The organism is Enterococcus sp. H57 (genome assembly GCF_003112495.1).
Lineage (GTDB): Bacteria > Bacillota > Bacilli > Lactobacillales > Enterococcaceae > Enterococcus_B > Enterococcus_B faecium.
Genome location: NZ_BEHC01000032.1, coordinates 1 through 57,671 on the forward strand (window position 1 = coordinate 1; position 57,671 = coordinate 57,671).

55 protein-coding genes, 1 tRNA gene and 1 pseudogene are annotated in these 57,671 nt (G+C 38.3%); 45 read left to right on the plus strand and 12 right to left on the minus strand.

Annotation, left to right across the window (positions count from 1 at the left end; translation table 11 throughout):
• Window positions 1–333: 333 nt before the first annotated feature.
• Entirely contained in the window at window positions 334–483 is a 150-nt protein-coding gene (locus DIZ30_RS13520) for a hypothetical protein (protein ID WP_002293931.1), read from the minus strand.
• A 461-nt stretch (window positions 484–944) separates the two neighbouring features.
• On the opposite strand from DIZ30_RS13520, the gene DIZ30_RS07255 reads away from it, so the two are divergent.
• Window positions 945–1,157: a hypothetical protein gene (locus DIZ30_RS07255; protein ID WP_002297633.1), complete on the plus strand. Its 213-nt coding sequence runs from the start codon at window positions 945–947 to the stop codon at window positions 1,155–1,157.
• Window positions 1,158–1,434: 277 nt separating this feature from the next.
• Here DIZ30_RS07255 and DIZ30_RS07260 read toward each other — a convergent pair whose 3' ends face one another.
• Together DIZ30_RS07260 and DIZ30_RS07265 are read right to left on the minus strand one after the other, a co-directional pair.
• The gene (locus DIZ30_RS07260) at window positions 1,435–3,234 is read right to left on the minus strand and encodes a glycerophosphoryl diester phosphodiesterase membrane domain-containing protein (protein WP_002287775.1); all 1,800 of its coding nucleotides are present in this window, start codon (window positions 3,232–3,234) and stop codon (window positions 1,435–1,437) included.
• Window positions 3,235–3,357: 123 nt separating this feature from the next.
• Complete coding sequence (locus tag DIZ30_RS07265; protein WP_002287776.1) at window positions 3,358–3,954, minus strand: TVP38/TMEM64 family protein; 597 nt, start codon at window positions 3,952–3,954, stop codon at window positions 3,358–3,360.
• A 349-nt stretch (window positions 3,955–4,303) separates the two neighbouring features.
• Between DIZ30_RS07265 and DIZ30_RS07270 the strand changes: the two genes are divergently transcribed.
• Together DIZ30_RS07270 and DIZ30_RS07275 are read left to right on the plus strand one after the other, a co-directional pair.
• Window positions 4,304–4,648, plus strand: coding sequence for a carboxymuconolactone decarboxylase family protein (locus DIZ30_RS07270; protein WP_109023165.1), 345 nt, complete (start codon window positions 4,304–4,306; stop codon window positions 4,646–4,648).
• Window positions 4,649–5,068, plus strand: coding sequence for a cupin domain-containing protein (locus DIZ30_RS07275; protein ID WP_002297629.1), 420 nt, complete (start codon window positions 4,649–4,651; stop codon window positions 5,066–5,068).
• Window positions 5,069–5,159: 91 nt separating this feature from the next.
• On the opposite strand, the gene DIZ30_RS07280 is transcribed toward DIZ30_RS07275, so the two are convergent.
• Complete coding sequence (locus DIZ30_RS07280) at window positions 5,160–5,510, minus strand: hypothetical protein (protein WP_002296335.1); 351 nt, start codon at window positions 5,508–5,510, stop codon at window positions 5,160–5,162.
• Window positions 5,476–6,807: a DUF1576 domain-containing protein gene (locus tag DIZ30_RS07285; RefSeq protein WP_043952123.1), complete on the minus strand. Its 1,332-nt coding sequence runs from the start codon at window positions 6,805–6,807 to the stop codon at window positions 5,476–5,478. Before DIZ30_RS07285 ends, DIZ30_RS07280 begins: the two co-directional genes overlap by 35 nt.
• Before the next feature lie 255 nt (window positions 6,808–7,062).
• Here DIZ30_RS07285 and DIZ30_RS07290 point away from each other — a divergent pair, with 255 nt between their 5' ends.
• The 4 genes from DIZ30_RS07290 to asnB all read left to right on the plus strand — a co-directional run bounded on the left by DIZ30_RS07290 (window position 7,063) and on the right by asnB (window position 11,390).
• The gene (locus DIZ30_RS07290; RefSeq protein WP_002296332.1) at window positions 7,063–7,629 is read left to right on the plus strand and encodes a TetR/AcrR family transcriptional regulator; all 567 of its coding nucleotides are present in this window, start codon (window positions 7,063–7,065) and stop codon (window positions 7,627–7,629) included.
• A gap of 144 nt (window positions 7,630–7,773) precedes the next feature.
• A tRNA-Ser gene (locus DIZ30_RS07295) sits at window positions 7,774–7,861 on the plus strand.
• Between the two features lie 334 nt (window positions 7,862–8,195).
• A complete protein-coding gene (bsh, locus tag DIZ30_RS07305) occupies window positions 8,196–9,170 on the plus strand; it encodes a choloylglycine hydrolase (protein ID WP_002301324.1) in 975 nt (324 codons plus the stop codon).
• A 324-nt stretch (window positions 9,171–9,494) separates the two neighbouring features.
• Window positions 9,495–11,390, plus strand: a complete 1,896-nt coding sequence (asnB, locus tag DIZ30_RS07310) for an asparagine synthase (glutamine-hydrolyzing) (RefSeq protein WP_002293915.1) — start codon at window positions 9,495–9,497, stop codon at window positions 11,388–11,390.
• Between the two features lie 194 nt (window positions 11,391–11,584).
• Here the strand turns inward: asnB and DIZ30_RS07315 are convergent, their stop codons facing one another.
• Window positions 11,585–12,031, minus strand: coding sequence for a DUF2188 domain-containing protein (locus DIZ30_RS07315; protein WP_002288531.1), 447 nt, complete (start codon window positions 12,029–12,031; stop codon window positions 11,585–11,587).
• A 212-nt stretch (window positions 12,032–12,243) separates the two neighbouring features.
• On the opposite strand from DIZ30_RS07315, the gene rpmG reads away from it, so the two are divergent.
• On the plus strand, window positions 12,244–12,408 hold the full coding sequence (gene rpmG, locus DIZ30_RS07320) for a 50S ribosomal protein L33 (RefSeq protein ID WP_002320810.1): 165 nt from the start codon (window positions 12,244–12,246) through the stop codon (window positions 12,406–12,408).
• An 87-nt stretch (window positions 12,409–12,495) separates the two neighbouring features.
• Window positions 12,496–13,014 (plus strand): dihydrofolate reductase, encoded by a 519-nt coding sequence (locus DIZ30_RS07325; protein WP_002296121.1) that lies wholly within the window; start codon window positions 12,496–12,498, stop codon window positions 13,012–13,014.
• Between the two features lie 76 nt (window positions 13,015–13,090).
• Here the strand turns inward: DIZ30_RS07325 and DIZ30_RS07330 are convergent, their stop codons facing one another.
• The gene (locus DIZ30_RS07330) at window positions 13,091–14,047 is read right to left on the minus strand and encodes an ABC transporter substrate-binding protein (protein WP_002293906.1); all 957 of its coding nucleotides are present in this window, start codon (window positions 14,045–14,047) and stop codon (window positions 13,091–13,093) included.
• Window positions 14,048–14,212: 165 nt separating this feature from the next.
• Here DIZ30_RS07330 and DIZ30_RS07335 point away from each other — a divergent pair, with 165 nt between their 5' ends.
• From DIZ30_RS07335 to DIZ30_RS07380, 10 genes are all read left to right on the plus strand, one after another.
• Window positions 14,213–15,019, plus strand: coding sequence for an ABC transporter ATP-binding protein (locus DIZ30_RS07335; protein WP_002325771.1), 807 nt, complete (start codon window positions 14,213–14,215; stop codon window positions 15,017–15,019).
• Entirely contained in the window at window positions 15,016–16,005 is a 990-nt protein-coding gene (locus tag DIZ30_RS07340) for an iron ABC transporter permease (protein ID WP_002293904.1), read from the plus strand. Before DIZ30_RS07335 ends, DIZ30_RS07340 begins: the two co-directional genes overlap by 4 nt.
• Window positions 16,002–17,006, plus strand: a complete 1,005-nt coding sequence (locus DIZ30_RS07345) for an iron ABC transporter permease (protein WP_002319727.1) — start codon at window positions 16,002–16,004, stop codon at window positions 17,004–17,006. Before DIZ30_RS07340 ends, DIZ30_RS07345 begins: the two co-directional genes overlap by 4 nt.
• Window positions 17,007–17,137: 131 nt before the next feature.
• Window positions 17,138–17,680: a 5-formyltetrahydrofolate cyclo-ligase gene (locus DIZ30_RS07350; RefSeq protein ID WP_002289886.1), complete on the plus strand. Its 543-nt coding sequence runs from the start codon at window positions 17,138–17,140 to the stop codon at window positions 17,678–17,680.
• A 19-nt stretch (window positions 17,681–17,699) separates the two neighbouring features.
• Complete coding sequence (locus tag DIZ30_RS07355; protein ID WP_098188976.1) at window positions 17,700–18,398, plus strand: rhomboid family intramembrane serine protease; 699 nt, start codon at window positions 17,700–17,702, stop codon at window positions 18,396–18,398.
• Between the two features lie 20 nt (window positions 18,399–18,418).
• Window positions 18,419–18,631 (plus strand): YqgQ family protein, encoded by a 213-nt coding sequence (locus tag DIZ30_RS07360; protein ID WP_002293902.1) that lies wholly within the window; start codon window positions 18,419–18,421, stop codon window positions 18,629–18,631.
• Window positions 18,631–19,593 (plus strand): ROK family glucokinase, encoded by a 963-nt coding sequence (locus DIZ30_RS07365; RefSeq protein WP_002288462.1) that lies wholly within the window; start codon window positions 18,631–18,633, stop codon window positions 19,591–19,593. The genes DIZ30_RS07360 and DIZ30_RS07365 overlap by 1 nt, the downstream gene beginning before the upstream one ends.
• A gap of 17 nt (window positions 19,594–19,610) precedes the next feature.
• The gene (locus tag DIZ30_RS07370) at window positions 19,611–20,006 is read left to right on the plus strand and encodes a rhodanese-like domain-containing protein (protein WP_002288461.1); all 396 of its coding nucleotides are present in this window, start codon (window positions 19,611–19,613) and stop codon (window positions 20,004–20,006) included.
• Between the two features lie 162 nt (window positions 20,007–20,168).
• Window positions 20,169–20,534 carry a DUF488 domain-containing protein gene (locus DIZ30_RS07375; protein ID WP_002288459.1) on the plus strand — a complete coding sequence of 122 codons (366 nt, stop codon included), beginning with the start codon at window positions 20,169–20,171 and terminating at the stop codon, window positions 20,532–20,534.
• The gene (locus DIZ30_RS07380; protein ID WP_002288458.1) at window positions 20,531–22,342 is read left to right on the plus strand and encodes an FAD/NAD(P)-binding domain-containing protein; all 1,812 of its coding nucleotides are present in this window, start codon (window positions 20,531–20,533) and stop codon (window positions 22,340–22,342) included. Before DIZ30_RS07375 ends, DIZ30_RS07380 begins: the two co-directional genes overlap by 4 nt.
• 61 nt (window positions 22,343–22,403) lie before the next feature.
• Here DIZ30_RS07380 and DIZ30_RS07385 read toward each other — a convergent pair whose 3' ends face one another.
• Window positions 22,404–22,571, minus strand: a complete 168-nt coding sequence (locus DIZ30_RS07385) for a DUF3042 family protein (protein ID WP_002288457.1) — start codon at window positions 22,569–22,571, stop codon at window positions 22,404–22,406.
• A 247-nt stretch (window positions 22,572–22,818) separates the two neighbouring features.
• Between DIZ30_RS07385 and galE the strand changes: the two genes are divergently transcribed.
• From galE to tsaD, 7 genes are all read left to right on the plus strand, one after another.
• A complete protein-coding gene (galE, locus tag DIZ30_RS07390; RefSeq protein WP_002288452.1) occupies window positions 22,819–23,808 on the plus strand; it encodes a UDP-glucose 4-epimerase GalE in 990 nt (329 codons plus the stop codon).
• 11 nt (window positions 23,809–23,819) lie between these two features.
• Entirely contained in the window at window positions 23,820–25,304 is a 1,485-nt protein-coding gene (gene galT / locus DIZ30_RS07395; RefSeq protein WP_002288451.1) for a UDP-glucose--hexose-1-phosphate uridylyltransferase, read from the plus strand.
• 23 nt (window positions 25,305–25,327) lie between these two features.
• Complete coding sequence (locus DIZ30_RS07400) at window positions 25,328–26,308, plus strand: LacI family DNA-binding transcriptional regulator (protein WP_002288449.1); 981 nt, start codon at window positions 25,328–25,330, stop codon at window positions 26,306–26,308.
• 190 nt (window positions 26,309–26,498) lie between these two features.
• Entirely contained in the window at window positions 26,499–27,221 is a 723-nt protein-coding gene (tsaB, locus tag DIZ30_RS07405) for a tRNA (adenosine(37)-N6)-threonylcarbamoyltransferase complex dimerization subunit type 1 TsaB (RefSeq protein ID WP_002343909.1), read from the plus strand.
• Window positions 27,205–27,747, plus strand: coding sequence for a ribosomal protein S18-alanine N-acetyltransferase (rimI, locus tag DIZ30_RS07410; protein WP_002288446.1), 543 nt, complete (start codon window positions 27,205–27,207; stop codon window positions 27,745–27,747). The genes tsaB and rimI (DIZ30_RS07410) overlap by 17 nt, the downstream gene beginning before the upstream one ends.
• 6 nt (window positions 27,748–27,753) lie before the next feature.
• Window positions 27,754–28,218 carry a ribosomal protein S18-alanine N-acetyltransferase gene (gene rimI / locus DIZ30_RS07415; RefSeq protein WP_002288445.1) on the plus strand — a complete coding sequence of 155 codons (465 nt, stop codon included), beginning with the start codon at window positions 27,754–27,756 and terminating at the stop codon, window positions 28,216–28,218.
• The gene (gene tsaD, locus DIZ30_RS07420; protein WP_002293887.1) at window positions 28,215–29,231 is read left to right on the plus strand and encodes a tRNA (adenosine(37)-N6)-threonylcarbamoyltransferase complex transferase subunit TsaD; all 1,017 of its coding nucleotides are present in this window, start codon (window positions 28,215–28,217) and stop codon (window positions 29,229–29,231) included. Before rimI (DIZ30_RS07415) ends, tsaD begins: the two co-directional genes overlap by 4 nt.
• Window positions 29,232–29,839: 608 nt before the next feature.
• On the opposite strand, the gene DIZ30_RS07425 is transcribed toward tsaD, so the two are convergent.
• Window positions 29,840–30,541 (minus strand): Crp/Fnr family transcriptional regulator, encoded by a 702-nt coding sequence (locus DIZ30_RS07425; protein ID WP_002288442.1) that lies wholly within the window; start codon window positions 30,539–30,541, stop codon window positions 29,840–29,842.
• 460 nt (window positions 30,542–31,001) lie between these two features.
• On the opposite strand from DIZ30_RS07425, the gene arcA reads away from it, so the two are divergent.
• The 4 genes from arcA (at window position 31,002) to argS (ending at window position 36,514) form a co-directional block, all read left to right on the plus strand.
• Window positions 31,002–32,231 carry an arginine deiminase gene (gene arcA / locus DIZ30_RS07430; protein WP_002288439.1) on the plus strand — a complete coding sequence of 410 codons (1,230 nt, stop codon included), beginning with the start codon at window positions 31,002–31,004 and terminating at the stop codon, window positions 32,229–32,231.
• 90 nt (window positions 32,232–32,321) lie between these two features.
• Window positions 32,322–33,341 carry an ornithine carbamoyltransferase gene (gene argF, locus DIZ30_RS07435; RefSeq protein WP_002288437.1) on the plus strand — a complete coding sequence of 340 codons (1,020 nt, stop codon included), beginning with the start codon at window positions 32,322–32,324 and terminating at the stop codon, window positions 33,339–33,341.
• 114 nt (window positions 33,342–33,455) lie between these two features.
• Entirely contained in the window at window positions 33,456–34,403 is a 948-nt protein-coding gene (gene arcC, locus DIZ30_RS07440) for a carbamate kinase (RefSeq protein ID WP_002288434.1), read from the plus strand.
• Window positions 34,404–34,822: 419 nt separating this feature from the next.
• Complete coding sequence (gene argS, locus DIZ30_RS07445) at window positions 34,823–36,514, plus strand: arginine--tRNA ligase (RefSeq protein WP_109023166.1); 1,692 nt, start codon at window positions 34,823–34,825, stop codon at window positions 36,512–36,514.
• A 344-nt stretch (window positions 36,515–36,858) separates the two neighbouring features.
• Here argS and phnX read toward each other — a convergent pair.
• From phnX to DIZ30_RS07465, 3 genes and pseudogenes are all read right to left on the minus strand, one after another.
• A pseudogene (gene phnX, locus DIZ30_RS07455) lies at window positions 36,859–37,643 on the minus strand (phosphonoacetaldehyde hydrolase).
• Entirely contained in the window at window positions 37,636–38,727 is a 1,092-nt protein-coding gene (gene phnW, locus DIZ30_RS07460; RefSeq protein WP_002326915.1) for a 2-aminoethylphosphonate--pyruvate transaminase, read from the minus strand. Before phnW ends, phnX begins: the two are co-directional and overlap by 8 nt.
• Before the next feature lie 216 nt (window positions 38,728–38,943).
• Complete coding sequence (locus DIZ30_RS07465) at window positions 38,944–39,423, minus strand: arginine repressor (protein ID WP_002293881.1); 480 nt, start codon at window positions 39,421–39,423, stop codon at window positions 38,944–38,946.
• Window positions 39,424–39,781: 358 nt separating this feature from the next.
• On the opposite strand from DIZ30_RS07465, the gene rpsB reads away from it, so the two are divergent.
• The 15 genes from rpsB to rbfA all read left to right on the plus strand — a co-directional run bounded on the left by rpsB (window position 39,782) and on the right by rbfA (window position 57,667).
• Window positions 39,782–40,564 (plus strand): 30S ribosomal protein S2, encoded by a 783-nt coding sequence (rpsB, locus tag DIZ30_RS07470; protein WP_002293880.1) that lies wholly within the window; start codon window positions 39,782–39,784, stop codon window positions 40,562–40,564.
• Window positions 40,565–40,662: 98 nt separating this feature from the next.
• Window positions 40,663–41,544 (plus strand): translation elongation factor Ts, encoded by an 882-nt coding sequence (gene tsf / locus DIZ30_RS07475; RefSeq protein WP_002293878.1) that lies wholly within the window; start codon window positions 40,663–40,665, stop codon window positions 41,542–41,544.
• A gap of 135 nt (window positions 41,545–41,679) precedes the next feature.
• Complete coding sequence (gene pyrH / locus DIZ30_RS07480) at window positions 41,680–42,402, plus strand: UMP kinase (RefSeq protein ID WP_002293877.1); 723 nt, start codon at window positions 41,680–41,682, stop codon at window positions 42,400–42,402.
• A gap of 2 nt (window positions 42,403–42,404) precedes the next feature.
• Window positions 42,405–42,962 (plus strand): ribosome recycling factor, encoded by a 558-nt coding sequence (gene frr, locus DIZ30_RS07485; protein WP_002293875.1) that lies wholly within the window; start codon window positions 42,405–42,407, stop codon window positions 42,960–42,962.
• A 194-nt stretch (window positions 42,963–43,156) separates the two neighbouring features.
• Window positions 43,157–43,969, plus strand: coding sequence for an isoprenyl transferase (locus tag DIZ30_RS07490; protein ID WP_002294134.1), 813 nt, complete (start codon window positions 43,157–43,159; stop codon window positions 43,967–43,969).
• Entirely contained in the window at window positions 43,966–44,766 is an 801-nt protein-coding gene (locus DIZ30_RS07495; RefSeq protein ID WP_002296531.1) for a phosphatidate cytidylyltransferase, read from the plus strand. Before DIZ30_RS07490 ends, DIZ30_RS07495 begins: the two co-directional genes overlap by 4 nt.
• 160 nt (window positions 44,767–44,926) lie before the next feature.
• Window positions 44,927–46,195 carry an RIP metalloprotease RseP gene (rseP, locus tag DIZ30_RS07500; RefSeq protein WP_002326916.1) on the plus strand — a complete coding sequence of 423 codons (1,269 nt, stop codon included), beginning with the start codon at window positions 44,927–44,929 and terminating at the stop codon, window positions 46,193–46,195.
• Window positions 46,196–46,262: 67 nt separating this feature from the next.
• Window positions 46,263–47,972 (plus strand): proline--tRNA ligase, encoded by a 1,710-nt coding sequence (locus DIZ30_RS07505; RefSeq protein ID WP_002319368.1) that lies wholly within the window; start codon window positions 46,263–46,265, stop codon window positions 47,970–47,972.
• 211 nt (window positions 47,973–48,183) lie between these two features.
• Window positions 48,184–52,536: a PolC-type DNA polymerase III gene (locus tag DIZ30_RS07510; RefSeq protein WP_109023167.1), complete on the plus strand. Its 4,353-nt coding sequence runs from the start codon at window positions 48,184–48,186 to the stop codon at window positions 52,534–52,536.
• Between the two features lie 143 nt (window positions 52,537–52,679).
• Window positions 52,680–53,153, plus strand: coding sequence for a ribosome maturation factor RimP (gene rimP / locus DIZ30_RS07515; protein WP_002326917.1), 474 nt, complete (start codon window positions 52,680–52,682; stop codon window positions 53,151–53,153).
• Between the two features lie 22 nt (window positions 53,154–53,175).
• Window positions 53,176–54,351 carry a transcription termination factor NusA gene (gene nusA, locus DIZ30_RS07520; protein ID WP_002319370.1) on the plus strand — a complete coding sequence of 392 codons (1,176 nt, stop codon included), beginning with the start codon at window positions 53,176–53,178 and terminating at the stop codon, window positions 54,349–54,351.
• Between the two features lie 21 nt (window positions 54,352–54,372).
• On the plus strand, window positions 54,373–54,666 hold the full coding sequence (rnpM, locus tag DIZ30_RS07525) for an RNase P modulator RnpM (protein WP_002288501.1): 294 nt from the start codon (window positions 54,373–54,375) through the stop codon (window positions 54,664–54,666).
• A complete protein-coding gene (locus DIZ30_RS07530; protein WP_002288509.1) occupies window positions 54,663–54,974 on the plus strand; it encodes a YlxQ-related RNA-binding protein in 312 nt (103 codons plus the stop codon). The genes rnpM and DIZ30_RS07530 overlap by 4 nt, the downstream gene beginning before the upstream one ends.
• Window positions 54,975–54,986: 12 nt before the next feature.
• Window positions 54,987–57,293, plus strand: coding sequence for a translation initiation factor IF-2 (infB, locus tag DIZ30_RS07535; RefSeq protein WP_002294141.1), 2,307 nt, complete (start codon window positions 54,987–54,989; stop codon window positions 57,291–57,293).
• 26 nt (window positions 57,294–57,319) lie between these two features.
• Window positions 57,320–57,667, plus strand: coding sequence for a 30S ribosome-binding factor RbfA (rbfA, locus tag DIZ30_RS07540; protein ID WP_002294142.1), 348 nt, complete (start codon window positions 57,320–57,322; stop codon window positions 57,665–57,667).
• Window positions 57,668–57,671: the final 4 nt, after the last annotated feature.

Consider the following 57,671-nt stretch of genomic DNA (forward strand, 5'->3'; position numbering starts at 1 on the left):
CCTAGAAAATCACTAAATTACCAAACACCATTAGAAGTTTTTTTGAGTTACGTAAATGGAAAGTTTTGTCTCGCTTAATTTGACAAATAATAATATTAAATATTATACAGATAATAACGGAATATTATCATCGAAACAGCTAACAAAATTGTCATAAAAAACGAGATGGTTGATATTAGAACTTGTGTTTTTGTTTAGGTCTAGAGATAAAGAGAGACAATTTCCAAATATATGTAATGAATACAAAAAGACGTTTGTCGCGTATTACCGTTACAAACGTCTTTTATTGATTTTCCGAGATCTCATCAGTCGCCATTTGGAATGGTTCACTCCTTATCTAGATTCGTTTAATGCTCGGACTGCTTGTTCGATTGTAATACCAAACGCAACGTTATTTTCGTTTTGTGCATCAATCGCCATAAAACGGTTAGAAGTTGTATCAAAAGCTACGCGGTATTGCATATTTGTTTTTGTAAACGTCATAAAATTCATCTCCTTTGTAATGTAATTTAGTTCTTGAAAGTTTCCTTTAAACTTTCGAACTTATACCAAGTTTAGCATCGTACGTTTTTTGATGCAATTAAAAAGCATTTATCATTTTCCTTATTTATTTTTTCTTAAATGGTTTAGCTATTTTCTTTTAATCCGATAAGTAGCCCAATCATCAAGGTTACAAATACTATTGCTTGAATATAAATCATATGCTCACCTCTTTATAAATAACTTAGCAATATAAAGAAAAAAACGCACGAACAACATAGGAATATAAACAAACGTTTTTGTCACAACGTCTAAGATCGTGTTAAAAAATAGTTATCTAAAAAGCAGAAAAATACTCAAAATAAAAAATAAAAAAATGAATAAAAACGTTTTCAAATACAAGGTAATTTGTTATTATAAAATAAAGAAAAAACAAAATAAAAATAAAGAAAAGAGGGAATGAAATGGTAAAAGCAGAAGTAGGAAGATCTTATATATGCAAACCGATCGGAGTATCTCATGAACTAATCGGCTGTATTGAACGTACATATATCAACACGGCTGTCGTGTATGTTGAAAGTTATGACCAACGAGACTATCAACTTATCAATGAAAGCAAGTATCGCATGCTCGTAAAATTCTGTGATATTAGCGCACCTGCTGAATTGGTTTCTTAAACAGTATTTTTGAGAATTCGCAAGAACTCCCTTATAATATAAATAAAGACAGAAGGGAGCGAGAAGATATGCCAAAAAGAAAAAGTTCAGGGAAAATGGGAATTATTCTTGCAGTGATCTCTGCAATTCCTGCTATTTTAGCTATTGTTCGTGCGATGAAGGAATCAAGAGAAAGTTAAGCACACATTATGAGCGTCAAACAAAAAACGCATATACCTGCGGTGGCAGGTTATGCGTTTTTTGTTGTATAAAGACTTTTTTCATTAACGATTTTTGATTAGCCGACTCCCAAAACAAAATTTAGCAGTTTATCTGAATAAGTGATTTCTTCATCTGTTTGTTTCACACTTTCATTTAGTAGTCCCATCTCATCGGTTATGATACCATCCACACCATAAAACATCATGCGACTCATGGCATCTGAATCGTTGATTGTCCATACATATACTTCTTTTCCGTCTTGGTGGGCAGAATTAATGAAGTTACGGTTGATCGTACTATATTCCATTGTCAGAAAATCAGCAGGCGTCACAGGGGGCCCAACAATATTGAAAGGTAAGATGTAGCCCACATAAAAGTTTGGTTCTGCTTCTTTTAAATCTGAAACGGTTTGGTACGTCAAACTTTGCAAAATATGATGGTTCTCTAAGATAACTTTGCGGTATTTATGGACAAATCGTTCGACAAGGTCATCCGAATCTTTTTTAGAGGTCTTGATCTCAATAAGTAATTTTTGGTTTAGCTTATGTGCTTTTTCCAAATAAGAATCAAAAGAACAAACAGGGGCTTGCACTCCGTTTTCAGTAACTGTAAGATTTGTCAATTCTTTCAATGTAAGATCCTGTGGTGTTCCATTTACCCCTGTTAAGTGACGAAGATTTGCATCATGCATCACTACGAAATGACCATCTTTTGTTTCCTGAACATCCATCTCTACATAATCAGGATGATAGTCTCTGCTTGTTTTTTCAAGTGCTTCTAAAGTATTTTGCGCCCCATTTTGGGTACTCACACCTCTGTGAGAGACAGTCACTGGTTTTGTCTGAACAGCTGAAGTCAGATAATCCATATTGTAAAGACAGACGCCAATACCGAAAAAAACTGCAAAAAGAGTCAAACCAGTGTTTTTCAGCGCAGAGAAACGCAAGTTGGGGGCTTGTGGGATAAACCACTTAGGGATCTCAGGCAAGAAGCCTTCGTCATCCATGAAATCAACAATGATATAAAAAATCCCTACGGTAGACATCACGATATTGAATAATAAAATCCCTTGTAAAAGCGTCATAGCAAACACAGCGCTGATCAATGCATAGTCTGGGAAAAATTGTTCAACCATACTTTGTGCCAAAATAACAACGATATATCCTAAAGAAGAAAGGAGTAAAATCGTACCGCCAATCACAATAAATTGGCCCGTGATGGCCAAAAGACGCGATTTGGTCAATGACCAGCTTTCCCGAATGGCTGCTCGAAAAGGACGATCTCGTAGAATCATTTCCGGTAAAGCAAAAATCAGTCGAATCCCAATATAGCCAAGGAAAATATAAACGAGTAAAAAGGAACTGACGATGATCCAACGATTAGCAAAAATAAAATCCATAATGAAAGCGGGGATTTTTATTTTTGACAGTAGATCAGAATTAAAACTTAATCCGCTGATCGGTAGAATCAATAAAAAATAAGCAAGGAAAAACAAAAAAGTAATGGGTCTCACTTTCTTCAGCTGAAGTATCGTCAAGTGTAAGAGTTGCTTCAAAGAGATTGGTTCTTTCTTTTTAATAAAAAAAACACTCATCAAAAGAAAAGTAAATTCGAAATAAACTAACAGTAAAATCGTCATCAAAACTACGATTAACGAGAGTAGAACCCCAGGATGTTGAGAAAAAATTGAAGGAATATTGTCATAAGACAAATAGTCAATTGCCCCTCGGTGTAAAATAAAACGGGTCGTACTGCTCAATAAGGGTAAACAAATAAATAAAATAAAGCCATGCATCAGCAAGACATCACGGAAATAAGCTTGTGTTCCTTTTAAAAAGTCCCAAGCATTACCTAAGCTACGTTTCAAATAATTCATCCTATCACCTGCTCTTCACATTGTAGCGCAAATCTAATGAAAAAGGAAAGGGTGCAGTGTGTTTTGCAGACCCTTTCCCAGATTTAACATTGTCAATCAATGACTAATTTTACAAAATAAATATTATCCAAGAAGACCACTTAGATATTGACCTCCATAAATCAAGGCCATACTATATAAGAAAATCGACAGTGGTTTAGCAATCAAAATGATTAGTGTATATCGTTTCACTGACATGTTTGTCAATCCAGCCATCAAACATAACGCATCGTCAGGAGCAACTGGAAGAAAAATAGCTAGAGCAAACAGCTTCTCAAAACGGTTTTGATTATCCAGCCAGCCAATATATTTGTTATATGTCTTATCGCTAATCATGGAAAGTATGAATGGCTTTCCATAACGACGCCCTAGCAGAAAAATGATAATCGAACCAATGCAGATTCCAATATAGTTATAAATAAATCCAGCATAAGGGCCAAATATCAGGACACCAGCTGCAGTACTGATCCCTCCAGGAATGATTGGAATAACTACTTGCAGGATTTGGATGAAGACAAAAATAATCGGTCCTAAAATGATGGAATCACCTACTAATCCTCTTAACGCATTCAAATCTTTGAAAACACCTAAATTAATAAAATAAATCGTCAGCGCGATTGATAGGCCTAATCCGATAATGGATATGAAATTTATCAGTTTTCGAGAGGCAGCAATATTCATTATTCATCAACTCCTTAGAGGTTCTTTGTTAACTATACTTTACTAGAAAAGCAACTAACTGCGCCATTTTTTGATATGACAGAAAACAAACAATTTTGTAAGTTCATCATAAGTATAAAAGATTGATCTCAAAAAAACATCCAACTAAAGACTTATTTAATAACTTGTTTTTTTTAAAATAAAAAAAGCGTTAGCAACTATGCTTAAAAAGCATATCGACTGAATAAACTAAGCATTGGACAGGCTGAAAGACTACATTTAAAATGAAATGCGAAGAAACAATAGAAAATAAAGTTGCCTTAGAACCATAGTTGAATCACCTAACAGTCGTGAAGGGAGAATAAGAGAAATGGCAGAAAAACAAACCGCAGGACGAGATCAATTAGGAGATTTTGCACCAAAATTTGTAGAATTGAATGATGATGTTTTATTTGGACAAGTATGGTCCAGAGAAGAATTATCTGCTCATCAGCGTAGTATCATCACCATATCTGCATTAATTTCAGGAGGAAATTTTGAACAATTGCCAGCTCATCTGAAGATTGGCAAGCAAAATGGCATTACTAGTGAAGAAATAGCAGAAATCATTACCCATTTAGCTTTTTATGTAGGATGGCCAAAAGCTTGGTCAGCTTTTAGTTTAGCAAAAGAAATCTATTTAGAAGAAAATAGCGAAGATAAGAAAGAGGCGTAAATGACGACAAAACACGAAGAAATACACAATGGCGTGATTTTTCCAGCAGGTGAAAAAAACGAAGCTTACGCTCAAGTATTTACCGGGCAAAGCTATCTGAATATGTTAGTGAATGATCCCGAAGTTTCTGTTGGTGTAGGTAATGTAACTTTTGAACCAGGTTGTCGCAATCACTGGCATGTCCATAAAGACGGCTATCAAATCTTACTTGTGACCGGAGGAGAAGGCTGGTATCAGGAAGAAGGAAAGCCAGCAAGACGATTAATGGCTGGAGATGTCGTCGTAACGCACAAAGGGATTAAACATTGGCATGGTGCGACAAAAGACAGTTGGTTTGAACATTTGGCGATCACTGCTGGTAATTCAGAGTTTTTAGAACCTGTAACAGATGAAGTGTATGAAGGATTGGAAAATCAATAATGTCAAGCTTGAACAGCTCCTGAAAGTAGATTTTAATCGAACTTTCAGGAGCTGCTTTTTTGATTCAGTCTTTTATAAATAGAAAATAGGGTTAATAATAGGAATGAGAAGCACGTCGAAAGATCTTAATATTGATAATCGGCTGGGCATACATGATTTCCACGTCATCAATCAAACTACCTAACAGATGATAATCTTCCCGATCATGTCGGGGATTACCTAATAGTTCTTGATAGTAGATTTCCATACTAGGGTCCCGAGGATTGTTCAGCAAATCAGCAAGTACATCTAAATCTTCTGGCTGAGTTTCTGCCGTACCCTGTATCTCTATGAAAAGCCCTTCCTCAGCAAATTCTACTCCAATACGTATTTCAGTTATTTCATGGGAATATAAATAAGTAAGAAGCTCATCGATGATTCTTTTTGATAATTCTTTTTCCAAGTGTCTTTTTTTCCTTTCTGACAGCGGTAAAGTTATCTAGTATCGGTACAAGGATACCTGCAACGAAACCAGTTGAAAAACCACTGTTATATAGATTTAGTCCTCCGTGCAAAGTGCTGACGTTATGGACAAGAGCAATATGTAGTACACCAGCTATTACACCGTAAAAACTGCCGTAAAAACCGCTTATGGGCGCGAGACCTGTCCCAAACACAGCTGCAACAAGCATGCCAGTACTGGTGATCTCATGAAAAGTTCCAAACAAAGAAGCAATAAATATTCCGACTAGTATCGGAAAACTGTTTTTTAAATGACAACCAAAAGCACTGAAACCCACCGCAGATAAAATAGCACCGATGACAGGTCCATTTAACTGACCGCCAACCAGCAAAACATAAGAAGACAGCATCAGACCAACTAAGCCTATGTTGATCAAAGTAGCACCAATACCAGAATTAGCAATGAAATCAGTTGTCAATTTTCCAGATGAATCGAAAATTTCTCGAATCCCCGAAAGCCGAAAGGAATTATAATAGAAACCAATTCCGACTGTCAGCGAAAAAAAGCCAAAAATAATCCAAATGAGAGGAAAGTGATATTCATTGAAAACCAATGTATTTTCGACGATTGAATAGCTGAATAACCTCAAAACAGCAGTAAAAGTCATCGCAATCAACCCAGAGGTGAATCCAATATTATAAAGTGTGAATCCACGATGGAAAACTAAAGTTTGAGCAGCTAAGGGCGGAAGAAGTAGACCAATTGCTATGCCAGCTAAATTCCCCAATAAAATACCTATCAGTAAAGGAAAACGCATACCAAAAGTGATATAACTAACGACCGGTGATAATGCGCTACCAAACAGTCCGATCATGATGTACTGAGAAAAAGGTTTATTGACAAATACAGCGTATAGATACACACCTAAAATGATTGAGATAGAATTATAAAGATTTTTGCCAAAAAAAGAGAAACCGGTAACTGTTAGAATCGAAGCAAATAAGGGACCGTTTAAAATCACCTTGTGCCGATAAGCTAAAAGCACAGAAAGTAAGGTCAAAATCCCTACATTTATGAATGCGCTTCCGAAACCGCCTAAAGCAAAATAATCTGTCAAAAGATTGCTTGGCGAGGTAAGAATAGTTAGCAATCCACTCCAATTATCAGTAGGAGTATTAGAAAGCAAGCCAATAAAAAGAAAAAAAACACCTGTAAAACCAAGATAAAAATACTTTCTTTTCTGTGAAACGATTCGTTTTTGAGGATGAATATAAATAACGTCAGTTTCGTTTTCCATTACACACCTTCTTTTTCATTTTCTTTAACTATAACTTGAAATGAAAGATTTGGACAACTATCATTTAGGTCAAAACTAAAAATGTAAGGGAACCCATTGAATTTAACCAAATTTTTTTAATTTTGCAAAAAAAAGTTAAAGAAGACTGAAAAAAAATTTAAAATATAACGTTTTGAGTAAAATGTTTGCAAAAAATGCTAAAAATAGGGTACAATAAAACAACATATACTGCAGTAAAGAAGTGGGGGAGTTTTAATGAGAAGAAAAGTCTATACCAAGGATCAAATTCTAAAAGCTGCTTATGATGTTGTTGCAAAGGAAGGGTTTAAAGGATTTACTGCGAGAAATATTGCTAAAAAGATGGGGATTTCGACACAGCCGATTTATCTGGAATTCAAAAACATGGAAGATTTAAAAAATACGTTGCTGGATTCTATCTTTGAACAACTAAAAGAAGATGTTTTCCCTATTGAACGTACTGGTGATAAAATCATTGATCTCGGTTTGAACTATATCTACTTTGCAAAAAAGCATCATAGTCTTTACATGGCATTGTACATTGATGAACATGGGGACGGAAAGAAAATGCATGATTTTTCATACAATTATTTCCGTGAAATAGTTAAAGAAGATGAAAGATACAATCAATTATCGGATGAATATGTCGATGCTCTGCATACTGGTACATGGGTAGCAGTGACTGGCTTAGCGTCATTGATGTCATCAAACATCATGCATCCAACAGAAGAACAAATCATTGCACTGATCAAACGGACAATTGACTCGATTTTAGCATTAGATAATCCTGAAATAATCAGATAGTGTTCTATCAGTATGAATTTGATCGGTAAGTCCGTTGGCTGCAAACTGTCAATGGACTTTTTTGCTAAAAAAAGCGATTTCTGTTATTTATCTATTAGAAATAGGCTTGACATTTCGTGAAAAAAGTTTAAAAATAGTACTTACGGAAGGTTGGCAGAGTGGTAATGCACCGGACTCGAAATCCGGCGAACCGGCTAATACCGGCGCGCAGGTTCAAATCCTGTACCTTCCTTATATCAACGATTAGAGGTTGTGAAGAAGCTGTCCTGCATCAAGTAATAAGAACGGCCAAACAAAAATAGCTTTTCCTATTTTTTCGTTTGATTGGGCTTATTACCGCAGATGCAAGCTTTTGAACACCGTTTGTTCGGAATAAGGGGCTGTGACAAGACTTTTGTCACAGCCCCTTATTGTTGTACTTTTAACCTACAATATTTTTTGATTCCCCCTGAGTACTATTTTTTATAAATGCTAGTAAATCAATCTTCTTTGGCCTTTTTTTGATAAAAAAAAATACTAGATGTAAGATAAAAGTGTAAAAACGATTTGTTTTAGGAGGGGAAACGATGTGTACCGCAATCACTTATGCAACGAAAGACCATTATTTTGGAAGGAATTTTGATTATGAGATGTCTTATAATGAAGTGGTCACTATTACTCCAAGAAATTATCGTTTCGATTTTAGAAAGGTAAAAAATTTAGATAAACATTATGCAATGATAGGAATAGCAGCTGGGGTATCCAACTATCCACTCTATTATGAGGCTACAAATGAAAAAGGGTTGAGTATGGCAGGACTGAATTTTCCTGGCAATGCTGATTATAAAGAATTACAAGAAGGAAAAGATAACGTTGCACCATTTGAGTTTATTCCATGGATACTAGGGCAATGCTCAACCATAGACGAAGCTAAAGAATTATTGGCTACTATCAATCTAGTCAATATCGATTTTAGTGAAAAACTACCCTTGTCACCTTTACACTGGTTATTAGCTGATAAAGAAAAATCGATAGTAATTGAAAGTATGAAAGATGGACTTCATTTATATGATAATCCTGTCGGTGTGTTGACAAATAATCCGCCATTTGATTATCAATTATTTAATCTGAACAATTATCGCTCGCTATCAAATGGAACACCAGAAAATCATTTTTCAAACCAGATCAGCTTGAATGTTTATAGTCGTGGGATGGGAGGATTGGGCTTACCTGGAGATCTCTCTTCTGTTTCTCGATTTGTAAAAGCCACATTTACTAAAATGAATGCTGCATCAGGTGATTCAGAATCTGAAAGTATCAGTCAATTTTTTCATATACTAGGCTCAGTCGAGCAACAAAAAGGAGTATGCGATACTGGAGAAGGAAAATACGAATATACGATTTATTCTTCTTGCTGTAACGTTGATAAAGGGATTTATTATTATCGTACGTATGAAGACAGTCAAATTACTGCTGTAAATATGAATAAAGAAGACTTGGATCGTCATGAATTGGTCAGTTATCCAGTCATAAAAGAGCAACAGATAAACTATGTCAATTAATTAATGAATAGATCCGTTTGGTATCATATTTTCTGATACAGTCATAATTAGACACGATCTTTAGGTCGTGTCTTTTTTTGCTGGTTTTTTTGGAAATAGCATCCACTAATATTTTTTTAACACAAAGAGAATAAGGTAGCCTCAAAAAAGAAAACATGGTAAATTAGATATTGGGACTTTATTTTCTGTAAAAACAGAAACTTTCATCTTTTGTTTTCACGTGACGAAATTGTAAGAGAGAAAATATTCGTCCGCTATTTATTCTATGATAAGATGCATATGAATGAAATAAACAGTAATTTTATATTAGGATGTGAAAGTTAAATGTGCGGTATTGTAGGTTTTGTTAACGACAAGGACAACAAAAAAACAATTATTAATACAATGATGGATCGAATCGTTCACCGTGGACCTAATAGTTCAGGAGAATATATCGATAAACATGTTGCTTTAGGATTCAGAAGATTAAGTATTATTGACTTAGAGGGCGGTACTCAGCCTATTTACAATGAAGATCGGACAAAGATCATTATTTTTAATGGCGAAATCTATAATTACCAGCCTTTGAGAGAAGAATTGATTGCAGCTGGCCACGTTTTTCAAACACATGCAGATACAGAAGTCCTTTTGCATGGTTACGAAGAATGGGGAACAGAATTATTGCAAAAGATCCGCGGAATGTTTGCTTTTGCTATTTGGGATAATGAAAAGAATGAGTTATTCGGTGCAAGAGACCACTTTGGGATCAAACCATATTATTATGCAGAAATGAACGGAACATTTATGTTTGGTTCAGAAATCAAAAGTTTTCTGCCTCATCCTGATTTTAACAAAGAATTGAACAAAGAAGCGTTGAAACCTTATATGACTTTCCAATATTCTCCATTAAACGGCGAAACATTCTTCAAAGATGTCTATCGTTTGCCTGAAGGCCATTATTATACGTATAAAGATGGAAAACTAGACATTCAGCAATATTGGGATGCAGATTTTGAAACAAAAGAAACGCATTCCCGACAAGAATGGATCGAAAAAATCGACGAAACCGTTCAAGCTTCTATTGAAGCACATACGGTCAGTGATGTAGAAGTTGGTTCTTTCTTATCCAGCGGGGTTGATTCCAGTTATGTAACCTCTGTATTGAAACCAGATCATTCTTTCTCAATCGGGTTTGATGATAAAACCTATAATGAAGCGATTGAAGCCAGAAAACTAACCGAACTATTGGACTTAGATAATACAGCAGCAGTGATCGACGGAGACATGTCGTTCAAAGCATTCCCTTTGATCCAGTATCACTTAGATGAACCTGATTCAAATCCTTCTTGCGTACCTTTGTACTTTTTAGCAAATCTTGCTTCACAAAGTGTGCGGGTAGTCCAATCTGGAGAAGGGGCGGATGAACTGTTTGCGGGATACCAAACGTATGGATTCCATACGAATTCAAAATTCATCCGTGTGATTGCTCAAGGATTGAAAAAATTACCAAAAGGAACACGCTATAATTTAGGACGTAAAATCGGAAAAATGAAAAATTTCCATGGACGGATCCATTTATATGAATCACTTGCTCCTGCAAAAGAATATTTTATCGGTCATGCTCGAGTGTTCGAAGAATCAGAAGCATCAGAAGTGTTAACACCAAAATATCAAACAGCACCATCTGTGGATGAAATCATGACTGTTCATTACGAGAAAACAGAAGGAATCAAAGATGAAGTCAATAAGATGCAATATGTCGATCTTCATCAATGGATGCCAAAAGATATCTTGTTAAAGGCAGATAAACTTTCTATGGCAAGTTCTTTGGAAGTCCGAGTACCTTTATTGGATATCGAAGTCATGAAATTGGCTCAACAAATACCAAGTAAGTTTTTATTGAATCAAAACAACACAAAAGATATTTTCAGACAAGCTGCGAACAAACATCTTCCGGAAGAATGGTCGAATCGTGTGAAATTAGGATTCCCTGTGCCAATCAAAGCTTGGTTGAAAGAAGAACACGGCTACGAACAAGTCAAAGCATTATTCGAAGCAGATTTTGCAAAAGAATTTTTTGATCAAGAAAAAATCATGAAGTTGCTAGATGACCATCACGAAGGACGTAAAGAAGAGCAAAGAAAAATCTGGACAATCTTCAGTTTCTTGACATGGTATAAAGTCTACTTTGTAGATGAAACGATTCCGCAAGCAGAAGCAATCGACTATGTGACTGTTTGATGAAAATCAAATATCAATAAAAAAGAGGTTTTCTCCTACCGTTTAACACTGAGTGATAAGAAACAATTTCAAAAAACAGCTCTTCCCGTTTTATAGATATTATGACTTATGGTTCGGAGTTGGCAGAGGAACACCATTGTTTCGAACATAAGGGGGTTGTGACACGATTTTCGTCACAACCCCTTTACATATGTTCAATAATCGATTTCTTTTTCTTTTGTCCCATCTTTTTTATAAATGAACAAAGTTGATTCTTTGTTTTGTGCTACTTGCTTTCCTTTTTCGATTGCTTCTTTTTTTGTATCAAAATGGTTGCTTGCCTTTTTTGCCCCTTTAGATTTCACGATCCATTGTTCTTCCTCATATTCTACGATCACATCTGAATCAAGCAGTTTTCCAGCACGAGGATTCGTATCGTGTTCATCCGTCTTGCTTGGATTTTTTTCTTTTTCGAAAGTTCGTTTTTCTGATTCACTAGCATCTTCATACCATTTTTTTGCTTGATCAATGGCAATTGGGATCGCACGGTTATCAGGGTACCCTTCATCTAATAATGCATTTGCGATGTCGATTGCTTTTTTTCTTGTCAATTTATCTAAGTTTTTCATTGATGCAGGAAAGTCCTTCATGTTCCATGGCATATTAGTATCCCCCTTTATTAAAAAACATAATCTATATAAACAAGTGTAAGGGTATTTATACAAAAAGAAAAAGATTTTGTTTGAGAAGTAAAACCGTTGTATTTATCGTCAAGTAGTTTTACTTAACAAAATCGTGAAAAACACTAGCAATCTAGAAAAAATCATGGTAAGATAATCAAGTCTGAGAGTCATCTTAGAGGATTCTTGTAAAAATGGGAGGGAAAAACATGCGCGTAAACATCACTTTAGAGTGTACTTCTTGTAAAGAACGTAACTATCTAACAAGCAAAAACAAACGTAACAATCCTGATCGTTTGGAAAAACAAAAATATTGCCCACGCGAACGCAAAGTTACTTTGCACCGTGAAACAAAATAATGTTTTTAAAGTTCTCAATTCCTTGCTGGTCAAAGAATTGAGACTTTTTTTATCTCAAAACATCTAAAATCATAAGGAGCGGATAATATGTTTATTTCCATGTGGGCACAAGATAAAAATGGTCTGATCGGCAAAAATGGTTTGTTACCATGGCGATTGCCAAATGATATGCGTTTCTTTCGCGAACATACAATGGATCGAATTTTAGTGATGGGAAGAAAGACCTATGAAGGAATGGGGGATCTTTCACTTCCTTATCGCCATATCATCGTGTTGACAACGCAACCAAATTTTCGCACGAAAGAAAATGCGGAAGTAATGCATTCGATCGATGAACTTTTGTCGTATAGTCAAACGATCTCAGAAGATATCTATGTTTCGGGTGGTAGTCGGATTTTTCAAGAACTTCTTCCTTACACTGGTCGGATCTGGCGAACATTGATCGATAGCACGTTTGAAGGCGATACGTATATTGGGAATATTGATTTTTCAGACTTCGCCCTTATAGAGGAGTATGAGGGGATAACGGATCAAGAAAATCTATATGCCCATCGTTTTCAAAAATGGGAAAGAGTAAAAAATAGGGTTGCTTCAAAAGAAGAATAAAATCTATGCGTCTAGTTTGTTAATAAGAAAAAAAGCATCTCACGACTAATCGTGAAGATGCTTTTTTTAGTTAAAATCAATTTAGTTTTTCTTTGATATCATTGACCATTTCCTGACTGGCAATAGGTCCGTTATATAGCCAACTAGATTCAGGTCCGAATTGCAGTACATGATTGTCTGTCACTGCTTTAAGATTCTTCCAGCTTGGTTCATTGAACATGGCAGCATCTTTGTCACTGTTCACAAGGATGATGTAGTCAGCATCTAATTCAGCTAGCTTTTCAGAGGAAACAGCAGACCAGTCAGAAGTGGCTTTTTTGGAGACCTCTTCCACTAGATCAGGAACACCAAATTCCAGATCGTCGTATACGATTCTTCCACTTGACCGATTTTTGCTGACCATAAAGGCTGAGTTGTTGGTCACCCACAACACTGCAGCTGTCTTGTTCTCGATTTTATCTGCTAGTTCTTCTCGAGTTTTCTTGATGGATTTTTGATAATCGGAAATGATTTTTTCTGCCTCTTTTTCTTTTGCCAAAGCTTTGCCGACATCTTTTAGTTGTTCTTCCCATGTGACATCTGTTCCGTTTTTTACAACATAAGTTGGCGCGATTTTGCTATATTGTTCGTATTTCCCGCCTTCGACAGTAGCGGAAGAAGAAATCAACAGCAAATCAGGCTCAAAGCTTAACACTTTCTCATAAGGAAGGTCATAAGAAATCGTTGGGACATCCTTTAAATCATCTTGCAGATAATCTTGAATGGAACCACTGCCAACAGTCCACTGGGCGATAGGTTTTTCCCCTAGTGCAATCAGATAGTCTTCTAAGTAACTGCCGATGATCCGTTTGGGCGCGTTTGGAATCTCTACTTTATGTCCAAGTGTATCTGTGACTGTATGAGTACTATTGGATGAAGTCGTCGAATTGGCAGTTGTAGCTGTTTCTTTATCTGAAGAGGGGGAGCAAGCGCTCAGTACTCCAGCCAGCAGCAATATGCTAGATAATGTGAATACTTTTGTTTTTAATTTCATTTCTTTCCTCCTAACATAATTGAGAATCTTTCTCATTGGTTATTATTCCTGATATTTCTAACGCTGTCAACCGCTTCATTTGGCTATAGATATGAAAGTAGCGCTTGACGAAATGTTGAAACAGCGTCATAATTGAGAATGATTTTCAGCGAAAGGATGGGTGAAATGACGAGATTAAGAGCAGCTGACATTGCAGCCGGCTACGAAAACAAAAAAATCATTGAAAACATGTCTGTTACGATTCCTGAAGGGAAAATCACTAGTTTGATTGGGCCAAATGGAAGTGGAAAATCTACTTTATTGAAAAGTTTTACCCGTATACTACCTGTGAAATCAGGAAAGATCATTGTCAATAACTCTGATATCTCTACATACAGTTCAAAAGAACTTGCAAAAAAAATTACATTATTAGCACAAACTAGTGAACACCCTACAGGTATGACAGTAGAAGAAGTAGTATCTTACGGACGATACCCTTATCAAAAACTGTTCAGTGGCATGGACACGCAAGATCATGAAGCAATCGAGTGGGCGTTGGATGCTACAGGTCTAGCTGGATTTCGTATGCGGGATATCGCAACGCTGTCTGGTGGACAAACCCAGCGTGTCTGGATCGCTATGGCGCTTGCTCAGGAAACAGATATCTTGATCTTGGATGAACCGACAACATTTTTAGATCCGGCACACCAATTAGAGATCCTACAGTTATTGACTGAAATCAATCAAATGAAACAAACAACGATCTTGATGTCGATTCATGACATTAATCATGCTTCACGTTTTTCAGATTATTTATTAGCAATGAAAAACGGTAAGTTGATCACAGAAGGTACACCTGAAGAAGTGATCACAAAAGAGTGTATGAAAAAAATATTTGAGATTGATGCAACGATTGTCACGCTTCCAAGAACAAATAAACCAGTTTTTCTAACCTATGATTTGTTGCCAAAAGAGCAGGAGGATCAATTATGAGGACTATGAAGAAAAATAGACTCCTGCTTTTGGTCTGTTTTGTTCTTTTGATTATTTTTTTTGTTGCTCTTTCAAATGGCGCAGCGACTGTGGGAAAAGCAGATTTTTGGCAGGCGTTGTTTGATTTTGATAGATCAAAACAAAGTCACCAAATCATACGAAATATTCGTTTGCCTCGTGTGGCGGGAGCATTTCTTGTAGGGAGTTGTTTTGCATTGAGCGGTGCATTGATGCAAGGAGTGACAAGAAATCCTTTAGCAGATTCAGGCTTACTAGGAATCAACGCGGGTGCTTCGTTGGCAATGGCCCTTAGTTTTGCTTTTTGGCCTAAAGCTTCTGATTTTTCTGTGTTTCTAATGTCATTGGCAGGTTCTTTTGCTGTAACTTTGCTCGTATTTGGTTTTTTGCAGTTTTCGAAAATGGGCATGAATCCTTTACAGCTGATTTTAGCTGGCGTAGCTATTAGTTCTTTTTTTACTGCTATCAGCCAAGCACTTACCCAATTCTTTAATCTGCAGCAGGATCTTGCTTTTTGGTTTGTAGGCGGAGCTGCCAATATCACATGGAAACAATTAGCAGTATTGTTTCCTTTATATATACTTGCTGTTTTGGTTTCTTTTTCATTAGGAAAAGCAATATCTTTGATTCATTTGAGTGAAACACATGCATTAGCTCTTGGAAGTCATCCTAAACGAACGCGGTTGATTGTTTTCTGTCTAGTTGCAGTGTTAGCAGCCATTGCCGTTTCGTTAGTCGGACCTGTTTCATTTATTGGGCTGTTGGTTCCGCCAGTTGTTCGCGGAATGGTTGGAACGGACTATCGTTATGTTCTACCTGTCTCTTTTTTAGTTGGCGGTGGATTGGTTATGTTGGCGGATTTTACAGCGAGGATGATCAATCCCCCTTTTGAAACACCTTTTGGATTAGTCATTGCATTGATTGGCGTTCCGTTTTTACTGATACAAGTAAGGAGGGAACAACGGTGAAAAAAATATATTGGACGTTCTATTTCTTGCTTTTTGTACTTGTCATCCTGTCTATAGGTAGTTTAATGATTGGTACGCCTTTTATTTACCTGGATCAGCTTTTTGCCACGTTCATAGGGAAAGAATCATCTTCTTTGGCGCTGATTGTTAGAGAATTTCGAGTTCCTCGATTACTGATCAGTTTATTAGCAGGAGCTTGTCTTGGCGTTTCTGGTTATATCTTGCAAGGAGTAACAAGAAATGAATTGGCAGATTCTAGTATATTGGGCATTAATGCCGGAGCAGGATTTTTAGTGATGCTTTATTTAGGTTTCTTTTCGCACTATTCGCTGCCGTTTCTATTGCTAGTTGTAGCCTTTCTAGGTGGTGTTTTAGCTGCTTGCTGTGTCTATCTTGCGGCCTATGATCGAAATGGCTTTTTGGGTATGAATCGAATCTTATTGTCCGGTATTGCCGTTAATGCCGGCCTTTCTGCATTAACATTGCTATGCACGATCCAATTATCTAAGGAAAATTATGGATTTGTGAATGCATGGTTAGCGGGATCAATCTGGGGTGCGAGCTGGCCTTATGTTTGGGCATTGCTTCCATGGGCGGTTATCTTAATTCCGCTAGGAGGACTTTATGCACAGAGGATTGGATTGCTATCATTTGGTCAAGAACGCGCGCAAGGATTAGGCCTTAACGTGGCTAAAAGTCAAAAAATCCTTTTGTTGTTAGCTGTTGCTTTGGCAAGCGGTAGTGTAGCGGTGACAGGTAGTTTATCTTTTGTAGGACTACTAGCTCCTCATGCTGCGAAGCTAGTCGTACGTAAAGAAAATAACTGGACCTTTGTTCTGAGCGGTTTGTTCGGTTCCATTTTTCTGCTTAGTGCAGATATGGTTGCTAGAGTGATTCTACCAAGTGGGGAAGTACCTACAGGAATTTTGATTGCCCTTTTTGGTGCGCCATATTTTCTGTATGCACTTTTTATCAGACAAAAACACGCGCTGAACAGTTGAAATTTATTAAAAAAGGAAGGCCAATCATTTCTAGGTCTTCTTTTTATTCTATTTATGCATTTATTTGAAAGTTCGATTGCTATTTTTCTTTTTTTCCTATACCATTTTATGAGAGAAGGAAGGGTGAGTTTTTGGACCAATTGAAAGTAAGATTACGCCGGAAAGGAATCGAAAAGCTGAAAAATCTGGCCAAAAGTGGCAAGAAAAAGGAAAAAGAACAGCGAATCTATAAACAGCTATTCGCCAGCGAGTACTGGAAGTCAGCAAAAGTGATAGGGACGACTTTATCGAATGAATTTGAACTGGATACACAGCCGGTTATCCAACGAGCAGAAAAAGAACAAAAGAAAATAGTTGTACCTAAAACTTTGCCGAAACGTCAGATGGCGTTTTATGAAATGGATGAACAGTCCGTTCTTGTACGTTCGAGTTTTGGTGTTCTTGAGCCACAATCAGAGAAGCTCTATTTGCCGGAGATGATCGATCTCCTCATTGTACCAGGTATTATCTACAATAGAGCCGGTTATCGAATCGGTTTTGGCGGTGGTTATTACGACCGGTATTTAAATAATTTTCATAAAAAAACATGTAGCCTTGTTTTTCGTGAACAATTGAATGAACAATGGCAACCGGAGAGCTTTGATCAGAAGATCCAACAATTGTTTATTGACTAAAATGAAATGGGAGGTTTTCATGAATTATCAACAGCAAATAAAATTGCGTGCATGGTTAAGACGACCGTTATGGACCTATGCTTTTTTAGGGATACAGACAGCGGTCTTCCTCATGATGGAATTATTTCCGCGACTTGAGATCCCTTATTATGCCGGAATGTATGGTCCTTATATTGTTCACTTCAATGAATGGTGGCGTTTAGTGACACCAATCTTCATCCATTTTGGACTGATGCATTTCGTAATGAACTCACTGATACTGTATTTTATGGGGCAGCAAATCGAGGCAATCTATGGCCATTGGCGTTTTTTCTTGATTTATATGTTCAGCGGGATAATGGGAAATACAGCAAGCTTTGCTTTTAACGAAGCGAATGTTCTGTCTGGTGGTGCAAGTACTTCGATATTCGGTTTGTTCGGTGCGTTGTTTATCTTAGGGTTTCATTTTAAACATAACCCAGCGATCCAGCAGCTAGTCAGACATTTTCTTTTATTTATTGTGTTGACATTTGTTTTTGGTCTTCTGGATACCTCTGTAGATGTTTGGGGACATGTCGGTGGGCTAATTGGCGGATTAGTGTTAGGGAATGTTTTGGGTCTACCGAAACAACAGACAAGCTATTCGATACACCAAAGGATTCTTTCTACACTAGTTTTTGTATTTCTTTTTGTAATATGTATTTTACTGGGTTTAAAAAAATATGGTTTACTTGTATAATATGAAGGAAGTGCTTAAAGATGGAGAGCTTATATGATGTACAGCAGCTGTTCAAAAAATTTGGCATCTTTATCTATGTGGGTGCACGCATCTATGACATTGAATTAATGACTATCGAATTGCGTAATCTGTATGATAGCCGTTTGATTGATCATGATACATACATGACAGCGTGGCGCATATTAAAAAGAGAGCACCGAATTGAAGAAAGCCGAAAGAAAGGAAATTTGTAATGGACAAGAAGATTATTGGGATTGATTTAGGTGGAACAACAGCAAAATTTGCAATTTTAACACCAGAAGGAGAGATTCAGCAAAAATGGAGCATCGATACCAATATTTTGGATGATGGTAAGCATATCGTTCCTGAAATCATTGAATCAATCAATCATCGTTTGAATTTATATAATATGAAAGCCGAAGACTTTATCGGAATCGGCATGGGTACCCCAGGAAGCGTGGACAGCGAAGCTGGAACGGTTATTGGTGCGTATAACTTAAACTGGACAGAAGTTCAATTTGTGAAAAAACTGATCGAGGCAGGAACAGGAATCAAATTCGCTATCGATAATGACGCGAATGTTGCTGCTTTAGGTGAACGATGGAAAGGTGCTGGAGAAAACGATCCAGACGTTGTATTCGTTACTCTAGGAACAGGTGTTGGCGGAGGTATCGTTGCTGGCGGAAATTTGATTCACGGCGTGAGCGGAGCTGGAGGAGAAATCGGACATATCACTGTGGATCCTGAAGGGTTCGAATGTACTTGCGGTAAACGCGGATGTTTAGAAACTGTATCTAGCGCTACAGGTGTGGTACGCCTAGGTCGTTTCTTGGCAGAAGAATACGCAGGGGATTCAAAACTGAAAGCAATGCTAGACAACGGAGAAGAAGTAACAAGTAAAGATATCTTTGAAATGGCTCAAGAAGACGATCCGTTTGCATTGATGGTTGTTGATCGCGTATGCTTCTACTTAGGTTTAGCTTGCGGAAACTTGGGGAATACATTAAATCCGTCAAGTATCGTGTTAGGTGGAGGAGTATCGGCAGCAGGAGAATTTTTACGTAGCCGTGTAGAGAAATATTTTAAAGAATTTACTTTCCCGCAAGTAAGAGAATCAACAAAAATCAAATTAGCAGAGCTTGGTAATGAAGCTGGTGTCATTGGTGCTGCCTCATTAGCCTTGAAATTTGCTTAAAAAAACGGAGGCATTACATGGTTTTATGGGTAATTAATATCATTTTGCTATTGATTGTGCTTGCAATCATCCTTTGGGAAGTCTATCTACGAGTAATGGCCAAACGTTCAGCAACGACTTTGACAGAAGAAGAATTTCGAGAAGGAATGAGAAAAGCACAAGTAATCGATGTTCGCGAAAAAGATGTGTTTGATGCTGGGCATATTTTAGGTGCAAGAAACATCCCTTACACTGTTTTGAAAGATTCATTAGGATCTATTCGAAAAGACCAGCCTGTCTATATTTACGATCAAAAGAAAAGTTTGAGCATCCGTACAGCAAATAAATTACGTAAAGCAGGTTATCAAGAGATTTATTTACTTAAGGGTGGATATGACGGATGGTCTGGAAAAATCAAAAGTAAAAAAGTATAAAACAGATGATTGTATGACAGCTTTAAAAACCGAATCAATCATTAGATTTTGACCAAGATCACATGAACGGCGCAATGGATAGTTGTGCCGTTCATTTTTTTTATTTTGTGCTATTATCTACATATATAAGCTAAGCGAAAAGGTAGAAAGAAGGAAACAACTATGATCAAATTAAAACGTGTTTACCTTGATGCTGAAAAAGAGGATGGCTATAGAATACTCGTGGATAGATTCTGGCCACGAGGAATTTCAAAAGAAAAAGCGCAGTTAGATCTGTGGTTGAAAGAAATTGCACCTAGTAATGAAGCACGCAAAACTTTTGACCATGTACCAGAACGATTTGCTTCATTTGCAAAGAAATACCAGCAAGAATTGATTTTCGAAGAAGAAAAGAAGCAAGCTATTTTTAAACTCAGTCAACTTATGAAAGAACATCCAGTCATTACTTTTGTTTATGGTGCAAAAAATGAACATCAGAACCATGCTGTTTTATTGAAAAAATTTATCGAAATGGAGGCATGCAAATGAAAATAGGGATCATTGGTGCCGGACCTAGAGGATTAAGTGTAGCAGAAAGGATTCTCCATAATAATCAGGACAGACATTCTCTTGAACTTTTTCTTTTCGATCCCAATGGTCCTGGAGGTCGAGTTTGGCGGTTGAATCAGCCACCGGAGTTATTAATGAATTCTGTTTCTCAACAAGTGACGCTTTTTACAGATGAAACATTGTCCAGTGGAGGATTGGTAACACAGGGACCCAACTTGTTTCAATGGAGTAAAGGACCTGCTACAGATTATATCGAACAGACGGTAACCAAAAATAAGCAACTAATTATAGAAGAAATCAATCGTCTGGAAAAAGATCAGCAATCTACTCGATGTTTATACGGACTCTATCAACGCTGGTTTTTCTCAAAGTTGCAAGAAGAATTTCCAGCTTCTATTCAGTTTGTTTATTCTTTAGTAAAAAAAGTAAGCAAAAGAAAAGATGGTTATCTTTTACAGACAGATCAGCAAAGCTATTCTATCGATCAGCTTGTTTTAGCAAGCGGTCACTGGGAAAATGATGAGACAGAAGAAGAAAGAGTGTGGGTAGACTACGCAAAGAAAAATGTTTTACTGTATCAGCTTCCTTCTAATCCTGCAGATGTAGATCTTTCGAAGATACCGCCTAAAGAAAATGTCTTTTTAAGAGGTCTAGGCTTAAGTTTTTTTGATTATGTCGGATTGTTTACAGTATCAAGAGGAGGGCGCTTCGAGAACGAAAAGGGAAAACTGGTCTATCATCCATCAGGCAAGGAACCGATTGTATACAGTGGATCAAGAAGGGGGCTCCCTTATTACCCTCGAGGAAGAAATCAAAAGCAAGGCGGAGCAATGGCATGGCCACGGTTACTAACAAAAGAAAACCTGGAGCAATGGCATCAGTCGGGATTTTTGACTGGCGAAACATTTTTTGACTATCTGAAAAAAGACGTTGAGTTGTTTTATTACAAGAAAATCATCGAAGAATATCACTTGCCGATTCCAAAGAAAAATTTTGAGCATGATTTTCTCTCCCTCTCTTCAGAGGAGTGTCTCGGAAAGCATCCAGCACTAATCCCTTATAGATGGGATTGGTCGTATTTAGAAACTCCTCTTGCCTATCAGAATGAGCCCTTTTCAGAAGCTAGCCGAATATTTATTGAAGGGCAGATAAAAGAAGCGGAAAAAGGCAATTGCACAGGAGCATTTGCTTCAACATTTGATGCATTAAAAGACTGGCGTGATCCAATCCGGCAGGCTATTGAATGGCACGTTTTTTCTGCTAAGGAATACAAAGAAATACTATGGGGATGGTTTACTCATCTAAATAGCTTTTTAACGATCGGTCCGCCAATCATTCGGACGAAAGAATTAGCAGCACTGATAGATGCGGGTATTTTTCATTTGATCGAACCGCCATTTGATATTCAGCAAAAGCACAACCGCTATGTTATTTCTCTACAAGATAAAGAAATCAGCAGTCGCTATTTGATTGAAGCTCGATTGCCACAAACAAGCTTTTCTCGTTCAAGTAATCCTGTCATAAAAAATTTGAAGGAAAACAAACTTGTTCGCCCTTTTTCATTTTCAGATAATACAGGAAGTTATCATTCAGAAGCTATAGATGTTGAGCGAGGTACGAATCGCGTGATTGATGCTTCAGGGGAAATCCAGTCTGACTTTTATTGCTATGGAATACCTGTTGAAGGTGTGGATTGGCTAACTGCAGCAGTAGCTAGACCTTATACAGATCCATGGAATCTGAGACAGGCAGATAAAATAGCACAACTTATATTGACTGACAAATAAAAATACGCATGATGACTTATCTGTTTTTTAGAAAGTCTTCATGCGTATTTTTAAATAATTATTAACGAGAAACGCGTTTACGCATTGCTTTTTTACGGTTTTCTTCGATCATTGCTTCTTTTTCGTCAATTGGATCGATCACTGTTTTTTTCACAGAAGCAACCAAACCAGCAACGGCAGCGGCTGTTGCCAGACTTCCTACTAATATTCCAGATACAAATTTTTTCATTGAATCCACCTCATTTATTATTTGTTATATCTATTATGGAACAAAAGAGAAAAAAAGGCTAGTTTTACGTTTGTTTGTAAACCTTTGCAAAAAATCCTTGAAAATGTTTACTAAATGTTTTATTATAAATTTACCATATGAATTTACGAAATTTTACTTTGTTTGTTTTCACCATAAAAGTAAACTTCGTTTTTTAAATTATATAGAATCAACAAACACAATTTTACTAATCAAAGGAGTGTTTTTTATGACAATTTTAGTACTAGGCGGAGCCGGTTATATCGGTTCGCACGCTGTAGACCAGCTAGTTCAAAAGGGGTATCAAGTAGCTGTGGTAGATAATTTGCTCACAGGTCACAAACAAGCAGTACATCCAGATGCTCATTTTTATGAAGGAGACATCCGGGATAAAGAATTTCTACGTTCCGTATTTGAAAAGGAACCGATTGAAGGAGTAATCCATTTTGCTGCAAGCTCTTTAGTAGGAGAATCTGTCGAAAAACCATTGATGTATTTCAACAACAACGTATACGGTATGCAAATCTTACTTGAAGTCATGCACGAGTTCAACGTGAATAAAATCGTATTCTCTTCTACTGCAGCAACTTATGGAGAGCCGAAAGAGTCTCCAATCACAGAAGATACACCAGCTAATCCTAAAAATCCGTATGGTGAAAGTAAATTGATGATGGAAAAAATGATGAAGTGGTGTGACCAAGCATATGGCATGCGCTATGTCGCTTTGCGCTACTTCAATGTAGCCGGAGCAAAAGCAGATGCATCTATCGGAGAAGATCATACACCAGAAACGCATCTTGTCCCAATCATTTTACAAGTAGCTCTTGGTCAAAGAAAAGCCTTGGCTGTTTATGGAGACGATTATGATACACCAGATGGAACATGTATCAGAGATTATGTTCAAGTAGAAGATTTGATTGCTGCACATATTTTAGCTTTGGAATACTTGAAAGAAGGAAATGAAAGCAACTTCTTCAATTTAGGCAGCAGCAAAGGATACTCAGTCAAGGAAATGCTAGAAGCAGCTAGAGAAGTGACAGGAAAAGAAATTCCAGCAGAAATAGCACCAAGAAGAGCTGGAGATCCTAGCCGATTAGTCGCTTCAAGTGAAAAAGCGAGAGAGATTCTGGGCTGGAAACCTGAATACACAGATATCAAAGCGATTATCAAAACAGCATGGGATTGGCATGTCAGCCATCCAAATGGTTATGAAGAATAGGGGAATGAGATATGTCAATCAGTCAAACGATTTGTGATTTTGCCACACTTGCGATCGAAGCTGGCGGATGGATGGAAATGGACCGCTTATATTTACAGAATCGTCTTTTAGGGATGGTAGGAGAAGATGCTCTAGAAAGCATTGAAGTAAGACCAGTTAAGGAAGAATCTGTAGACTTATTGGATCAGCTTGTCGCTAAGGCAAGAGAAAATGGTGTTCTTTCAGAATTGCCAGCAGAACAAGAGATTTTTGAAGCGCAATTAATGGATTTTCTCACACCGCCACCTTCAGTCGTCAATGCATTCTTTGCACAGCACTATTCGAAAAGCCCAGAGGAAGCAACTGAGTATTTCTTTAATTTAAGTAAGAAAAATGACTACATCAAAACAAGAGCCATCGCAAAAAACATCAAATTTCCGGCAGAGTCGGAGTATGGTGAACTGGAAATCACAATCAATTTATCTAAGCCAGAAAAAGATCCAAAACAAATCGCAGCAGAACGCGAGGCGGTAAAAGTAGACTATCCTACCTGCATGCTTTGCATGGAAAACGAAGGATATAGAGGTCGCTTGAACTATCCAGCCCGCACCAATCACCGGATTATTCGAATGAATCTAGACGGTGAAAGCTGGGGATTCCAATATTCCCCTTATGCTTATTACAATGAACATTCGATCATTTTATCAGAACAACACCGCCCGATGAAAATCACAAAGGAAACATTTGCTAGACTGCTTCGGATTACTGAAGTCTTGCCTCATTACTTTGTTGGTTCGAATGCTGACTTACCAATTGTTGGAGGATCGATTCTTTCTCATGATCATTATCAGGCAGGACGTCATGAATTTCCTATGGCAAAAGCACCGATAGAAAAACTTATCAAACTAGAAGATTATCCGCAAGTCATCGCAGGAGTCGTGAAATGGCCGATGTCTGTGATCCGTTTGCAATCAACAGAGAAAAACTTGCTTATTGAAGCAGCTAACTCAGTATTGGAAAAATGGAAAGCATATTCGGATGAAACAGTATCTATCAGAGCTTTTTCAGCAGATGGTACACCACACCATACGATTACGCCAATTGCACGAAGAAGGGACAATTACTTTGAGTTGGACCTTGTCCTTCGAGACAACAATGTTTCAGAAGAACATCCTGATGGGATTTTTCATCCACATAAAGATGTCCAACATATCAAAAAGGAGAACATTGGGTTGATCGAAGTAATGGGGCTTGCTGTTTTACCACCTCGTTTGAAACCAGAACTAGTAGAAGTAGAGCATTTCTTATTAGGAGAAGAAAACCAGATGGCTGAATATCATCGTCCGTGGGCAGAACAATTAAAAAAAGAACATCCTGATTTGACGAAAGATACGGTCACCGATGTCGTACAAAAATCTGTAGGTCAGGTTTTTGCACGTGTACTGGAAGACGCTGGAGTATTCAAGCGAGATGAAAAAGGACAGGCAGCGTTTGAACGATTTACTGCGATTTTATAAACGTAAAAAAGGAGGAGAGACAAATGGCAACAATTAAAGACATTGCGCAGTTGGCAGGAGTTTCTCCTGCTACTGTTTCAAGAGTTCTCAACTATGATCCTGATCTTTCCGTTGGCTTAGCCACAAAGCAAAAAATTTTTGAAGCAGCAGAACGCTTAAATTATACGAAACATCGTAAAAATGCAGCAAATACTAAGCAAACGCTTCGCCTGATCCAGTGGTACGACGATACGGAAGAGCTTGAAGATCTTTATTATTTATCTATTCGCCTAGGAATCGAAAAAAAGGCAGAAGAAGCAAACGTTACTTTATTGAAAGAAACGTGGGATTCCATTAGTGATCTTCCGGCAGATGGAACGATCGCACTAGGAAAATTCGACGAAGCTCAGTTATTAGAAATGAAAGGATCCCAAAATGCCTTGCTTTTGGTAGATTCTGACGGCACTTCTCAAGGAATCGACTCTCTAGTTGTCGACTTTAAGTCAAGTGTTCAAAAAGTCATTGAACACTTTGTCTCCCATAAAGCGCAACATATCGCTATGCTTGCTGGAACAGAATATACGAAGAAAAACCATCAGCGGCTAAAAGATCCCAGAATTATGGCATTTCAACAAGTTTTGGCAGAAAAAGGCTACGACGAAGGTCCAATTATCGAAGCAGATTTTTCTGTCGAGTCAGGATATCAAGCAGTGAAGCAGTATTTAAAAACGAATCCGCATGTTCCTGATGCGCTTTTTGCAGCTAATGATGCATTAGCGATTGGCGCACTGAAAGCGATTCAAGAAAAAGGTTTAGTGGTACCAGAAGATATTTCTGTGATGGGCTTCAATGATGTCAGTGTAGCGAAATATGTAACGCCCTCGCTTTCTACTGTAAAAGTTTATACCGAATGGATGGGAGAGCTAGCAGTGGAGACGATTCTTCAATTAAGTAATTCCAAAGCACCGGTTTCAAGAAAGATTATTGTGGAAACAGAGTTGATTATTCGAGAATCAACGAAATAAAAGATGGAAAAGCTGTGGGAAAATGGAGTGATACCGCAGCTTTTTTTTGTTTCAGGAAGGGGCAAAATTTGCCCGCCAGCAGATAATCATGTATTATTGTACTAGTTTTGCCTTTGGTATTTTCATCCTCAGAATAAAAAAGTATGCTACAATGGAAGGCGAGAATGTCATAGCAGAAAGGATCAAATATATGATTACATTAGGAATAGATACTGCAAACCAAACTTTGGCGATCGGTGTGGTAGAAGACGAACAAATTCTTGGACAAATACAAACAAATATCAAACGCAACCACAGTGTAACACTGATGCCTGCAATCGACCAATTGTTTGCAGATCTTCAAATAAGTCCAAAAGACATTGACCGAATCGCGGTTTCTGATGGTCCCGGTTCTTATACAGGGCTTCGTATAGGTGTAACGACAGCAAAAACGATTGCTTATACATTAGATAAAGAGCTAGTAGGAGTATCTAGTCTGAAAACCATCGCGGCTAATTGCATCGGTGTGGATAATATTATTGTGCCCATGTTTGATGCTCGAAGAAAAAATGTATACGCTGGGGCATACCGCTGGAAAGAAAATAGATTAGAAACTGTACTTGAAGATGTACATATTTCTGCTTCTGATTTGTTCACACAACTACAAAAGCTGAATGAAGCTATTTATTTCGTCGGGAGTGATTGTCACAAATTCTTCTCTGAAATAAAGGAAATATTGCCTAGTGCGATGATTAATACAGTTCCAGCATGGGATATTCCAAGTGGTGTAACTGTGGCTCAATTAGGTGCTTTAGTTGAACCAGTTGCAGAGAAACAAGCTTTTCTTCCTCGCTATTTAAAACGAGTAGAAGCAGAAGAAAAATGGTTGGAGACGCACACACCTGGAGACGAAAGTTATGTTGAAAAAATTTAGAGCGTATGCCAGAAGCTTTTTTCAAGATAAAATGATTTATACAGAAAAAACAGTCGAACAAATCGATCGTCGTTACGTACTAAGAGAATTGACTACAGAAGATATCAAAGAGCTGCTGGATGTCGAACGAGAAGTCTATAATGGCGAATTGCCATGGACAAAAAGTGCCTTTATATCAGAATTGAAGTCACCGCTTCCTCATCTATATCTAGGTATCTTTGATAATGGAAGAATGATTGGTTTTATCGGTTCAAGAGCGTTCGGTTTAGATTGCCATATCACGAATATTGCCGTTCGACCGGCATATCAGCGTAAACGAATCGGTTCGCTGCTTATTGACGAAATCGAGAACTTTGCTATAATGAATCGCTGTGAGACGATGTCATTAGAAGTGCGTATGAGTAATCAAGATGCACAAAGACTTTATCGGAAATTGGGGTTTCAAGCAACAACGATCAAAAAAAGATATTACACTGAAACAAAAGAAGATGCGTTGGATATGATAAAACTTTTAGAAAATGAGTGAGATTAGTTGATTTGCAGAAAAAAAGATTTTGATGAAGCGTACTTGGCAGAATGCGTATGGATGATTAGCGAAAATGCTTATCCACATGGTTCACCTTGGACGAAAATGCAGTTTTTGGCAGACATCCAACAGCCTCACTCTGATTATCTGCTTTTAGCTGAAGATAACCAGATCTGTGGCTTTATTGGATACTCGAAAGTAATAGATGAAGTCGAGATCACAAATATTGCTGTTGCAGTTTCAGAACAAGGAAAAGGGCATGCACGGCATTTGTTACAATTACTGATTACGGAACAAATAAAAGATTCGCTGCATGTTTTTTTAGAAGTACGTCTATCTAATGAAGCAGCAAGAAAACTTTATGAATCAGAAAAGTTTCGTATATTAGGTAAACGGAAATCATATTATCGCAATCCGACGGAAGATGCGATCATTATGAGCAGAAAGTTAAAAACGGAGACGATGAAATGAATGAAGAATTGATTCTGGCGATTGAATCAAGTTGTGATGAAACGAGTGTAGCGGTCGTTAGAAATGGAACAGAAATCTTATCTAACATCGTTGCTTCTCAAATAAACAGTCATAAACGTTTTGGTGGCGTAGTACCTGAAGTAGCTAGCCGCCATCACGTAGAACAAATCACCTTATGCTTGGAAGATGCACTGGTAGAAGCTGGTGTGTCGGCAGAAGATTTATCGGCAGTCGCTGTCACTTATGGACCAGGACTTGTCGGCTCGTTGCTGATTGGTATTTCTGCAGCTAAGGCTTTTGCTTGGGCACACCAATTGCCGCTTATTCCTGTAAACCATATGGCAGGGCATATCTATGCAGCCCGTCTGGTTAAACCATTCCAGTTTCCATTGATGGCACTTCTTGTTAGCGGAGGACATACAGAATTAGTCTATATGCAAGAAGATGGATCATATGAAATCATTGGGGAGACAAGAGATGACGCAGCAGGAGAAGCTTATGACAAAGTTGGAAGAGTATTAGGTCTTTCTTACCCAAGCGGAAAAGAAATCGATCAGCTAGCTCATCAGGGAAAAGATAATTACCATTTTCCGCGAGCGATGATCCATGAAGATAATTATGATTTCAGTTTTAGCGGATTAAAAAGTGCATTTATCAATTTGGTGCATAATGCACAACAGCGTGGAGAAGATCTAGACAAAAATGATTTAGCAGCTAGCTTTCAAGCAAGTGTGATCGATGTATTGATTACTAAAACACTTCGAGCTTGTCAAAATTATCCAGTCAAGCAACTGATTGTAGCTGGAGGTGTAGCGGCCAATCAAGGGTTGCGTGAAGGATTGCAGGATGCTTTGGCAACTAAACTCCCTGAGGTAGAACTAGTGATTCCCCCTCTTCGACTTTGTGGAGATAATGCTGCAATGATTGGAGCAGCAGCACATGTGGAAATGCAAAAAAGAAATTTTGCTAGCTATCAGTTGAATGCTGATCCAAGCTTGGTTTTATCTGAATAAAGAGGTTGTGAAAAAGCTGCCCTGCATCAAGTAATAAGAACAGCCCAGGAAAAACGGCTTCTCATGTTTTTGACCTGGCTGTTCTTATTACCGCGTATGCAAGCTTTTGAACGCCGTTTAATCAAGAGTTCGTAAGCCTGTCGTTTAACTCTGATTCACAAGGAACAATTTCAAAAAACAGCTCCTCATGTTTATGAACATTATGACTTGTGACCGAAGAGTTGACAGGTACACACCGTTTAATCGAAATAGGGCTGTGACACGTTTTTGTCAAAGCCCTATTTTTTACATACTTTTAATCATTATTGTTATTTTGCTATTTTTTACAGCTTATTTATCATTATCCGTTCCTCTGATTGCCCTCACTGAGTAATCGTTTATTGTCGAGGAATATCGAATAATCTAGATCGGATGAGGACAAGACGCTTCATCTAGTTAATCTAACAGTATTTTTTGCAAACAGTGAATATTACATAACTGAAACACACATAGAAAATCTTTGAGTCTTGTCCAGTGATCTAAAACTGCCGGATCTTTCAGAAGTTTTAGGGAGGAAAATAAGCAGTGACCCTGATATTTATCAGGGTCACTGCTTATTTTTGTTCGCGTTATTCTCTCATAGCTGGAGTAGTAGCTGTCTTACAGAAAGTAAAACGCTTTTTGTCATAATCTAACAGCCCGGAATCACGTAGTTGTTTGATTACTTGTCCAGCAGTTTCACGTGTCGTGCCGCTATTCACTGCTAATTCTTTTAAGGTGATCGGATAAGGAATGGTGATATGACCATCTTTTGTTGGTACGCCCAATTCTTCTTTCAAAATGAATAAATTTTGTTTTACCCGGTCAAAGGCGCTAGAGGTCAATCCGATTTGGATACGCAATTCATGTATTTCAACTACTTTAGAAATTTTTTGTATCATATAGATCAACTGTTCGGGATTTTTTCGTGCTAATTTTTCATAGTAGGAAACAGGAAGGTAGAATGTTTCAATATCAGTCATCGCTTGAGCTGTATAAGTGTAGGTCTCTTCTCCAAACATTCCTGACATAGGAAAAAGGTTATTTGTATTCACATAGTCATAGTAGTAATAAGTTGCACTTTCATCATAACGTTCTAAACGAACGAGTCCTTTGGTCAAGATATACAACCGTTGTCTGGGATCACCATCGTCGAAAAGGATCTGTCCTTTTTTATAAGAACGAAGAACAGTATGTTCCTTGATCTGTTGGAACTCTTCATCCGAGAAATGTTCAAAATCAGGTTGATATCTGAGTTTTGAAAAGTGAAAATCGATTTTATTAACACGCATTAAAAAGTCCTCTCCTTATTGTTCACTATATTTATTGTCACTTTTTTTAAAGAATTTGTAAAGTTTTAACATACCAACATTAGAAACAAGTTTTAATACTTTACAAATATAATTTGTTATTATGTAAAAAATATACAATGGTATTGAATAATTTGTTTTGAAGCGAATGATTTGTGTATAAAAAACAACAATAATACATATAGTAAACGCTAACAACGCTAATATAATTTATTTTTTTAATTTATTCAAAAAAATTTTTTCAATGAATAAATATTTTTTTGAAAGTGTATACAGAATAAAAAATGAATAAATTACGCTTAAAAATAGAAAAACGTTTAATTATTTAATTATCGAATATTAATGTGAGGAATGTCTCATTTTGAATGAGACAAAATTATGAAAGTGATTACAAAAGGAGGATATCCTATACATGTAATCAAAAAGAAGGAGGCAACACAACATGGATAAACCTATTCACGTTTTCTCTGAAATAGGGAAATTAAAGACAGTTTTACTGAAACGGCCTGGACAAGAAGTGGAAAATTTGACACCAGATATTATGGATCGTCTGTTGTTCGATGATATTCCATATCTTCCGATTGCTCAAGAAGAACATGACAACTTTGCGAAGACATTGCAAAATGAAGGCGTCGAGACTCTTTACTTGGAAAAATTAGCGGCAGAAGCGATTGACGCAGGCAATGTCAAAGAACAATTCTTGAATAAAATGTTGGATGAATCTCATATTGCATCGAATGCTGTAAGAGAGGGTCTTCATGAGTTCCTTCTATCAATGGAAACGCAAGAAATGGTAGATAAAATCATGGCTGGGGTTCGTACAAAAGATATCGAAGTACGTTCTAGCAGTCTATATGATCTGTCAGCAGACGATGACTATCCATTTTACATGGACCCAATGCCAAACTTGTACTTTACACGCGACCCTTCCGCATCAATGGGAAATGGGATGACAGTCAATAAGATGACTTTTGAAGCACGTCGTCGTGAATCGATGTTTACAGAATATATTTTGAAACATCATCCAAGATTTGCAAATAAAGGAATCGAAGTATGGTTGGATCGTGAAAATCCAGATCATATCGAAGGCGGAGACGAATTGATCTTAAGCGATAAAGTAGTAGCTGTTGGGATTTCTCAACGAACTAATGCGAAAGCTTTAGAAAAATTAGCACGCCACCTATTCGCAAAAAATTCAGGATTTGAAAAAGTGTTGGCAATCAAAATTCCGAACAACCGTGCAATGATGCATTTGGATACCGTATTTACAATGGTAGATCACGATAAATTCACTATCCATCCAGCAATTCAAAGTAAAGACGGTAAGATGGATGTCTTTACAATCGAACCAGATGGTGATGATATCAAGATTACTCATTCAGATAACTTACACGAAACGATGAAAGCTGCTCTTGGATTAGATGATCTTGTACTGATCCCAACTGGTAATGGAGATGAGATCGTTGCACCTCGAGAACAATGGAATGATGGATCAAACACATTGGCAATCGCTCCAGGTGTTGTAGTCACTTATAACCGAAATTATGTATCGAACGAATTGCTTCGTAGCTATGGCATCAAAGTGTTAGAAATCAATTCAAGTGAATTGTCACGAGGTCGTGGTGGTCCACGCTGCATGAGCCAACCACTTGTCCGTGAAGACTTGAAGTAATTTGTTTCCTGACGGCAGTCTTACTGTCAGCTGCCGTCGGGATTTCCTCTTTAATCTTAAATAAAAACAATCTAAAGGAGAATGTTTAATATGAAAGAATCAGTATTCCAAGGAAGAAGCTTATTAGCAGAAAAAGACTTTACAAAAGAAGAATTACAATATTTGATCGATTTTTCAGAACACTTGAAAGACTTGAAAAAACGTGGTATCCCACATCACTATCTAGAAGGAAAAAATATTGCGCTTTTATTTGAAAAAACATCTACACGTACTCGTTCTGCATTTACTACTGCAGCGATCGATCTAGGTGCACATCCTGAATATCTAGGTGCAAATGATATCCAATTAGGTAAAAAAGAATCCACAGAAGATACAGCTAAAGTACTAGGACGTATGTTTGACGGAATCGAATTCCGTGGATTCAGTCAAAAAATGGTAGAGGAACTAGCAGAATTCTCTGGTGTTCCAGTTTGGAATGGCTTGACTGATGAATGGCATCCAACACAAATGATCGCTGACTTTTTAACTATCCAAGAAAACTTTGGAACAGTAGAAGGTATCACTGTTGCTTACTGCGGAGATGGTCGAAACAATATGGCTAACTCTTTATTAGTCACAGGTGCAATTTTAGGAGCGAATATGCGTATCGTTGCACCAAAAGAATTACAACCTGAAGAAGAAATCGTCAAAATGGCAGAAGGCTTTGCTGAAAAATCCGGTGCACAATTGATGATTACCGACGATGTTGATAAAGGTGTAGACGGAGCAGACGTCCTTTATTCTGATGTATGGGTATCAATGGGTGAAGAAGATAAATTCGAAGAACGTATCAAATTGTTGAAACCTTACCAAATCAATATGGAAATGGTAGAAAAAACACACAACACAGATCGTTTGATCTTCTTGCACTGCTTGCCAGCTTTCCATGATACAAACACTGTTTACGGTGAACAAATGAAAGAACGCTTTGGCATCACTGAAATGGAAGTAACAGATGAAGTCTTCCGCAGCAAATATGCTCGTCAATTTGACCAAGCAGAAAATCGTATGCACTCAATCAAAGCGATCATGGCAGCAACATTAGGTAACTTGTTTATCCCTCGCGTTTAAGCATAACCACATTCATCTCACGAAAAAACGAGTCAGCATTGAGGGAAAATCACAAAACGCTGGCTCGTTTTGTTATCTAGAAAATTCGGTAGAACTGAAGAAAGGACGAATGAAATGGCCAAACGAAAAGTAGTTGTCGCTTTAGGGGGCAATGCCATCTTGTCTACGGATGCAAGTGCAAAAGCCCAACAAGAAGCGTTAATGGAAACAGCAAAGTATTTAGTGAAATTTATCGAACAAGGAGATGAATTGATCATCTCCCACGGAAATGGTCCGCAAGTCGGTAACCTATTGATTCAGCAGCAAGCTGCTGATTCTGAGAAAACACCGGCAATGCCTTTAGATACATGTGTTGCAATGACAGAAGGATCTATCGGTTACTGGTTACAAAACGCCATGGGCGAAGTACTGAAGGAAAAAGGGATCGATAAAGATGTGGTTTCTTTAGTCACTCAAGTTATTGTGGATGAAAATGATCCTTCATTCAAAAATCCAAGTAAACCAGTCGGTCCATTCTACACGGAAGAAGAAGCCAAAGAACAAATGAATGCTGACTCCACTGTGACATTCAAAGAAGATGCTGGACGTGGATGGAGAAAAGTAGTCGCTTCCCCTAAACCCATCTCGATTAAAGAAGCACGTGTCATCGAAACGCTGGTCGATCAAGGAGTTATCACAGTCTCTGTTGGTGGCGGTGGGATTCCTGTTGTAGAAACAGCTACTGGATTAGAAGGACGAGAAGCCGTAATCGATAAAGATTTTGCTTCAGAAAAATTAGCCGAAATCATCGATGCGGATTTGCTGATCGTATTGACAGGAGTAGACAATGTGTATGTCAATTACCAAAAACCAGATCAAAAGAAATTAGAAACTGTTACTGTTTCAGAAATGAAACAATACATTGATGAAAAGCAATTCGCTCCAGGAAGCATGCTTCCGAAAGTAGAAGCAGCTATTGCATTTGTTGAAGCAAAACCAAACGCTAAGGCAATCATCACTTCTTTAGAAAATATCGAGAATCTTTTAGCTTCTGAAGAAGGAACGATTATCGTAGCTGATTAATTTGTTAAGTCTTTCGTATTTACGAAATGATTTATAGCTATCCAGGTGGTATTTCTTCTCCTTTAGGCCATCTGGATTGTTTTTTTATGAAATGACTAGCCTTTCGTTTTTTTTTCTGATATAATTCAAGAAAGTTTAATAAGACTAAGATTTGTTGAACAAGAGAGTACTTGTATCATTCTTGGCTAGCGAATTCGGAAGTGGTGGAAGCCGAATGAAGAAGATACAACGAAGCGCACTTGGAGAATTCTGTTTTAAACAGACGGTTGTCTACCGATATCAGATGGAGCTGGTCCTTTTTTAGGACAATTGGAGTGGTACCGCGGGAAATCTCGTCTCTAGTGATGGCATACTAAGTATGCCGTCGCTAGAGATTTTTTTTGTTTAACAATCAAGGGAACACTTTAGGAGGAATAAAGATGAATAATAAAGATCTTGTCGCAAAAGCTGTCTATGACGCTGTCAAAGATGATTTAACACTGGAACAAGTCGAGCAATTACTAGAAAATCCAAAATCAGCTGAACACGGAGATGTTGCATTTCCAGCCTTTTCATTAGCAAAAGTTTACCGAAAAGCGCCACAGCAAATCGCTGCAGATTTAGCAGAAAAAATCGATTCTGCCAACTTTGAAAAAATCGAAGTTGTCGGACCTTACTTGAACTTTTTCATGAATAAAGAACTTATCAGCAAAAAAGTTTTGCAAACAGTAGTGAAAGAAAAAGAACATTATGGGGATAGCAACATCGGGAATCAAGGAACAGTACCAATCGACATGTCTTCTCCTAATATTGCCAAACCAATCTCAATGGGACATTTGCGTTCGACAGTTATCGGTAATTCGATCGGTTTCATTATGGAAAAAATCGGTTATCAGCCAATCCGCATCAACCATTTAGGTGACTGGGGAACACAGTTTGGAAAACTGATCGTCGCTTACAAAAAATGGGGTACAGAAGAAGCTGTTAAAGCAGAACCAATCAATGAATTGCTTCGTTTATACGTCCAATTCCATGAAGTAGCTGAAACAGAACCAGAATTAAATGAAGAAGCTCGTGCTTGGTTCAAACGTCTGGAAGAAGGCGATAAAGAGGCTATTCAATTATGGCAATGGTTCCGTGATGAATCGATGAAAGAATTCAATAAAATCTATGATCTGCTGGAAGTACGTTTCGATTCGTTGAACGGTGAAGCTTTCTACAATGACAAGATGGATGAAATCGTCAAACTTTTAGAAGAAAAACATTTGCTGAACGAGGATAAAGGTGCAGAGATCGTTGACCTATCTTCTTATGACCTGAATCCAGCGTTGATTAAGAAGTCAGACGGTGCGACACTATACATTACACGTGACTTAGCTGCTGCATTGTACCGTAAACGTACTTACGACTTCAAACAATCTCTATATGTAGTAGGGAATGAACAAAGCTATCATTTTAAACAGTTGAAAGCTGTCTTGAAGGAAATGGGCTTTGACTGGTCTGACGACATGCACCATATTCCATTTGGTTTGATCACGCAAGGTGGTAAAAAATTATCAACTCGTAAAGGAAAGATCGTCTTATTAGAAGAAGTATTAAATGAAGCAATCCAATCTGCTAAAGAACAAATCAGCGAGAAAAACCCTGATTTGGAAAACAAAGATGCTGTAGCTAAACAAGTTGGGGTTGGGGCAGTCATTTTCCACGATTTGAAAAACGATCGACTGAATACATTTGACTTTAACCTGGAAGAAGTTGTTCGATTTGAAGGAGAAACTGGACCTTATGTGCAATATACACATGCTCGTGCAGTCAGCCTGTTGGAAAAAGCAGGATTTGTCCCTTCAGAAACAGCAGACTATGCATTGAATGACGATACCAGCTGGGAAGTGGTTAAATTAGTTCAAAAATACCCTGAAACGGTCTTGTCTGCTGGGGAAAAATACGAACCGTCAGTGATTGCGAAACATGCAATCAAATTAGCACAAGCATTCAACAAATACTATGCTCATACGAAGATTTTAGCTGATGATGAACAAAAAGAAGCACGCTTAGCTCTAGTTTATGCAGTGACTGTATTATTGAAAGAAGACCTTCGCTTGCTAGGACTTCATGCACCAGATAAGATGTAAGAAAAAGAGAATGTGAAATCAGCGTTCTGATCCGAGTATTAGAGAAACAAAAGAGAAAATAGCTTTTCAAATTTTATCGTTTTTTGAGCAAATATCGAGAGTCAGCTGAATGAACACCGTTTAGTGGAGAGGTTGTCTCTTAAACACTGTTTGTTTGCAAATAAGGGGACTGTGACAAAAGTCGTGTCACAGCTCCCTTTTTTTTCGAATAAACGGTGTTCAAAAGCTTGCATCTGCGGTAATAAGCCTAACCAAACGAAAAATATGAGGAGCTATTTTTGCTTGGCTGTTTTTATTACTTGATACAGGACAGCTTTTTCACAACCTCTTATTTTGTATAAAAGTCATTCTGGATTCTTGTCAGCGTACAAAATGTATTCTGTTAACTCTTTTAAATTGTTTACACAAATATCAGCGCCGGCTTGTTGGAATCTAAGAGCAACAGACTGTTTTAAACGATCTTTTTCCCCATCTCTAATTTTTGGTACTCATCATAAGAAATCCCCATTAGCGAACTACCTTCAATTACACCTACTGTCAACACTCCGGCATTTTTCCCTTCCTGGATATCTGAGACCGTATCTCCGACTTTGATTACTTCATCAACCGACTTGTTTTTGAAGTACTGCATGTTTTTATGGATCATATAAGGAAACGGTCGACCATACCCTTCGACGTCTTCAGAAGTTGCCATGAAGTCTGGTGAATACCTTTCTTTTTTTGCGGTTTCTGCTACGATTGTCATCATAGGAGCATTAAATCCAGTCGTGGAACCAATATTGATCCCAGCGTTTCTCAACCGTTCGATCGTTTCCAATGTGTCGGGTTTCAAGGTAGAATGCTTGACCAAATCTTTAAACAGATAATGTTCAAATTGTTGATACAATTCCTCCACCTCTTTTTCCTGAGGTAGTTGTCCATAAATAGCTATCCATTGTTTTTTGACAGAAGGGAGGGAAAGAAGCTGTTGGATATGATCCCATTTTAATTTTCCCATCGGTTCGCGTATTTCTTTGTCAGTCAGTTGGATTCCTTTTTCTAGAAAAGCATTTCTAAAAGCGTGGACAGGAGCCATACAGCCAAAGTCCACAGTTGTTCCTGCCCAATCAAAAATTACAGTTTTAATCATTAACGTTCTCCTTATAGTCTTTGATAATTGCTGTCAGTTCCAAAATATCTTCCGGATAGATCTCGCCAATATTTCCGATACGAAAACATTCATGATCGCTGATTTTCCCGGGATAGATCACAAATCCATTTTGCTTTAAATACTGATAAAAATGATTAAAATCAAATCGCCAGTCCTTAGGGTAAAGAAAAGAGGTGATGAATGGCCCCTGATATTCTTGAATGAAAGGCTGGAACCCCATCTCTGTCATTTTTTGTCGTAGCACATGATTATTGGCGAGATAACGTGAATATCGAGTTTCGATTCCTCCTTCTGCCTCTAGTTCCTTCAGCGCTTGTTGAAAAGCCAAAACCGTATGGGTAGGGGAAGTGAAACGCCATTTGCCATTCTCGTTTTCCATCACGCGGTACTGGTCATATAGATCAAGTGACAAACTTCGGCTAACATTTTTTCGTTTTTCCAGTTCCGCTTTATTAGCAAGTACAAAAGAAAAGCCTGGAACACCTTGAATACATTTGTTTGAGCTGGAAATCAAAAAATCAATCCCTAGTTCGGCTACACAAATCGGTATCCCACCAAAGCTTGACATCGCGTCCACTATAAACAAAAGATCTCTTTCTTGTGTGACAGCAGCAATCTCTTCCAAATTATTCAAAATACCGGAAGTAGTCTCGCTATGGACCATTGCTAGTGCGGAGATAGACGGATTCTCTTCAATCAGCTGTGTAATCACATGAGCTTGGAGGATTTGATGTTCCGATACCTCATAAACGGTATAGTTCAGTTTCAGACATTCGCACATGTTGATCATTCGTTGTCCATATGCGCCGTTTGAACAAATCAGTACAGTATCTTCTGGCCTGATCACAGAACTTAATACCGATTCTACCCCGAAGGAGCCGCTACCTTGCATTAAGACCGTTGTGTATATTCCTTCCGATACTTGAGCAAGATCCAATAATTTTTTTCTTATCCATTGTGTAATTTCTTTGTATTCTTGATCCCAAGTACAATGATCGATCAGCATAGCATTTTTCACTGTTTCAGAAGTCGTCAATGGTCCAGAAGTTAATAATTTATACATATGATTTCCTTTCATTTCTTTTTTGAAATACACAAAGAGCAAGAAGCTGCTCTTGTTAACATCCAATATAAATGATGATTATTGTGATTCAATCAAGGTGTTGAAAAATTTGAATAAAAAATGATGTATTTTTGTAAAGAGTGTAAAGGTTTATTTAATAAGGAAAATATTGAAAATAAAAAAACACGCATTCCATATTAGGAATACGTGCTCTGATTAAAAAAGTGATACTTCAGTTGGATGGTGAAGAAATTCTTCTACTCGTTTTGCGTCCTCCTCATTTTCCGAGATGACCATGATCGTATCGAATCCAGCAATTGTACTGACAATAGAGGGAGGTTTGATCTCATCTAAAACAGATGCAAATAAATGAGCATTGTCTGGCAAGGTATTGACGATCGTCAAAAAGTGGACTCGTTCGACTTTCAATACAATGTCTTCAATCATTTGAACCAGCCGATCCTCTTCCTCAGTCCTAGTCTCAGGAGTTCCTTTTTCGCGAAACAATACGAAGCGGGAAACGCCATTTTCATCAGGTGCCTTCACGATTTTTAGATCACGGATATCTCGAGAAATCGTTGCCTGCGTGGCGGTAACGCCATAATGCCCAAGTTTGTTTAATAGTTCTTCTTGCGTACGGATCGGGAATTCTTCAATGACTTGTTTAATCAGCAAATGTCTTTGAGCTTTGCGCATTTTCTTTCTCCTTTACGAAAGATTTCACATGTATCATAACAAAAAAAAGAAGGATTGCCCAATAATATTCGTCTTTTATACCTAAAATTATTTTATGGAAAAAGGATAATAAAGAAACAAAGAGAAATCTACTGTTTTTCTTGAATTCTTTTTATCTTTCAGGTAAACTATTGAATGTTGAGCAGAAAAGTATATTTGCTCTTGCGATACGGATCTTTTGTCTGTATAATAGCTGAGGGTGCTTTATGCATCAGCAAATCCACATTCTTATTGGATTGTCGGTAGGTGCTTGAAAAAGTTTGCCGGCAAGGTAGAAGATAAGAAGAGGAAAAATAAAACCAAATCGGAGGAAACAAACATGGCAGTAATTTCTATGAAACAATTACTAGAAGCCGGCGTACACTTTGGTCACCAAACTCGTCGCTGGAATCCAAAAATGAAGAAATATATCTTCACAGAAAGAAACGGAATCTACATCATTGACTTGCAAAAAACAGTTAAATTAGTAGATGCAGCTTATGATTACATGAAGAGCGTTGCTGAAGAAGGCGGCGTAGCATTATTCGTAGGTACAAAAAAACAAGCACAAGAAGCAATCAAAGAAGAAGCAACTCGTGCAGGACAATACTTCGTTAACCATCGTTGGTTAGGCGGAACATTGACAAACTGGGATACTATCCAAAAACGTATCAGCCGTTTGAAACAAATCAATGCAATGGAAGAAGATGGAACTTTTGAAGTTCTACCTAAAAAAGAAGTTGCTGGTTTGAACAAAGAACGTGAACGTCTTGAAAAATTCTTAGGCGGTATCGCTGATATGCCAAGAATCCCAGATGTAATGTACATCGTTGACCCACGTAAAGAACGTATTGCTGTTCAAGAAGCACACAAATTAAATATCCCAATCGTAGCTATGGTTGATACAAACTGCGATCCAGATGAAATCGACGTAGTAATCCCTTCAAACGACGATGCAATTCGTGCCGTTAAATTGATTACTTCAAAAATGGCTGATGCTTTCATCGAAGGAAACCAAGGTGAAGATCAAGTAGTTGAAGAAGATTTCACAGAAGAAAACACAGCAACATCAATCGAAGAAATCGTAGATGTTGTTGAAGGCGACAATTCTTCAGCAGAATAATTTTGAATGATGGAGCTGTTTCAAAGGCTGGGCGACAAGCCTCACTCTCCTTTGAAGCAGCTTTTTTTAAAAAGAAAAACACACAGGAGGAGTTAAACATGGCAGACGTTACAGCTAAAATGGTAAAAGAACTACGCGAAATGACTGGCGTAGGAATGATGGATGCGAAAAAAGCATTAGTTGAAGTAGAAGGCGACATGGAAAAAGCAGTTGATCTTTTACGTGAAAAAGGAATGGCAAAGGCTGCGAAGAAAAATGACCGCATTGCAGCTGAAGGATTGGCTTCAGTTGCTGTGAAAGGTAACACTGCAGCAATCGTTGAAGTAAACTCAGAAACAGACTTTGTTTCTAAAAACGAAATGTTCCAAGATTTAGTAAAAGAAATTGCAGAACTTGTTGCTGAAAACAAACCAGCAGACATGGAAGCTGCAATGAAAATCAAAACAGATAAAGGTACAATTGAATCTGACTTGATCGAAGCAACTCAAGTTATCGGAGAAAAAATCAGCTTCCGTCGCTTTGAAGTTGTAGAAAAAGACGACAATGCTGCATTTGGTGGATACTTGCATATGGGCGGACGTATTGCCGTATTGACTGTTCTAGATGGAACAACTGACGAAACAGTTGCAAGAGACGTAGCTATGCACGTAGCAGCTATCAATCCTCGTTATGTAAACGAATCACAAATTCCAGAAGCTGAATTAGAACATGAAAAAACTGTTCTTACAGAACAAGCATTGAACGAAGGCAAACCAGCGAATATCGTTGAAAAAATGGTAGAAGGACGCTTGAAGAAATTCAAAGCAGAAATCGCTTTGGTGGACCAACCATTCGTTAAAGATCCTGATATGACTGTTGAAAAATACGTTGCATCAAAAGGCGCAACTGTTAAAACATTCGTACGTTTCGAAGTTGGCGAAGGTATCGAAAAACGCGAAGATAACTTTGTAGAAGAAGTTATGAGCCAAGTGAAAAAATAATTCTGTTAAATAACAGACGGGAACGCACGGTTTGTGCGCTCCCTTTTTTTAAGCAAAACAAGAAAAACCAGTCTTAGAGTGTCGAAATCATCTAAGTATGGTAAAATGGCAATAGAAAATATTGGAGGAATGAACATGGTCACACCGAAATATCAGCGTGTAGTCTTAAAATTGAGTGGAGAAGCTTTAGCTGGGGACGCAGGATTTGGAATCAAACCACCAGTAATCAAAGAAATCATCCAAGAAATCAAAGAAGTTCACGAGCTGGGCGTTGAAATGGCAATCGTTGTGGGCGGCGGAAATATCTGGCGCGGACAAATCGGAGCACAAATGGGCATGGAACGTGCTCAAGCTGATTACATGGGTATGTTAGCTACAGTTATGAATGCCTTAGCTTTACAGGATACGTTGGAAAACGTGGGTGTACCGACACGCGTGCAAACTTCGATTGAAATGCGTCAAATCGCAGAGCCATATATTCGCCGTAAAGCAGAACGTCATTTAGAAAAAGGACGGATCGTTATCTTTGCAGGCGGTACCGGCAACCCGTACTTCTCGACAGACACAACAGCAGCATTACGCGCGGCAGAAATCGGCGCAGATGTTATCCTGATGGCTAAAAACAATGTAGACGGTGTTTATTCTGCTGATCCGAAAGTAGATGCAAATGCAGTAAAATTTGAAGAACTGACTCATCTGGAAGTTATTGCCAAAGGATTACAAGTCATGGATTCAACTGCAAGTTCACTAAGCATGGATAATGATATTCCACTGCTTGTCTTCAATTTAAATGAACACGGAAATATTCGCCGTGCAATCTTAGGCGAAAATATCGGAACAACTGTAAGGGGGAAATAAAAATGGCAGATGCAATTATGACAGAAGCAAAAGAAAAAATGAAAAAAGCAGCACAAAATCTTCAACGTGAACTTGGGCAAATCCGCGCAGGCCGTGCGAACGCTAGCCTTTTGGACCGTATTACTGTGAACTACTACGGTGCGCCAACACCATTGAACCAAATGGCATCAATCCAAATTCCAGAAGCACGTGTTTTAATGATCACACCTTTTGACAAGAGCATTCTTCAAGATGTTGAAAAAGCTATTATGGCAAGTGATATCGGAATCAGTCCAACCAATGATGGAAATGTCATTCGCTTAGTTATCCCGCAACTGACAGAAGAACGCAGAAAAGAATTAGCTAAAGATGTTAAAAAAGAAGCAGAAAATGCAAAAATCGCGATTCGTAACATCCGTCGTGATGCGATCGATGAATATAAAAAACAACAAAAAAATGGTGATATTACCGAAGATGATTTGCGCGGATTAGAAAAAGACGTACAAACATTGACAGATAACAGCATCAAAGAAGTAGATAAGATCGCTGCTGATAAAGAAAAAGAATTATTGGAAGTTTAATAAAATCATAAAAACAGAGGGGCGGATCATTCCGCTTCCTCTGTTTTTATTTATATTTCTTTTATTTAAAAATTAAAAAAAGAAAAAATTATTCAGTTTTTAAATAAAAAAACAATGATTTCATAGGAAAAACAGTTAGATATTGCTATAATACTTAAGATAGTGGGAATCTTTTAAGTATAGGAGGAAAAAGAATGTTACGTTTTTTTCCGCAAAAAAACAAATATATTCAAGAAAAAAGCGAATTTCAATTTAATACCGATGGACCAATTCCTCAGCACATTGCCATCATCATGGACGGCAATGGTCGTTGGGCGCAAAACCGTCGTTTGCCACGAGTTGCTGGCCATAAAGAAGGCATGGAAACAGTAAAGAAAGTCACAAAAAAAGCATCAAGGCTTGGAGTGAAAGTGTTGACGCTTTATGCCTTTTCGACTGAAAACTGGAAGCGACCAAAAGATGAAGTAAGTTTTCTCATGCAACTACCTGTCGACTTCTTTGATACGTTCGTACCAGAATTGATTAAAGAAAATGTCAAAGTTCATGTCATGGGTTATGAAAACGTATTGCCAGAACATACGCAAGATGCTGTAAGACGTGCAATTGAGCAAACAAAAAACAATACTGGAATGGTATTGAATTTTGCTTTGAATTATGGAAGCAGAGCAGAGATCGTGACTGCTGTCCAAGAAATTGCCGAAGAAGTAGCAAAAGGAGAAATACACGCAGAAGAAATCGATGATGAATTGATTGCTAAGCATTTAATGACAGGTTTCTTGCCTAAAGAGTTACAAGATCCTGAGCTGATGATCCGTACAAGTGGAGAAGAGCGAATTAGTAATTTTCTGTTATGGCAGATCGCATATAGTGAGCTGTATTTTACAAAAGCGCTTTGGCCTGATTTTGATGGTGCGCATCTTGAAGAAGCAATCGCCTCTTATCAAAATCGAGACCGTCGATTCGGCGGTGTAAAAAAAACAGAAGATGAGAAAGGGGATCAGTCATGAAACAACGTGTGGTCACAGCAGCCGTGGCGCTAGTCTTGTTTATTCCGATTATATGGATCGGAGGCATAGCGGTTGAGCTTACAGCAGCAATCTTAGCGGTAATAGGAGTTTACGAGCTGTTTCGGATGAAAGGATTGACACTCTTAAGTTTTGAAGGAGTTTTATCCGCCGTTGGTGCAGTGTTACTTGTTTTGCCAAAAGAAAGATGGTTTTTCTTTCTTCCAGAGAATGTAAGTACATTTATGTTATTTTATCTTATAGTTATGATTCTTTTAGGAACATCAGTTATTTCTAAAAATACGTATACGATTGATGAAGCAGGTTTTCCTGTGCTTGTCAGCTTGTATGTGGGAATAGGTTTCCAGAATTTTGTCAATGCACGAACAGAAAGCTTGGCTGTTTTGATATTTGGTCTATTTATTGTTTGGGCAACTGATATCGGAGCATATATGGTTGGTCGACGTTATGGTCAGCATAAGTTAAGTCCTGATATTTCGCCCAACAAAACGATTGAAGGTGCGCTCGGTGGTATTGGTAGTGCTGTTGTAGTCGCATTTCTTTATTTATTGCTATACCCAGCAAAAGAACTATTTAATCATGGTATGTTTGTCATGCTTCTGATGACGATTATTTTTTCAGCAGTCGGACAATTTGGTGATTTGGTCGAATCTGCAATCAAACGTCATTATGATGTGAAAGACTCGGGAAATATCTTACCAGGCCATGGTGGAATCTTAGACCGTTTCGACAGTTTGCTGTTTGTATTTCCTATCATGCATTTATTTGGCATTATTTAGTAAGTATACCTGCGTTTCTTTGTGAATTTCATAAAAGACGCAGGTTTTTATTTTTCATTATATTGATACTATTGGTGTCTTTGGTATACTATGGTAAAATTATAGTGTTTTATCGTTGTTTTATAAAAAACACAAAAAACAAGTAAAGGAGAAAAAAGCTATGAAAACGATTCTGACATTTATCATCGTTTTTGGTATATTAGTGATTGTTCATGAGTTTGGTCATTTCTTCTTTGCGAAACGATCAGGAATCCTCGTTCGCGAATTTGCTATCGGTATGGGTCCGAAAATTTATGGGCATCAAGCAAAAGACGGGACAACATATACGCTTCGCCTATTACCTATTGGCGGTTATGTTCGAATGGCAGGCAATGGGGATGATGAAACAGAAATGGCACCAGGAATGCCTCTTTCTCTTTTACTAAATTCTGACGGCATCGTAGAGAAGATAAATTTAAGTAAGAAAATCCAATTGACAAATGCTATCCCGATGGAATTGAGCCGTTATGATTTAGAAGATGAGCTGACTATCACTGGTTATGTGAATGGAGACGAAACAGAAGTAGTAACCTACCCTGTTGATCACGATGCGACGATTATTGAAAACGACGGAACAGAAATCAGAATTGCGCCAAAAGACGTACAGTTCCAATCGGCTAAATTGTGGCAGCGTATGCTGACCAACTTTGCTGGACCCATGAATAACTTTATTTTGGCAATCCTGTTATTCATCATTCTGGCATTTATGCAAGGTGGTGTTCAAGTGACGAACACTAATCGCGTAGGAGAGATCATGCCTAATGGAGCTGCGGCAGAAGCAGGCTTAAAAGAAAATGATGAGGTAGTCAGTGTGGACGGAAAAGAAATCCATTCATGGAATGATCTGACAACAGTCATTACGAAAAATCCAGGTAAAACATTAGACTTTAAGATCGAACGAGAAGGTCAGGTGCAATCTGTCGACGTGACACCGAAATCTGTAGAGTCAAATGGCGAAAAAGTTGGCCAACTTGGTATAAAAGCCCCAATGAATACAGGTTTTATGGATAAGATCATTGGAGGGACGCGTCAAGCTTTCAGCGGTTCATTGGAAATTTTCAAAGCCTTAGGATCACTATTTACAGGTTTCAGTTTAGATAAATTAGGCGGACCTGTCATGATGTACCAATTGTCTTCAGAAGCAGCAAATCAAGGTGTAACAACTGTTATTAGTTTGATGGCGCTTCTTTCAATGAATCTCGGAATCGTCAATCTGCTTCCGATTCCTGCCTTAGATGGCGGGAAATTAGTCTTGAATATTTTTGAAGGGATTCGCGGGAAACCATTAAGTCAAGAAAAAGAAGGAATATTGACATTAGCTGGCTTTGGATTTTTAATGTTGTTGATGGTGCTAGTTACATGGAACGATATTCAACGATTCTTTTTCTAGAAAAAGTTGACAAATAGGGTATAATAACAAACGATAACTATTTTGAGGAAATAAAGGAGTATATAGAATGAGACAATCAAAAATATTGATTCCAACATTACGCGAAGTTCCAAATGATGCAGAAGTATTAAGCCATCAAATCTTGCTAAGAGCTGGATATATCCGCCAAGTATCAGCGGGTATTTATTCATATCTGCCATTAGCAAATCGTGTATTGGAAAAACTGAAACGCATTATGCGGGAAGAATTTGAAAAAATCGGAGCGGTAGAAATGCTGATGCCTGCCATCTTGCCAGCAGAACTTTGGGAAGAATCCGGGCGTTACGAAACATATGGACCAAACTTGTATCGTTTCAAAGACCGCAATGATCGAAAAATGATCCTTGGACCAACTCACGAAGAAACTTTTACTGATTTGATGCGTAATGAAATCAATTCATATAAGAAATTACCTTTAAATCTTTATCAAATCCAACCTAAATATCGTGACGAAAAACGACCTCGCTTCGGTTTGCTTCGCGGAAGAGAGTTTATCATGAAAGATGCATATTCTTTCCATGCAACGGAAGAAAGTTTGGACGAGACATATAAAGATTACGAAAAAGCCTATACCGAAGTATTCAAGCGTTGTGGCTTAGAATTTCGCTCGATCATCGGAGACGGCGGCGCAATGGGCGGGAAAGACTCAAAGGAATTCATGGCGATCTCAGAAATCGGGGAGGATACGATCTGTTATTCGACTGAAAGTGATTATGCTGCAAACTTGGAGATGGCTACAAGCTACTATGTATCAAAAAAATCGCATGAAACACAGCTTGAATTGGAGAAAGTAGCTACACCTAACGTAAAATCAATTGACGAAGTAGCAGATTTCTTTTCTGTTGAACCTCAAAAAATCATCAAGTCTGTATTGTTCATTGCGGATGAACAACCTGTCCTTGTTTTGGTACGCGGAGACCATGAAGTCAATGACGTAAAACTGAAAAACTATCTATCTGCTGACTTTTTAGAAGAAGCAACAGAAGAAGAAGCACAAAAATATCTAGGTGCTGAGTTTGGTTCTGTCGGACCAGTCGGTGTTTCAGATGACGTAAAAGTATATGCAGACCGTTATGTCCAAGATTTAGCGAATGCCATTACTGGAGCGAACGAAACAGGATTCCACTATAAAAATGTGAATCCAGAACGCGATTTCACTGTACTTTCTTATGAAGATCTTCGTTTTGTACAAGAAGGAGATCCTTCACCAGACAACAACGGTGTTCTTGCCTTTACTCGAGGAATCGAAATCGGACATATCTTCAAAATCGGCACTCGTTACAGTGAATCTATGGGAGCAACTGTACTAGACGAAAATGGACGAGAAAAATTTGTGATTATGGGCTGTTATGGTATCGGTGTAAGTCGTTTATTATCAGCAATCGTAGAACAACATTCAGATGAACAAGGAATCAACTGGCCAAAAGGAATTGCGCCATTTGATTTGCATATCGTCCAAATGAATCTAAAAGACGAATACCAAACAAGCCTGACGAATGAACTAGAAGAAGCGATGACAAAAGCTGGCTATGAAGTACTGGTTGATGACAGAAATGAACGCGCAGGAGTGAAATTCGCGGATTCTGATTTGATTGGCTGTCCAATCAGAATCACTGTCGGTAAAAAAGCAGTGGATGGAATCGTAGAAGTAAAAATCAAGAAAACTGGCGAAATGGTTGAAGTACGTAAAGAAGAATTGGCGAATACTTTACCAATCCTCTTGAACCAAGGCGAATAATAAGCGTTAAAACACAGAAAATAAAAATAGCTGAATCAGATGTTTTTGACAATCTGATGATTCGCTTTTAAAATTGGAACTGCGATTCAAATCGCAGTTCCAATTTTTTAATGTAAAACTCAGAAAAAACGAGTATACTAAAAGGTACTGAAAAAGAAGAGGATAAGATGCGATCAATTGCATTGTTTCTCATCAGAAAGGGCGTATATCTTTGTCAGAAAAACGAGATTTATTTGAAAAACTGTTGGAACAAATCCAATTAGAGGAAGCAGAAAGAAATCATCCACTGCTTACTGCTGGTGAAATGGATAGTGTAGTGGTCCATCGTAAATCGCGTTTATGGGAATTTACGCTGCATTTTTCCAAAATTTTGCCTATTATGCTATATCGGTCATTAACTCAGCATCTGACTATCGCTTTTAAAGATATTGCACAAGTCAAACTGAATATCTTAGCAGATGACCAGACATTCGATGAACAGCTCTTGCAAGATTACTGGGTCCAAGCTTTGGAAAATCAGCAATGCGATACACCACTAGCACAGCAAGTATTGAAAACGCAGGTACCTGTGATAAAAGATCGTAAAGTCATCTTGCCAATCGACAGTACAGGAGCTATTTCTTATTTGAAGCAACAATACTTGCCATTAGTAGAAGAGTTGTTCGTCAGTTACGGATTCCCAAAATTTCGTATCGAACCAGAAGTGGATGAGCAGCAAGCGGAACGAGTATTGAAACTTTTTGAAGAACGCAAACAAGAACAGGCAGAAGCCTTTATGAAGCAAGCAGCTGAAAGTCTAGTTGTCCACGAACAAAAGAAAAAGGAAAGAAAAGAGCAATCGCCAGCTCTTGAAGGACCCATCCAGCTAGGACGAAATATTCCAGCCGATGAACCAACGACACCAATGATCAGTATCGTTGAAGAAGAACGAAGAGTCACACTTGAGGGGTACGTATTCGACAAAGAAGTCAGAGAACTACGTTCAAAACGCAAGATCTTGACTTTGAAAATCACAGATTATACTTCATCATTTATCGTCAAAAAATTCTCGAACGGCGAAAAAGATGAACAAGTATTTGATGCGATCAGTGTCGGTAGCTGGTTAAAGGTACGAGGAAGTATTCAAGAAGATACGTTTGTCCGTGATTTGGTCATGAATGCGCAAGATATCATAGAAGTCAAACATACACCTCGCAAAGATTATGCTCCTGAAGGGGAAAAACGAGTAGAGCTTCATGTTCATAGCAATATGAGTACGATGGATGCAACAAACAGCATCTCTGATCTTGTGGCACAAGCAGGGAAATGGGGGCACCGAGCTATCGCCATTACAGACCACGGTGGTGCGCAAGCCTTTCCGGAAGCACATAGTGCTGGAAAAAAAGCAGGTGTGAAAATCTTATACGGCGTGGAAGCGAATGTCGTAGATGATGGTGTCCCAATTGCTTATAATGATGCACATGAAGCATTGAGTGAAGCCACATATGTCGTATTTGACGTGGAAACGACAGGATTGTCTGCAGTATATGACACGATCATCGAGCTAGCCGCAGTCAAAATGTATAAAGGAAATGTAATCGAAAGCTTTGATGAATTTATCGATCCAGGACATCCCTTGTCACGAACAACGGTAGATCTGACTGGTATCACGGATGAAATGGTTCGAGGGTCAAAGTCGGAAGAAGAAGTATTGCGGATGTTCCTTGAATTTTCAAAAGATACAATTTTGGTAGCCCACAACGCGGCTTTTGATATGGGGTTCTTGAATACTAGCTACGCAAGGTATGGTATTCCTGAAGCGGCCAATCCAGTCATTGATACGTTGGAATTAGCTAGATATCTGTATCCTCAATTCAAACGTTTCGGATTAGGTGTGTTATCTAAAAAGTTTGGTGTCAGCTTGGAACAGCATCACCGAGCAATCTATGATGCTGAAGCAACTGGTCACTTAGCATGGATCTTTGTGAAAGAGGCAATGGACAATCATAACATGCTTTATCATGATCAGCTAAATGAGCATATCGGAGAAGGAGATTCTTACAAAAGGGCTCGACCTTTCCATGTAACGATTTTAGCAAAAAATCAGGCGGGACTGAAAGATTTGTTCAAACTGATTTCAATGTCGAATGTCGAATACTTCGAACGCGTCCCACGAATACCACGCTCCCAATTGAAAAAGATGCGTGAAAATCTATTGATCGGCTCAGCTTGTGATAAGGGAGAAATATTCGAAGCCATGATGCAAAAAGGGGTAGAAGAGGCAAGAAACCGAGCAAAATTCTACGATTATATTGAAGTTATGCCAAAAGCGGTCTATGCGCCTTTGATCGAGCAAGAATTGGTAAAAAATGAACATGATTTGGAAGAAATTATCCAAAATTTGGTAGAAATCGGAAAAAGTTTGGATAAAATCGTTGTTGCAACAGGTAATGTACATTATCTGAACGAAGAAGATGCCATTTATCGAAAAATTTTGATCAATTCTATGGGCGGAGCGAATCCGTTGAATCGTCATAGTTTGCCGGATGTCCATTTCCGAACAACCGATGAGATGCTAACTGCATTTCACTTTTTAGGGGAAGAAACAGCGAAAGAGATCGTAGTAGAAAATACGAATAAAATCGCAGATATCTGCGAAGAAGTGATTCCAGTCAAAGATGAACTTTATACACCGAAGATTCCAGGTTCAGAAGATGAAATATCAGAATTGAGTTACACAAAAGCAAAACAAATGTACGGAGATCCGTTACCTGAGATCATTCAAAAACGATTAGAAAAAGAGTTGAATTCTATTAATGGTAATGGCTTCTCGGTTATTTATCTGATCGCCCAAAAACTAGTGCATAAAAGTAATGAAGATGGCTATCTAGTAGGTTCACGTGGCTCTGTTGGCTCTAGCTTTGTTGCGACGATGACAGGAATCACTGAAGTTAATCCATTAGCCCCTCATTATTATTGTCCAGAGTGCCAATATTCCGAGTTTTTTGAAGATGGTACGTATGGTTCTGGATTTGACATGCCAGAAAAACAATGTCCAAAATGTGGTGCACGCTTAAACAAAGACGGTCATGATATTCCATTTGAGACATTTTTAGGATTCCATGGAGACAAAGTGCCCGATATTGATTTGAACTTCTCAGGTGATTATCAAGCAGAAGCCCATAACTATACGAAAGTATTGTTTGGCGAAGACTATGTTTACCGTGCCGGAACGATTGGTACAGTCGCCGACAAAACAGCATATGGCTATGTAAAAGGATACGAAAGGGACAATAATCTGCAGTTTCGAAGTGCAGAAGTCGACAGATTAGCAAAAGGCGCTACTGGAGTCAAACGGACAACCGGCCAGCATCCAGGGGGGATCATCGTTATTCCCGATTATATGGATGTCTATGATTTTACGCCGATCCAATATCCAGCAGACGATCAAAATTCGGAATGGAAAACGACTCATTTTGATTTCCACTCGATTCACGATAATGTATTGAAATTAGATATTCTAGGGCATGATGACCCAACTGTTATTCGGATGCTTCAAGATTTATCAGGGATCGATCCACAAACGATCCCTACGGATGACCCGGAAGTGATGCGGATATTTGCCGGTCCTGAAGTACTTGGAGTAAGTCAGGAACAAATTTATTCCAAAACAGGGACATTAGGTATTCCAGAATTCGGCACTCGTTTTGTTCGAGGGATGCTAGAAGAAACGCATCCTACAACTTTTGCAGAACTACTGCAAATTTCCGGACTATCTCATGGTACAGACGTATGGTTAGGAAATGCGGAAGAATTGATTCGACGAGGAGATGCGACACTGGCGGAAGTAATCGGCTGTCGTGATGATATTATGGTTTATTTGATCCATGCTGGATTAGATAGCGGGATGGCATTTAAAATCATGGAAACTGTTCGTAAAGGACAATGGAACAAGATCCCTGATGAATTGCGAGAAACCTATCTATCGGCGATGAAAGAAAATAATGTGCCCGACTGGTATATCGATTCTTGTTCAAAAATCAAATATATGTTTCCGAAAGCCCATGCTGCAGCTTACGTATTGATGGCTCTTCGTGTCGCTTATTTCAAGGTTTATTTCCCTATTTTGTATTACTGTGCATACTTTTCTGTACGTGCAGACGACTTTGATCTAGTCTCCATGTGCAAAGGAAAAGATGCTGTGAAACAAGCAATGAAAGAAATCACGGACAAAGGATTAGATGCTTCCGTAAAAGAAAAGAATCAACTGACAGTGCTGGAGTTAGCCAATGAAATGCTGGAACGAGGATTCAAATTTGGAATGATTGATTTGTATAAATCGGATGCCGTTAACTTTGTTATTGAAGGTGATACGTTGATCGCACCATTTAGAGCTGTCCCAAGTTTGGGAACCAACGTGGCAAAACAAATCGTTGAAGCAAGAAAAGACGGTCCATTTTTATCCAAAGAAGATCTTGCCACCCGCGGTAAAGTTTCAAAAACATTGATCGAATATATGAACGACAATGGCGTATTGAAAGATCTACCAGATGAAAATCAATTATCGTTATTCGATATGCTATAAGCATCTGTTTTCCTGTCTGCTTGTAATTTTAAGCAGAGTATGGTATAGTTCTTATAGGTAATGATACTAACTGTGAGTGAGCGGATTTTTCGCTCACTCTTTTTAATGGAATTACGCACTTAATTTTTAAGGAGGCGAAACTTTTGAGTAGCGTCGTTGAAACAGTCATAGAAATGGTGACACCGATTTTAGATGAACAAAATTTTGAACTTGTCGAAGTCGAATTTGTAAAAGAAGGAAAAAGCTGGTTCTTACGAGTATTTATTGACAAAGAAGGCGGTATCGATATCGAAGAATGCGCCTTTGTCAGTGAGAAACTGAGTGAAAAACTTGATGCAGCAGATCCAGATCCGATACCTCAAGCTTATTTCCTGGAGGTATCCTCCCCGGGAGCAGAGCGGCCATTGAAAAAAGAAAGCGACTATGAAAAGGCACTTGGTGATTATGTCCATGTCTCCTTATACCAACCAGTAGATGGCGAAAAACAATATGAAGGATTTCTTCAATCATTTGATGCTGAACAGCTTACATTGAAAATACGCATAAAAACACGAGAAAAAGAATTGACTTTTGACCGAAAAAATATTGCAAAAGCTCGCTTAGCTATCCAATTTTAATCACGGAGAGGAATCAGAAAAAATGAGTAAAGAAATGTTAAATGCGTTAGACGCTTTAGAAGCTGAAAAAGGGATCTCAAAAGAAATCGTGATCGATGCTTTAGAAGCAGCATTGGTTTCTGCATACAAACGTCACTATGGCCAAGCACAAAACGTCGAAGTGGAATTTGATCAGAAAAAAGGAAAGATCCATGTCTATGCGGTAAAAGAAGTAACGGAAGAAGTGATGGATTCACAGTTGGAAGTCTCATTGAAAGATGCACTTTTAATCAATCCAGCATATGAGATCGGTGATACGATCCGTTTTGAAGTAACACCAAAAGATTTTGGGCGGATCGCTGCGCAAACGGCTAAACAAGTTATTTTACAGCGTGTACGTGAAGCAGAAAGAACGATTATTTATAACGAATTCAGTGCTTATGAAAAAGACATCATGCAAGGAATCGTCGAACGCCAGGATAAACGTTATATTTATGTCAATCTTGGTAAAATTGAGGCAGTTCTTTCTAAACAAGATCAAATGCCAAATGAATTTTATCAACCACATGATCGAATCAAAGTTTATGTTTCCCGAGTAGAAAATACGTCTAAAGGTCCGCAAGTATTTGTTAGCCGCAGCCATCCAGACCTATTGCGTCGCTTATTTGAACAAGAAGTACCAGAAGTCTATGATGGAATCGTTGAAATTGTCAGCATCGCCCGTGAAGCTGGCGATCGTTCAAAAGTGGCAGTTCGCTCAAATGATCCAAATATCGATGCAGTCGGTACATGTGTCGGGCCAAAGGGACAACGAGTTCAAGCAATCGTCAATGAATTAAAAGGCGAAAACATGGATATCGTCGAATGGAATGAAGATCCAGCTGTATTCATTGCAAATGCATTGAATCCTGCACAAGTCATGGATGTGATCTTCGATGAGACAAATCCAAAGGCCTGCACAGTTGTCGTTCCAGACTACCAATTATCGCTAGCAATCGGTAAACGCGGACAAAATGCACGTTTAGCTGCTAAATTGACTAACCATAAAATCGATATCAAATCAGAATCTGACATGACGGAATTTTATGAAAATCAAGAACAACAAAAAGAAGCAGAAGAACTGCATGATGAAGCAATCGTTCAGTCAGATTTAACAGACGATGAATATGAAACAATTGCATTCAACAATGAAACGGTCGAAGAAAAACCAGAAGCTTAACTTTAGTAAGGAGGCAAAGAGATGAAACAAAGGAAAATTCCTTTACGCAAATCCGTGGTTTCAGGTGAAATGAAACCTAAAAAAGAGATGGTCCGAATCACCCGTTCAAAAGAAGGGGAAGTATCGATCGATCCAACTGGAAAAATGCCTGGACGAGGAGCGTATGTCTCACTTGAGCCGGAAGAAGTACAACAAGCTTGGGATAAAAAAATTCTCGATCGAGTACTCGAAACAACATTAACAGATGAGTTTTATCAAGAACTTCTTGACTATGTCACTCACCAAAAAGCACGTAAAGAGTTATTTGGAAAATGAATACAGTTAATCGGCAAAAAGCCATGAATCTCATCGGTCTAGCGATGCGCGCGGGAAAACTAATCACGGGTGAAGAACTGACCATTGCTGAAATCCGCAAACAAAAAGCAAAATTGGTGTTTGTGGCAACCGATGCAAGCGAGAATACAAGAAAAAAGATAAAAGATAAGAGTTCATATTATGAAGTTCCTTGCTTTGAGCTATTTTCTGAAGCAGAAATCACGCAGATGATCGGAAAACCTCGCAAGGTATTCGGAATAATGGATGCCGGATTTGCGAAGAAGACCAAGGAGCTAATTGAAGGTTAGGAAGGTGATTGCATGGGCAACAAAAGAATCTATGAATTAGCAAAAGAACTCAAAAAATCTAGTAAAGACGTCGTGGAAAAAGCACAACAACTTGGCATCGATGTGAAAAACCATATGGGTGCGATTACTAGCAGTGATGAGAAGAAATTGCAACAAGCGTTCAAAAACCCAAGCACGAAACAACAAGCTGCACAACAAGCAAGCAGAAAACCAGCCAATCAACAGCCGAACGATCAACGTAAAAAAGAAACAACGAACAATCAACAAAAAAATAAAAATAACCGCAGTTATCAAGATCGCGGTCAAGGGAGCGGTCAAGTGAATCAAGGAAAAAAACCAACAACAAACCAAAATAATACGGGAAATACCAGCAGCCAAAATCGTCAAGGAACGAGCCAAGGCGGCAATCAAAACCGTACTAACAATAACAACAAACCAAACAATAACAATCGCGGCAAATTTAATAATAATAACCGTAATCGTTATAATAAAAAAGGTAAAAAAGGCAAACAGCAACAATCAACTAAACCAGCTGTACCACCACGCAAATTCCGTGAATTGCCAGATGTATTAGAGTATACTGAAGGTATGAACGTAGCAGATATTGCGAAAAAAATTCATCGTGAGCCAGCAGAAATCATTAAAAAATTATTTATGCTTGGTGTTATGGTCAATCAAAACCAAGCACTGGATAAAGATACGATTGAACTGTTAGCGACGGATTATGGCATGGAACCACAAGAAAAAGTCCAAGTTGACATTGCTGATATCGATAAATTCTTCGAGGCAGAAGAAGTCGATCCAGATAAATTAGTCTCACGTCCGCCAGTAGTAACGATTATGGGACACGTAGACCACGGGAAAACAACCTTATTGGATACATTGCGCCATTCACGTGTAACAAGCGGCGAAGCCGGCGGAATCACACAGCATATCGGTGCCTACCAGATCGATATTGATGGTAAACCAATCACTTTCTTGGATACACCAGGACATGCGGCCTTTACAAGTATGCGTGCACGTGGAGCAAGTATCACAGATATCACGATCTTAGTTGTTGCTGCAGATGATGGCGTCATGCCACAAACAGTTGAAGCAATCAACCATGCCAAAGCTGCAGGCGTTCCAATCATCGTCGCTGTAAATAAAATTGATAAACCAGGTGCAAATCCTCAGCATGTTATGCAAGAATTAAGTGAGTATGAGTTAATTCCTGAAGCATGGGGTGGAGAAACGATTTTTGTTGAGATCTCAGCGAAATTCGGCCAAAACATCGAAGAATTGCTGGAAATGATCCTGTTAGTCGCAGAAGTAGAAGATTTAAAAGCAGATCCAACACAACGCGCAATCGGAACAGTGATCGAAGCACGTCTTGATAAAGGTAAAGGTCCTGTGTCAACCTTACTTGTCCAAGAAGGAACACTTCACGTTGGTGACCCAATCGTTGTCGGTAATACTTACGGACGTGTCCGTGTAATGACAAACGATCTTGGCCGTCGCGATAAAGAAGCAGGACCTGCAACGCCAGTAGAAATCACTGGCTTGAATGATGTACCTCAAGCAGGTGACCGTTTCGTAGTCTTCGAAGACGAAAAGACAGCACGTGCAGCGGGTGAAGAACGCGCAAAACGTGCATTATTGGAAAACCGTGCTGCCACAAGCCGTGTGACTTTGGACAACTTATTTGAAAGCCTGAAAGAAGGCGAATTGAAAGAAGTTAACGTAATCATCAAAGCAGATGTACAAGGTTCAGCAGAAGCACTGGCTGCATCATTGAAGAAGATTGATGTGGAAGGTGTCCGTGTAAAAATCGTCCATTCAGCTGTCGGAGCAATCAATGAAAGTGATGTAACCTTAGCAGCAGCCAGCAACGCTATTATCATCGGTTTCAACGTTCGTCCTACACCGCAGGCAAAAGTGCAAGCTGATACTGAAGAAGTCGATATTCGTCTTCACCGTATCATCTATAAAGCCATCGAAGAAATCGAAACTGCGATGAAAGGGATGCTAGACCCTGAATTTGAAGAAAAAATCACTGGTCAAATGATCGTTCGTGAAACCTTCAAAGTTTCTAAAGTTGGTACGATTGCAGGTGCCTATGTAACAGAAGGATATATTCGTAGAGATAGCGGTGTCCGTGTAATCCGTGACGGAATCGTAATCTATGAAGGACAACTTGCAAGTCTGAAACGATTCAAAGATGACGTGAAAGAAGTCAAAATGGGTTATGAATGTGGTGCAATGATTGAAAAATTCAATGACATCAAAGTAGATGACGTAATTGAAGGATTTATCATGGAAGAAGTCAAAAATGACTAAAAACTGATAAAAGGAGGCCAATCATTATGGCTAACTACCGTGATCGCCGAGTCGGTCAAGAAATCTTAAAAGAAGTCAATGATATTTTGCGCAAAAAGGTCCGTGACCCTCGTGTGGAGAACGTAACGATCACAGATGTGAAAGTTACGGGGGACTTACAGCAAGCAACGATCTATTACAGCATTTTATCTGACTTAGCATCAGATAAGAAAAAAGCACAAGATGGATTGAATAAAGCATCAGGATTGATTCGTCGAGAATTAGGGCACAATCTAAGTATTTATAAGACACCTGAATTGTTCTTTGAACTTGATGAATCAGTTGTCTATGGCAACCATATCGATGAATTGCTTCGCGACTTGAACAAAGACTAATCAA

What these genes read in the sequence shown, in the direction of transcription:
- DIZ30_RS13520 (WP_002293931.1), bottom strand. Translation starts at nt 483, where the DNA reads ATGACGTTTACAAAAACAAATATGCAATACCGCGTAGCTTTTGATACA.
- DIZ30_RS07255 (WP_002297633.1), top strand. Translation starts at nt 945, where the DNA reads ATGGTAAAAGCAGAAGTAGGAAGATCTTATATATGCAAACCGATCGGA.
- DIZ30_RS07260 (WP_002287775.1), bottom strand. Translation starts at nt 3,234, where the DNA reads ATGAATTATTTGAAACGTAGCTTAGGTAATGCTTGGGACTTTTTAAAA.
- DIZ30_RS07265 (WP_002287776.1), bottom strand. Translation starts at nt 3,954, where the DNA reads ATGAATATTGCTGCCTCTCGAAAACTGATAAATTTCATATCCATTATC.
- DIZ30_RS07270 (WP_109023165.1), top strand. Translation starts at nt 4,304, where the DNA reads ATGGCAGAAAAACAAACCGCAGGACGAGATCAATTAGGAGATTTTGCA.
- DIZ30_RS07275 (WP_002297629.1), top strand. Translation starts at nt 4,649, where the DNA reads ATGACGACAAAACACGAAGAAATACACAATGGCGTGATTTTTCCAGCA.
- DIZ30_RS07285 (WP_043952123.1), bottom strand. Translation starts at nt 6,807, where the DNA reads ATGGAAAACGAAACTGACGTTATTTATATTCATCCTCAAAAACGAATC.
- DIZ30_RS07290 (WP_002296332.1), top strand. Translation starts at nt 7,063, where the DNA reads ATGAGAAGAAAAGTCTATACCAAGGATCAAATTCTAAAAGCTGCTTAT.
- bsh (WP_002301324.1), top strand. Translation starts at nt 8,196, where the DNA reads ATGTGTACCGCAATCACTTATGCAACGAAAGACCATTATTTTGGAAGG.
- asnB (WP_002293915.1), top strand. Translation starts at nt 9,495, where the DNA reads ATGTGCGGTATTGTAGGTTTTGTTAACGACAAGGACAACAAAAAAACA.
- DIZ30_RS07315 (WP_002288531.1), bottom strand. Translation starts at nt 12,031, where the DNA reads ATGCCATGGAACATGAAGGACTTTCCTGCATCAATGAAAAACTTAGAT.
- rpmG (WP_002320810.1), top strand. Translation starts at nt 12,244, where the DNA reads ATGGGAGGGAAAAACATGCGCGTAAACATCACTTTAGAGTGTACTTCT.
- DIZ30_RS07325 (WP_002296121.1), top strand. Translation starts at nt 12,496, where the DNA reads ATGTTTATTTCCATGTGGGCACAAGATAAAAATGGTCTGATCGGCAAA.
- DIZ30_RS07330 (WP_002293906.1), bottom strand. Translation starts at nt 14,047, where the DNA reads ATGAAATTAAAAACAAAAGTATTCACATTATCTAGCATATTGCTGCTG.
- DIZ30_RS07335 (WP_002325771.1), top strand. Translation starts at nt 14,213, where the DNA reads ATGACGAGATTAAGAGCAGCTGACATTGCAGCCGGCTACGAAAACAAA.
- DIZ30_RS07340 (WP_002293904.1), top strand. Translation starts at nt 15,016, where the DNA reads ATGAGGACTATGAAGAAAAATAGACTCCTGCTTTTGGTCTGTTTTGTT.
- DIZ30_RS07355 (WP_098188976.1), top strand. Translation starts at nt 17,700, where the DNA reads ATGAATTATCAACAGCAAATAAAATTGCGTGCATGGTTAAGACGACCG.
- DIZ30_RS07360 (WP_002293902.1), top strand. Translation starts at nt 18,419, where the DNA reads ATGGAGAGCTTATATGATGTACAGCAGCTGTTCAAAAAATTTGGCATC.
- DIZ30_RS07365 (WP_002288462.1), top strand. Translation starts at nt 18,631, where the DNA reads ATGGACAAGAAGATTATTGGGATTGATTTAGGTGGAACAACAGCAAAA.
- DIZ30_RS07370 (WP_002288461.1), top strand. Translation starts at nt 19,611, where the DNA reads ATGGTTTTATGGGTAATTAATATCATTTTGCTATTGATTGTGCTTGCA.
- DIZ30_RS07375 (WP_002288459.1), top strand. Translation starts at nt 20,169, where the DNA reads ATGATCAAATTAAAACGTGTTTACCTTGATGCTGAAAAAGAGGATGGC.
- DIZ30_RS07380 (WP_002288458.1), top strand. Translation starts at nt 20,531, where the DNA reads ATGAAAATAGGGATCATTGGTGCCGGACCTAGAGGATTAAGTGTAGCA.
- DIZ30_RS07385 (WP_002288457.1), bottom strand. Translation starts at nt 22,571, where the DNA reads ATGAAAAAATTTGTATCTGGAATATTAGTAGGAAGTCTGGCAACAGCC.
- galE (WP_002288452.1), top strand. Translation starts at nt 22,819, where the DNA reads ATGACAATTTTAGTACTAGGCGGAGCCGGTTATATCGGTTCGCACGCT.
- galT (WP_002288451.1), top strand. Translation starts at nt 23,820, where the DNA reads ATGTCAATCAGTCAAACGATTTGTGATTTTGCCACACTTGCGATCGAA.
- DIZ30_RS07400 (WP_002288449.1), top strand. Translation starts at nt 25,328, where the DNA reads ATGGCAACAATTAAAGACATTGCGCAGTTGGCAGGAGTTTCTCCTGCT.
- tsaB (WP_002343909.1), top strand. Translation starts at nt 26,499, where the DNA reads ATGATTACATTAGGAATAGATACTGCAAACCAAACTTTGGCGATCGGT.
- rimI (WP_002288446.1), top strand. Translation starts at nt 27,205, where the DNA reads ATGTTGAAAAAATTTAGAGCGTATGCCAGAAGCTTTTTTCAAGATAAA.
- tsaD (WP_002293887.1), top strand. Translation starts at nt 28,215, where the DNA reads ATGAATGAAGAATTGATTCTGGCGATTGAATCAAGTTGTGATGAAACG.
- DIZ30_RS07425 (WP_002288442.1), bottom strand. Translation starts at nt 30,541, where the DNA reads ATGCGTGTTAATAAAATCGATTTTCACTTTTCAAAACTCAGATATCAA.
- arcA (WP_002288439.1), top strand. Translation starts at nt 31,002, where the DNA reads ATGGATAAACCTATTCACGTTTTCTCTGAAATAGGGAAATTAAAGACA.
- argF (WP_002288437.1), top strand. Translation starts at nt 32,322, where the DNA reads ATGAAAGAATCAGTATTCCAAGGAAGAAGCTTATTAGCAGAAAAAGAC.
- arcC (WP_002288434.1), top strand. Translation starts at nt 33,456, where the DNA reads ATGGCCAAACGAAAAGTAGTTGTCGCTTTAGGGGGCAATGCCATCTTG.
- argS (WP_109023166.1), top strand. Translation starts at nt 34,823, where the DNA reads ATGAATAATAAAGATCTTGTCGCAAAAGCTGTCTATGACGCTGTCAAA.
- phnW (WP_002326915.1), bottom strand. Translation starts at nt 38,727, where the DNA reads ATGTATAAATTATTAACTTCTGGACCATTGACGACTTCTGAAACAGTG.
- DIZ30_RS07465 (WP_002293881.1), bottom strand. Translation starts at nt 39,423, where the DNA reads ATGCGCAAAGCTCAAAGACATTTGCTGATTAAACAAGTCATTGAAGAA.
- rpsB (WP_002293880.1), top strand. Translation starts at nt 39,782, where the DNA reads ATGGCAGTAATTTCTATGAAACAATTACTAGAAGCCGGCGTACACTTT.
- tsf (WP_002293878.1), top strand. Translation starts at nt 40,663, where the DNA reads ATGGCAGACGTTACAGCTAAAATGGTAAAAGAACTACGCGAAATGACT.
- pyrH (WP_002293877.1), top strand. Translation starts at nt 41,680, where the DNA reads ATGGTCACACCGAAATATCAGCGTGTAGTCTTAAAATTGAGTGGAGAA.
- frr (WP_002293875.1), top strand. Translation starts at nt 42,405, where the DNA reads ATGGCAGATGCAATTATGACAGAAGCAAAAGAAAAAATGAAAAAAGCA.
- DIZ30_RS07490 (WP_002294134.1), top strand. Translation starts at nt 43,157, where the DNA reads ATGTTACGTTTTTTTCCGCAAAAAAACAAATATATTCAAGAAAAAAGC.
- DIZ30_RS07495 (WP_002296531.1), top strand. Translation starts at nt 43,966, where the DNA reads ATGAAACAACGTGTGGTCACAGCAGCCGTGGCGCTAGTCTTGTTTATT.
- rseP (WP_002326916.1), top strand. Translation starts at nt 44,927, where the DNA reads ATGAAAACGATTCTGACATTTATCATCGTTTTTGGTATATTAGTGATT.
- DIZ30_RS07505 (WP_002319368.1), top strand. Translation starts at nt 46,263, where the DNA reads ATGAGACAATCAAAAATATTGATTCCAACATTACGCGAAGTTCCAAAT.
- nusA (WP_002319370.1), top strand. Translation starts at nt 53,176, where the DNA reads ATGAGTAAAGAAATGTTAAATGCGTTAGACGCTTTAGAAGCTGAAAAA.
- rnpM (WP_002288501.1), top strand. Translation starts at nt 54,373, where the DNA reads ATGAAACAAAGGAAAATTCCTTTACGCAAATCCGTGGTTTCAGGTGAA.
- DIZ30_RS07530 (WP_002288509.1), top strand. Translation starts at nt 54,663, where the DNA reads ATGAATACAGTTAATCGGCAAAAAGCCATGAATCTCATCGGTCTAGCG.
- infB (WP_002294141.1), top strand. Translation starts at nt 54,987, where the DNA reads ATGGGCAACAAAAGAATCTATGAATTAGCAAAAGAACTCAAAAAATCT.
- rbfA (WP_002294142.1), top strand. Translation starts at nt 57,320, where the DNA reads ATGGCTAACTACCGTGATCGCCGAGTCGGTCAAGAAATCTTAAAAGAA.